Below are 56465 nucleotides of genomic sequence, written 5' to 3' on the forward strand. Positions count from 1 at the left end.
TGCATGCGAGTTAAACCTGGTTCAGACGTTCGGCGATAAAAGTGATCAGCTGGCGGGCGATTTTGCCCTTGCTGGTCTGGGCGAAGAGCGTTGCGTGCAACTCCCGGTCGATCACGCTGCAAGCGTTTTCCTCGCTGTTGAAGCCAATGCTCGGGTTGGCCACGTCGTTGGCGACGATCAGGTCGAGGTTTTTGTCTTTCAGCTTGCGTGCAGCGTAGTCGAGCAGGTGTTCGGTTTCGGCGGCGAAACCGACACTGAACGGACGGTCGGGGCGCGTGGCAATGGTCGCCAGAATGTCTGGGTTGCGGACCATTTGTAGCAACAAGCCGTCGCCGTTCGTAGGGTCTTTCTTGAGTTTCTGTGGGGCGACGACTTCCGGGCGATAGTCCGCAACCGCAGCAGACGCGATGAACAGGTCGCAGGGGATCGCCGCTTCACAGGCGGCGAGCATGTCGCGGGCGCTGACCACGTCGATCCGGGTGACGCGATCCGGTGTTGGCAGGTGCACGGGGCCGGTAATCAAGGTCACCCGGGCGCCGGCTTCAACCGCGGCTTCGGCCAGGGCAAAGCCCATTTTCCCGGAGCTGTGGTTGGTGATGTAGCGCACCGGGTCGATGTTTTCCTGGGTCGGGCCGGCGGTGATCAGCACGTGTTTGCCGGTCAGCGCCTGGCGCTGGAAGCAGTCAGCGGCGCATTGTGCCAGATCGTTGGCTTCGAGCATGCGGCCCATGCCGACGTCGCCGCAGGCCTGGCTGCCGGACGCCGGGCCGAAGACCTTGAAGCCACGGGTTTCGAGCAATTGGGTGTTGGCCTGGGTGGCCGGGTCGCGCCACATGGCCTGATTCATCGCCGGCGCCAGCGCGACGGTGGCGTCGGTGGCCAGTACCAGGGTGGTCAGCAGGTCATTGGCGATACCTTGGGCCAGGCGTGCGATCAGGTCGGCGGTGGCCGGCGCGATCAGCACCAGATCAGCCCATTTGGCCAGCTCGATGTGGCCCATCGCAGCTTCGGCCGCCGGGTCCAGCAGGTCCAGGTGGACCGGGTGCCCGGAGAGTGCCTGCATGGTCAGCGGGGTGATGAACTCGCTGCCGCCGCGGGTCATGACCACGCGCACTTCGGCGCCCTGGTCGATGAGTCGGCGAACCAGCTCGGCGCTCTTGTAGGCGGCAATGCCGCCGCCGACGCCGAGAACGATGCGTTTCCGATACAGCCGCTGCATAGGCCTGCCTTTCAATTCATTGATGACTACGTGGCGAAACCCCTCCCCAGGGTGAAATCGCCCGCAAAAAAGATGGACTACGATATCACAGCGACCGCAACGGAACAGCGGCGCCCACACACATGGAGGTGCTATGAGCATTCGCGATTGGCCGGCGGCAGAGCGCCCGCGGGAGAAGCTTCTGGAGCAGGGTTCGGCGAGCCTTTCGGATGCCGAGTTACTGGCGATCTTTCTACGCACCGGGGTGACCGGCAAAAGCGCGGTCGATCTGGCGCGACACCTGTTGCATCAATTCGGCAGCCTGCGCACGTTGCTGGAGGCTGATCAGCAGACGTTCGGCAGTCAGCTTGGGCTGGGGCCGGCAAAGTTCGCCCAATTGCAGGCAGTGCTGGAGATGGCGCGGCGGCATTTGGCGGAACGCTTGCGTCGCGACTCGGTGCTCAAGAGCCCGATCGAAGTGCGCAATTACCTGAAGGCGATGTTGCGCCATGAGCCGCATGAAGTGTTTGGCTGTCTGTTTCTGGACTCCCGGCATCGGGTGCTGGCGTTCGAGATACTGTTCCGCGGCTCGATCGACAGTGCCAGCGTCTACCCGCGTCAGGTGGTCAAGCGTGCACTGGCGCACAACGCTGCGGCGCTGATCCTGTGCCACAACCATCCGTCAGGCAGCGCCGAGCCCAGTCAGGCGGATCGAGCGCTGACCAGGCGCCTGCAAGAGGCACTGGACCTGATCGATGTGCGGGTACTCGACCATTTCATTGTCGGTGACGGCGATCCGTTGTCGATGGCCGAGTACGGGTGGATGTGAGCGGGGTAGCGCAGCCAGGTAAATCCATGTGGGAGCGAGCCTGCTCGCGAAGGTGTCGTGTCAGTCGACCTATTCAGTGATCGAAGTGACGCTTTCGCGAGCAGGCTCGCTCCCACAGGTTTTGCGGTGACGCTTTTACTTGAGGCTGACTTTGGAGTAATCCTGACGGCCGAACGGGCTGACCTGGTAGCCCTGAACGTCCTTGCGCGTCAATGCGTAGGCGGTCGGGTGCGCCAGTGGCAGCCACAGCGCCTGTTGCTGGATCTGCGCCTGGGCCTGTTCGTAAAGCTTGCTGCGCACGCCTTGCTCGGTGGTGGTCTTGCCGGCGCTGATGACCTTGTCCAGGCCCGGGTCGCAGTAGCGGGCGAAGTTGGTCCCGGACTGGACCGCCGCGCAGGAGAACTGTGGCGTGAGGAAGTTATCCGGGTCACCGTTGTCGCCGGACCAGCCCATGAACAGCAGGTCGTGTTCGCCGGCCTTGGCGCGGCGGATCAGTTCGCCCCATTCAATCACCCGGATTTCCGCCTGAATCCCGACTTCAGCCAGGTCCGACTGCAACAGCTGGGCACCAAGGCTTGGGTTCGGGTTGAGCAGGCTGCCGGAAGGGCGGGTCCAGATCGTGGTTTTAAAACCCTCCTTGAGCCCGACCTTGGCCAGCAATGCACGCGCCTTGGCGATGTCCTTTGGATAGCCCGGAAGGTCCTTGGCGTAGCTCCAGGTGTTGGGCGGGTACGGACCGTTGGCAGCGTGCGCGGTGTCTTCGAAAACGGCCTTGAGGTAGCTGGCCTTGTCGAAGGCGAGGTTGATCGCCTGGCGGACTTCGGGCTTATCCAGCGGCGGGTGCTGACTGTTGATGGCCACGAACGCGGTCATGAACGCCGGCGTGCTCTCGATCTTCAGGGTCGGGTCCTGAGCGGCGGCCTGCACGTCCAGCGGTTTGGGCGACAGGGCGATCTGGCACTCGTTGCGCCGCAGTTTCTGCAAACGAACGTTGGCGTCCGGGGTGATGGCGAACACCAGGCTGTCTACTGCCGGTTTGCCGGCAAAGTAGTCGCGGTTGGCCTTGTAGCGAATCGACGCATCTTTCTGGAAGCGCCCGAAGATGAACGGGCCGCTGCCGATTGGCTGACTRTTGAGTTTCTCGGGCGTGCCGGCCTTGAGCAACTGGTCGGCATACTCGGTCGAGTAGATCGAGGCAAAACCCATGCTCAGGGTGGCAAGGAATGTCGAGTCGGGGTGGTCCAGGGTAAAGCGCACGGTCAGCGGGTCCAGCGCATCGATTTTCTTGATCAGCGCGGGCAACTGCATCGATTGAGCATGAGGGAAGCCACTTTGGGCGACTTTGTGCCACGGGTGGGCCGGGTCGAGCATGCGCTCGAAGCTGAACTTCACGTCTTCGGCGCTCAGGTCGCGGGTGGGGCTGAAGTACTCGGTATGGTGGAATTTCACCTGCGGGTGCAGCTTGAAGATATAGGTCAAGCCGTCGGTCGACACTTCCCAGCTGTCGGCCAGGCTGGGGACGACTTTGCCGCTGGCGGCATCGAAATCGACCAGGCGGTTCATCAGCACGTCGGCCGAAGCGTTGGTGGTGGTCAGCGAGTTGTATTGAACGACATCGAACCCTTCCGGGCTGGCCTCGGTGCAGACGCTTAAAGCGGCAGCCTGGGCCAATGGGCTCAGCAAGAGTGGGGCGAGCAACAACGGTAGGGCAGCGAGGCGCATGTGTGAATTCCTGTGCAGATCGAAGGCCATCTGCGAGTGCAGTCTGGAAAAGGGCTACCCTAGTGGGCTCTTTTACAAATGACTATCCCCTTTTTCACTTTGTGGCATGCGTCCGGCTCTTTTTTTCGGCAAAATTTGCACTGCATGACCCCCAGTGCACAGCCAATCAGAGTAGATTGGCACGGGAAAACCGTCTGCGCAGACGTGGATGTCGGTACTCTGCGACGAGCGGTCGCGGCCATCGGCAGCCTTTGTTCAAGGCGTCTGGCGCCGTAAAACCGGGTTTTTTAAAAAGTCTGTTCACACCGATAGTTGTTGCTACTGGGTCTTTCTGGTATAAAGCAGCGCTCTTTTCTAGGGGCCCGGTTCCTTCACTGTAGGTGTAGCCGGTAAGACCCTTAAAGAAACGCGGCGCCTGGCGCCAAATGACTGAGAGATTAAGCGGCCAACCCATGCCGGGTTGGGCATGTGGTTTTAGAGGGCTGAGGCATGTCGAGAGTCTGTCAAGTTACCGGTAAGGGTCCGGTGACTGGGAATAACATTTCCCACGCAAACAACAAAACCCGTCGTCGTTTCCTGCCGAACCTGCAGCATCACCGCTTCTGGGTTGAAGAAGAGAAACGTTTCGTGCGTCTGCGCGTATCTGCCAAAGGCATGCGTATCATCGACAAGCGTGGCATTACTGCCGTGCTGGCCGAAATCCGCAAAGCTGGCAAGATCTAAGGGAGCTAATCATGCGTGAATTGATTCGTTTGATTTCGAGCGCTGGTACTGGTCACTTCTACACTACCGACAAGAACAAGCGCACTACTCCGGACAAAATCGAGATCAAGAAATTTGATCCGGTTGTTCGCAAGCACGTGATCTACAAAGAAGGCAAAATCAAGTAATTGATTTTTCCTCTTAAGAAAAAGGCCCGTATCGCAAGATACGGGCCTTTTTTGTTGGGGTCAGAAAAGCCTCAGGCCTTCTGTTCAAACGCCACATAGATCTTGCGGCACGGCTCCAGCACTTCCCAGGTGCCGCGGAAGCCGGCCGGAATGACAAAACGATCGCCCGCCCGCAGGGTCTTGGCATTGCCGTCGTGGTCACGCAGCACCGAAACCCCCTGCACGATTTCGCAGTATTCGTGTTCGGTGAAGTTCACCGTCCATTGCCCGACTTCTCCTTCCCAGACGCCCGCGTTCAACTGACCGCACGGGCTGCTGTAGTGGTTGTAGACGGCTTGCTCGGGGTCGCCCTTGAGCACTTTTGTGGCGTCCGGGCGGTAGCGCTCGGCGGGTGTGGTGGCCTGGCTGAAGTCGACAATGTCCTGGATGCTCATTCTTGTAATCCCCCGTGATTGTCTGAAAATCAAAGTCTATGTTTATTAAAATGAACATCGCAAGGCCGTTTGCCAGCCTTATGTCAAATATATTGAAACATGAGGGGGCGCTGGTTTAGGGTGGCAGTTGCCTTGGGCCGAATTGAAAACTGGCCGGGCAGAATTCCTGTAGGTGCCTGCGTAGATCGCGCGGCGCTCGTATTCAATAAGAGGAGGACTCTCGTATGACTACCCTGACTCGTGCCGACTGGGAACAACGCGCCCGCGACCTGAAGATCGAAGGCCGTGCCTACATTAATGGCGAATACACCGCAGCGGTCTCCGGCGAGACGTTCGACTGCATCAGCCCTGTCGATGGCCGTCTGCTGGGCAAGATCTCCAGCTGTGATGCCGCCGACGCCCAGCGCGCCGTAGAAAACGCCCGCAGCACGTTCAACTCGGGTGTCTGGTCGCGCCTGGCACCGGCCAAGCGCAAGGCCACCATGATTCGTTTCGCCGGCCTGCTCAAGCAGCACGCCGAAGAGCTGGCGCTGCTTGAAACCCTGGACATGGGCAAGCCGATCAGCGATTCCCTGTACATCGACGTTCCAGGCGCGGCGCAAGCGCTGAGCTGGAGCGGTGAAGCCATCGACAAGATCTACGACGAAGTAGCCGCCACCCCGCATGACCAACTGGGTCTGGTGACCCGTGAGCCGGTGGGTGTAGTGGGCGCCATCGTGCCGTGGAACTTCCCGCTGATGATGGCCTGCTGGAAACTCGGCCCGGCGCTGTCCACCGGTAACTCGGTGATCCTCAAGCCATCCGAAAAATCCCCGCTGACCGCCATCCGCCTCGCGGCGCTGGCTGTTGAAGCCGGTATCCCGAAAGGCGTGCTGAACGTGCTGCCAGGCTACGGTCACACCGTTGGCAAGGCGCTGGCCTTGCACATGGACGTCGACACGCTGGTGTTCACCGGTTCGACCAAGATCGCCAAGCAACTGATGATTTATTCCGGCGAATCGAACATGAAGCGCGTCTGGCTGGAAGCGGGCGGCAAGAGCCCGAACATCGTGTTTGCCGATGCGCCGGACCTGCAAGCGGCGGCTGAGTCCGCTGCCAGTGCCATCGCGTTCAACCAGGGCGAAGTCTGCACCGCCGGTTCGCGTCTGCTGGTCGAGCGTTCGATCAAGGATAAATTTCTGCCGCTGGTGATCGAGGCCCTGAAAACCTGGAAGCCGGGCAACCCGCTGGATCCGGCCACCAACGTTGGCGCGCTGGTCGACACGCAGCAGATGAACACCGTGCTGTCCTACATCGAATCCGGGCACTCCGACGGCGCCAAACTGGTGGCGGGCGGCAAGCGGATTCTTCAGGAAACCGGTGGCACCTACGTTGAACCGACGATTTTCGATGGCGTGAGCAACGCCATGAAGATCGCCCAGGAAGAGATCTTTGGCCCGGTGCTGTCGGTCATCACCTTCGACAGCGTCGATGAAGCGATCCGGATCGCCAACGACACGCCGTATGGCCTGGCCGCGGCTGTCTGGACCTCGGATATCTCCAAGGGCCACCTGACCGCCAAGGCCCTGCGTGCCGGTAGCGTGTGGGTCAACCAGTACGATGGCGGCGACATGACCGCACCGTTCGGTGGTTTCAAACAGTCGGGCAACGGCCGTGACAAGTCGCTGCACGCGTTCGACAAATACACCGAGCTGAAGGCGACCTGGATCAAGCTGTAAACCATTCAGGGAGCCTGTTCTGAATCAGGCTCCCTGAACGATGCAGATCCCCTGTGGGAGCGAGCCTGCTCGCGATAGCGGTATGACAGTCGACGTCAATGTTGAATGTTGCGCCGTCATCGCGAGCAGGCTCGCTCCCACAGTGCTTTGCGCTGTACATAAAAATATCCACAGGAGCGTGGAGCATGCGTTGGGCGACTTATTTCGCCGTGTTGGCCTCTGTCCTGAGTGTCGGCCTGGCCCTGGGCGTCAGCATGCCGTTGGTGTCGTTGCGTCTGGAAAGCTGGGGTTACGGCTCGTTTGCAATCGGTGTCATGGCGGCGATGCCGGCGATTGGCGTACTGCTGGGGGCCAAGGTCTCCAGCCATCTGGCGGCACGTTTCGGCACGGCCAACCTGATGCGCCTGTGCCTGTGGGCCGGGGCGTTTTCAATCGGTTTGCTGGCGCTGTTGCCCAGTTATCCGGTCTGGCTGGTGCTGCGTTTGACGATCGGGGTGATCCTGACCCTCGTGTTCATCCTCGGCGAGAGCTGGATCAACCAGTTGGTGGTCGAGCAATGGCGCGGGCGACTGGTGGCACTGTATGGCAGCAGTTATGCCCTGAGCCAACTGTCGGGACCGTTGCTGCTGGGCGCGTTGGGCACCGACAACGATTTCGGATTCTGGGTCGGTGTCGGCTTGCTGGTGACGTCGCCGCTGTTGCTGTTGGGACGCAGTGGCGCGCCGAGCAGCGAAGCCTGCAGCGTGACGTTCAGTGACTTGCTGAGCTTTTGTCGGGGCCTGCCGGCGATTGCCTGGGCGGTGTCGCTGTTTGCTGCGTTCGAGGCGATGATCCTGACCTTGCTGCCGGTGTATTGCCTGCGCCAGGGCTTCAGCGCTGAAATCGCCCTGGCGATGGTCAGCACCGTGGTGGTCGGCGATGCCTTGTTGCAACTGCCGATTGGTGCGCTGGCGGATCGATTGTCGCGGCGTACGTTGTTTGCCGGTTGCGCAGTCATCCTGATGCTCTCGAGCCTGGCGATTCCACTGTTGCTCGAGACTTTGCTGATCTGGCCGTTGTGGGTGCTGTTCGGTGCCAGTGCCGGCGGCTTGTTTACCTTGTCGCTGATTCTGATCGGCGAACGCTACCGTGACGATGCGCTGGTGCGAGCCAACGCTCACATTGCGCAATTGTGGGGTATCGGTTGTCTGATCGGCCCATTGGCGGCCGGTGCCGGCAGTCAATGGATCAGTGGGCACGCCTTGCCGTTGCTGATGGCGGCGGGGGCGCTCGGGCTGGTGATCCTGTTGCTGCGCCAAGGGGCGTTTGGCACTGCGCAACCAGCGTAATGTGTAGCAGCTGCCGAAGGCTGCGTTCGGCTGCGCAGCAGACGCAAACCCTGTAGTCACGGTTAAACTGCAAGACCGCGATATCCGCATTTACGACTGCTGCGCAGCCGAACGCCGGCTGCGCCAGCTGCTACGGATCGTGTGATGGCGCGGAGGGGATGTAGTGCTTAGAGCATCCGCTCCAGTCCCACCGATTTGCTGAGCCAGGCGTTGAAATGTCGCCACCAGCTCCCCGGCTCTCGGGTCAAGGTGTGTGGCTGGCTGTTGTCTTCAGTGACCCACACCATCCGGCCGTTCTCTAGCCGGGCCTCGTAACTCAGGGCCGGTGACATACCTCGCAGGGCCAGTTCGCGAACCTGTTCGGCGAGTTCCGGGCTGTCCACCAACACCCCGACTTCGGTGTTCCAGAGCACCGAGCGCGGATCGAAATTGAACGAGCCGATGAACGCCTTTTGCCGGTCAAAGATCATCGCCTTGCTGTGCAGGCTGGAATCAGAGCTACGGGAGGCGGCGCTGTGGAACAGGTTCGGACCACTGCCTCCATGCTCGCCGGGTTGACGGCGCAGCTCGAACAGCTTCACGCCATGTTCCAGCAACGCCTTGCGGTAAGGCGCGTAGCCACCGTGTACAGCCGGCACGTCGGTGGCGTCCAGGGAGTTGGTCAGCAAGCTGACGGAAACCCCGGCATCCGCGCGTCCCGTCAGGTAGATCAGCCCCGTCTGGCCTGGGACGAAATAGGCCGAGATCATGATCAGCTCGTTACTGACGCCTTGTAGTTCGGGTGCCAGTTGGGTGGTCAGCAGCAGTTGCGGATCCGGCTCGTCCTTGGCCAGCACCTTGCTGGGTGCGTCCCACAATGCCTGGTTCCAGGCCCAGATCAATTCGCGCCGCCAGATATCCAAGTGTGGATGGGTCTGGTAAATCTTCAGTTGCTGGTACAGCGCATGGTTCTGTTGTCGGGTGCCTTCCAGCGACTCTTTCAGCCGCAATCGGGTGTTGGCCAGATCCTTTGCCGTGGGTTTGCTCGAGATAAACTCATCGATCGGTTTGCTCAGGGCGCTGTTCCAGTACTGGTCAAAACTGTGCCCGAGCTGCTCGGCCACCGGACCGATGCCGAGCATGTCGATGTCGGTGAAATTCAGGTCGGGTTCGGCATCGAAGTACTCGTCGCCCAGATTACGGCCACCGACAATGGCTGCGCTGTTGTCCGCCAGCCACAGCTTGTTGTGCATGCGCCGATGCTGAAGTGACAGGTTGAACAGCCGCCCCATGGTGCGGGTCAGCCCGGTGCTGCGGCCCAGGTGCAGCGGGTTGAACAGGCGAATATGAATCTGCGGATGCGCAGCAAGGGTGGCGATGATCTGGTCCAGGCCATCGCTGGTGGTGTCATCGAGCAGAATGCGTATGCGCACGCCGCGGTCGGCAGCCTTGAGCAGCTCTGCCGCCAGCAATCGTGTGCTGACACCGTCGTGGACGATGTAGTACTGCAAGTCGAGGCTGCTTTGTGCATTGCGAATCAGCTCGGCACGCGCCATGAAGGCCTCACTGCTGTTGGACAGAAGGCGGAAACCGGAACGGCCCTGATACGCCGCAGCCTGTGCCTGGATCGAACGCCCGAAGGAGGAGTCCACCGCTGGCAGCGTCTGGCTCGGCTTGTGGTGCACGGCGAGAGAGGTGCAGCCGCTCAGTAGCGAGACGAGCAGCAGAAAAAGCAGGGCTTGTCTGGAGCGCAAATCGGAGTTTCCGCGAATGGGCAGGACCCGGAGTATGGCACGGCATTTGGCAATGCTCCGTGAATGCTCAAGCGTCGATTGATTGCGTCATTTGTCCTCGTGATGCTCTGCCAGTAGCTTGATCGCTGCCGCGCCGACCTTGCGCACAGCCTCTTCAATCTGCGGTGTCGGTTTGGCCGAGTAGTTCATGCGCAGGCAATTGCGGTACTTGCCCGAGGCGGAAAAAATGCTACCGACAGCAATCTGTACGCCTTGGTCGATCAGCGCACGATTCAGTTTCAAGGTGTCGAAACCTTCCGGCAGTTCGATCCACAGCATGAAGCTGCCTTGCGGACGGCTGGCACGGGTGCCGGCGGGAAAGTAGCGGCTGACCCAGTCGAGCATCAAGTCGCGATTGCGCTGGTATTGCGTGCGCATCCGCCGCAAATGCGGTTCGAAGTGCCCGCCCTTGAGGAATTCGGCAATCGCAATTTGTGGCTGCGGGGCGGTGGAGCCGGTGCTGATGTATTTCATGTGCAGCACCCGCTCCAGATACCGGCCCGGCGCGACCCAGCCGATGCGCAGCCCCGGTGCCAGGGTCTTGGAAAACGAGCTGCACAGCAGGACACGGCCGTCTTCGTCGAAGGACTTGATCGTGCGGGGACGAGGGTAGGTGTAGGCCAGTTCGCCATACACATCGTCTTCGATGATCGCCACGTCGAAGCGCTGTGCCAGGGTCAGCAGCGCCCGCTTGCGTGCCTCCGGCATGATGTAGCCCAGTGGGTTGTTGCAGTTGGGGGTCAACTGTATGGCTTTGATCGGCCACTGTTCCAGCGCCAGTTCCAGCGCCTCGAGACTGATCCCGGTAATCGGGTCGGTGGGAATCTCCAGGGCTTTCATGCCCAGCCCCTTGAGGGTCTGCATGGCGCCGTGAAAGCTCGGCGAATCGACGGCCACGATGTCGCCCGGCTCGCAGATCGCGCGAATGCTGGTGGACAGCGCTTCGTGACAGCCGGTGGTGATCACCAGGTCGTTGGCGCTCAGCTGACAGCCGGAGTCGAGCATCAGGCGCGCAATCTGTTCGCGCAGTTCGAGGGTGCCGTAGATGTTGTCGTAATACAGGCCGGGCATGTCCTGCCGCCGGCTGATCCGTGCCAGCCCTCGTAGCAGAGGCTTCATGGTCGGCGTGCTGACGTCCGGCATGCCGCGACCGAGCTGCACGACGTCCTTGCGCGGGACGGCGCGAATCAGCTCCAGCACCTGATCCCACTGGGAAATGTCCACCGGGCGCTGGGCCGGGCGGCCAACGACCGGCAACTCCGGCAGCTCGCGCCCGGCCGGAACGAAGTAGCCGGATTTCGGCTTCGGCATTGCCAGACCACTGTCTTCCAGCACCCGATAAGCCTGCTGCACCGTGCTCAGGCTGACTCCGTGCTCGACGCTCAGTGCCCGTACTGACGGAAGTCGGTCACCCGGACGGTAGAAGCCCTGTTCGATACGTGTGCCGAGTAATTCGGCGAGGTTGACGTAAAGGGTCATGGTTCAGTCTCGGTGAATAGATTCAGTGGACCAGTACAGATTTGGCAAAAATACAGGATTCAGTCGCTAAAACGGTAAATCTGTATTGAGGTAATACACATCCTTTGAATCTGTAACGGTTTTGCCGGTCCGCGCATCATGGAGTCTCTGGCGATCCAAGTAAACAGGAGCAATCAAAATGAACGGCTTGAGCGATGTGCGGCTGACGTTACACAGTCGGGAACTGGAGGCTGGGCAGGAAAAGGGCATGCGCGCGTCAACGATGCGCAATGCCCCGTCCGGCCTCGGTCGCTGGGGACTGTTCTGGCATCGTCTGCACACGCGCAAGTCCTTGCTTGAGCTTTCGCCCGAGCAGTTACGCGATGTGGGGTTGAGTCGTGCAGAGGCGCGGGAGGAGGGGCTCAAACCCTTTTGGCGGATCTGAGTGTGATGGCGCCCTCTCGATCGAATCGCGAGCAGGCTCGCTCCCACAATTGATCACTGGTGCTCACAAAATGTGTGTTCACTGTAGATACCTGTGGGAGCGAGCCTGCTCGCGATGAGGCCGGTAAGAACGCAGGCCAGCTTTCAGGCCAACTCTTTCATCCGATGCCACAACATCCCCAGCGCCAATAACGGCGACCGCAAATACTTCCCGCCCGGAAAGGTAATGTGCGGCACCTTGGCGAACAGATCGAACCCCCCACCTTGCTGGCCGCTGATGGCTTCGGCCAGCAGCTTGCCGGCCAGGTGGGTGGCGTTCAGCCCATGGCCGGAATAGGCCTGGGCGTAATACACATTCGGCTGGTCCTTGAGCCGGCCGATCTGAGGAAGGCGGTTGGCGCCGATGCCGATCATCCCGCCCCATTGATAGTCGATCTTCACGCCGGCCAGTTGCGGGAAGACGTCGAGCATCTTCGGTCGCATATAGGCGGCGATGTCCGACGGATCGCGACCGGAATAGTGGCAGGCGCCGCCGAACAGCAAGCGCCGATCCGCCGAGAGCCGGTAGTAGTCCAGCGCCACTCGCTGGTCGCAGACCGCCATGTTCTGCGGCAGTAATGCGTGGGCTTGAGTTTCGCTCAGGGGTTCGGTGGCGATGATGTAACTGCCGGCGGGCAGCACTTTGCCGCTGAGCTCGGGGTTCAGGTTGTTGAGGTAGGCGTTGCAGCCCAGCACCAGAGTCCTGGCGCGGACCGAGCCTTGCGCGGTGTGGACCTTGACCTCGCTGCCATAGTCGATGCGGGTCACGGCCGATTGTTCGAACAGTTTCACGCCCAGTTGCTGCGCCGCGGCAGCTTCGCCCAAGGCCAGGTTCAGCGGGTGCAGATGCCCGGAACCCATGTCGATCAAGCCACCGACATAGCGATCGGAACCGACCACACTGTGCATTTCATGGGCTTGCAGCAACCGGGTTTCATATCGATAGCCGAGGCTGCGCAGTTCGGCCGCGTCCTCGGCGAAACCTTCAAGGTCGCGAGGTTTGTTGGCCAGGTCGCAGTAACCCCAGGTCAGGTCGCAGGCGATCTGAAAATGCGCAATCCGTTGCCGGACGATTTCCACCGCTTCCAGGCCCATGAGCTTCATCTGACGGACGCCGTCGGTGCCGATCACCTCGGTAAACTGATCGAGGCCATGACCGACGCCGCGAATCAGCTGTCCGCCGTTGCGCCCGCTGGCGCCCCAGCCGATCTTGCGCGCTTCGAGCAGCACCACGCTGAGGCCGCGTTCAGCCAGCTCGATTGCGGTGTTCAGCCCGGAAAACCCGCCGCCCACCACGCACACGTCCGCCAGCAGTTCACCTTTGAGCGCCGGATAATCGGGCAGCGGCAGGCTGCTGGCGGCATAGTAAGAAGCGGTGTGCCGGTTGTTCGGGGCAGGTTGCTGAACACGGGCGTTCATGTGCGTCATCCGGGTTTCGTGTGTTTAGTAAATTTTACGGAGCATAAGCCGGGCCTTTCGGGGTGGGCAACACTGGTCGGCTAATGCTGTCTGGCGCGAGGCTTTTAGGGCAAAATCCCACCGTGTTCACTTTCCCGGTACTCGCTTCGATGAGCTGCAACAGTCAGAAAATCCGCGCTCTTCGCCAGCAAATCCCCTCGTTCGAGTGCGTGCCCGGCTGCCATGACTGCTGTGGTCCGGTAACCACTTCGCCAGAAGAAATGTCGCGCCTGCCGCGTAAGACCAGGGCCGAGCAGGACGCTGCGATGGACGAACTGAACTGCGTGCACCTGGGCCCCGATGGCTGCACGGTGTATGACGAGCGGCCGTTGATCTGTCGGCTGTTCGGCACCACGAAGACCTTGCCATGCCCCAACGGTCGCCGCCCGGTGGAGTTGATTCACCCTCGGGTCGAGAAGCAGATCCATGAATACATGGCCAGCACCCGGCAGGTGCTGGTTTAGTAATGCTGTGTTCATTTCAGATCGACCGAGTCGACTGCAATCGCGAGCAGGCTCGCTCCCACATTGGGGCCTTGCCGTACACAAAACAGTGCCCACTGAAAATCTACTGTGGGAGCGAGCCTGCTCGCGATGGCGTCCGTCTAGACGACCATTTCCTCAGATCTGACCTCAATCCGGAATCGGCAGGTTCAGGCTCTCTTTCACTTCTTCCATCACGATATAGCTCTTGGACTCACGCACGTGAGGCAATTTGAGCAGGATGTCGCCCAGCAGTTTGCGGTACGAGGCCATCTCGGAAATCCGCGCCTTCACCAGGTAGTCGAAGTCCCCTGACACCAGGTGGCATTCCAGTACGTGTGGCAGTTTCAGCACGGCGCGTCGGAACTCTTCAAAGGTATCGCCAGACTTGTAGTCGAGGCTGATCTCGACGAACACCAGCAGGCTGCCCTTGAGGTGCTGCGGGTTGAGCCGGGCGTTGTAGCCCATGATGATCCCTTCACGCTCCAGGCGTCGCACCCGCTCGGTGCAGGGTGTGGTCGACAACCCGACTTTTTCCCCTAGCTCGGTAAACGAAATCCGCCCGTCTGCCTGAAGGATGCGCAGGATATTACGGTCGATCTTGTCCAGCTCACGCTTGGTCTGAGTATTGGTCCGCATAGGGGATGCGCCTCCGTAAAAAGGGATTTTGCCGAGAATTGTCGCCAAATATAGGCGCTTATATAGTGAAAAGCACTGGCAAATGTTTTTTACACTGCGCACATCTGTGATTTGAACAACAAACGTCAGCGGTAAGCCGCGATGAGGGATACGAAAATGCGCGTTCTGGTCTTGGGTAGCGGCGTCATCGGTACCGCCAGTGCCTACTATCTGGCTCGGGCCGGGTTTGAAGTTACGGTTGTAGACCGTCAGCCGGCGGCTGCCATGGAAACCAGTTTCGCCAACGCCGGCCAGGTCTCGCCGGGTTATGCCTCGCCGTGGGCCGCGCCGGGTGTGCCGCTCAAAGCTATCAAATGGCTGCTGCAACGCCACGCACCGCTGGCGATCAAGGCCACCGCCGATATCGACCAATACCTGTGGATGGCGCAGATGCTGCGCAACTGCACCGCCAGCCGTTATGCGGTGAACAAGGAGCGTATGGTCCGTCTGTCCGAGTACAGCCGTGACTGCCTCGATGAGCTGCGTGCTGAAACCGGCATTGCCTACGAAGGCCGCACCCTGGGGACCACTCAATTATTCCGCACTCAGGCGCAGCTCGATGGCGCGGCAAAAGACATCGCGGTCCTGAAAGAGTCCGGCGTGCCCTTTGAACTGCTCGACCGCGCCGGCATTGCCCGGGTCGAACCGGCGCTGGCCAGCGTGACTGATATCCTCGCCGGTGCCTTGCGCCTGCCGAACGACCAGACCGGCGACTGCCAGATCTTCACCACGCGCCTGGCCGAAATGGCCGTGAAATTGGGCGTGGAATTCCGCTTTGACCAGGACATTCAGCGCCTCGACTACGCCGGTGACCGGATCAACGGCGTATGGATCGACGGCAAGCTGGAAACCGCCGACCGCTATGTATTGGCGCTCGGCAGCTACTCGCCGCAGTTGCTCAAGCCGTTGGGCATCAAGGCCCCGGTGTACCCGCTCAAGGGCTACTCGCTGACCGTGCCGATCACAAATCCGGCGATGGCCCCGACATCGACTATTCTCGACGAGACCTACAAGGTTGCGATCACCCGTTTCGACACCCGGATTCGTGTCGGCGGCATGGCTGAGATAGCCGGTTTTGACCTGTCGCTGAACCCGCGTCGACGTGAAACGCTGGAGATGATCGTCAACGATCTTTATCCTCAGGGCGGCGACCTGGCCGAGGCGAGTTTCTGGACCGGCCTGCGTCCGACCACTCCGGACGGCACGCCGATTGTTGGTGCCACTCCGTTCAAGAACCTGTTCCTGAACACCGGTCATGGCACACTTGGCTGGACTATGGCGTGTGGCTCCGGCCGCTTGCTGGCCGACTTGATGGCGAAGAAAACGCCGCAGATCAGTGCCGAAGGCCTCGATATTTCCCGTTATGGCAACACCCCAAAGGAGTCTGAAAAGCATGTCAATCCAGCGCCAGCTCACCAATGAGCGCATGAGCCAGATCGTTGTCCACAACGGTACCGTGTATCTGGCCGGGCAAGTCGGCGACGACATGAGTGCCGGGATTGAACAGCAGACCCGTGAAACCCTCGCCAACATCGAGCGTTTGCTGGATCTGGCCGGGACCGACAAGACCAAACTGCTGTCGGTGACGATTTACCTGAAAGACATCGATGCCCATTTCGAGGGCATGAACAGTGTCTGGGACACTTGGTTGCCAAAGAACGTCGCGCCGGCCCGTGCGACGGTCGAAGCCAAGCTGTGCGAACCGGAAATCCTGGTTGAGTTGTCTGTAGTGGCTGCTCTGCCTTAAGCAAAGATCCCTCTCCCGGTGCTGCTGGCGGTTCACGCCGTCAGTCAGCGCCGGTTTTTTCTTCCTCATGACCGCCTAGAAGTCTGCCGCCATGCGTCCTGCCCGTGCCCTGATCGATCTTCAAGCCCTGCGTCATAACTATCAACTGGCCCGTGAAGTCTCGGGCGCGCGTGCCCTCGCGGTGATCAAGGCCGATGCCTATGGCCATGGCGCGGTGCGCTGTGCCCAGGCACTGGAGGCCGAGGCGGATGGTTTTGCCGTGGCCTGTATCGAAGAAGCCCTGGAACTGCGCGCCGCCGGTATTCGTGCGCCGGTCCTTCTGCTCGAAGGCTTTTTCGAAGCCGATGAGCTGTCGCTGATCGTTGAGCATGATTTCTGGTGCGTGGTGCATTCGCTGTGGCAACTTGAAGCGCTCGAGAAAGCCGTGTTGAGCAAGCCGATCGCGGTCTGGCTCAAGCTTGATTCGGGCATGCACCGGGTTGGCCTGCATCCCACGGATTATCAGGCGGCGTATCAACGCTTGCTGGCCAGCGGCAAGGTCTCGAAGATCGTGCTGATGAGCCACTTTGCGCGTGCCGACGAACTGCATAGCAGCAGCGCGGCGGAGCAGGTTGCGGTGTTTGAAGCGGCGCGCCAGGGCTTGTCGGCGCAGGTCAGCTTGTGTAACTCGCCGGCGGTGCTGGGCTGGCCGCAGGTGCCGAGCGATTGGGTTCGTCCGGGCATCATGCTTTATGGCGCGACACCTTTCGAAGAAGCCAATCCGGTGGCGGCGCGCCTGCAGCCGGTGATGACCCTGGAATCGAAAGTCATCAGCGTGCGCGAACTGCCGGCCGGTGAACCGGTGGGCTATGGGGCGAAGTTCATCACCCAGAAGCCGATGCGCATCGGCGTGGTCGCCATGGGCTATGCCGACGGTTATCCGCGTCAGGCGCCTACCGGCACGCCGGTATTGGTGGCCGGGCAGCGCAGCCAGCTGTTGGGACGGGTGTCGATGGACATGCTCTGCATCGATTTGACCGATGTGCCGCAGGCCGGCCTTGGTTCTACCGTCGAGTTGTGGGGTAAAAACATCCTCGCCAGCGACGTCGCCATGGCTGCCGGGACCATTCCCTACCAGATCTTCTGCAACCTGCGGCGCGTGCCACGGCTCTATTCCGGGAGCTGAGGCAGGCAGTCGAGACCGGAAGTCGCTTTGCCAAACAGGATTCAGACCCAAGTGTTGTAAATACTGAACGCTGTCGCCATGATAACGCTCACTATCCACACAATCTGAATCCTGGGAGGCTAATGCATTGGACGTCGGTGAACGACTGCAATCGATCCGTAAATTGAAAGGTCTATCCCAGCGAGAGCTCGCCAAGCGGGCAGGCGTTACCAATAGCACCATTTCAATGATCGAGAAAAACAGCGTCAGCCCTTCGATCAGTTCGCTGAGGAAGGTACTTGGCGGCATCCCCATGTCCATGGTCGAGTTCTTTTCCGAAGAAATTCTTCAGGAAAAACCGACGCAGATCGTCTACAAGGCCAATGAGCTGATCGATATCTCCGATGGCGCCGTAACCATGAAACTGGTCGGCAAGGCCCATCCGAGCCGTGCTATCGCGTTCCTCAACGAGATCTACCCGCCAGGCGCCGATACCGGTGAAGAGATGCTCACCCATGAGGGCGAGGAAACCGGGATTCTGCTCGAAGGTCGGCTGGAGTTGGTGGTCGGGCTCGAGACATTCGTGCTCGAGGCCGGGGACAGCTACTATTTCGAAAGCACCAAACCGCACCGTTTCCGTAATCCGTTTGATGCGCCTGCGCGACTAATCAGCGCAGCCACACCGGCGAATTTCTAGGAAAAGAGGCGTCCGGCAAGGTTTTGCGAGTCGCCCCATGCTGTATTTCGCCACGACTTAATACCCCTTGGACTTTAGGGTTGTTTCAGTGTGGCGGGCTAACCGCTATACTTGCGCCCGCCTGCGAAACCGTGGCCGTGGGCGTGACTAGCCACCATTGAGGGTGTACGCGTGAATCTAATTATGAAAATGCTGGCCGCACCAGCAACCGTATTGGCCCTTTGGGCAGTCAGCGCTCAAGCGTCGACCACTGACGATATCGCCAAGCGCCTTGAGCCCGTCGGCCAGGTCTGTGTACAAGGCCAGGAGTGCAAGGGGATGGAAGTCGCTGCCTCGGTAGGCGGCGGTGCAGCGAAGACTCCCGATGAAATCATTGCCAAACATTGCAATGCTTGCCACGGCACGGGTCTGCTGGGCGCACCGAAAATCGGTGATGCTGCAGACTGGAAAAAACGCGCCGACAAAGAAGGCGGCACTGCTGCTGGCCTGGCGAAAGTAGCGCTGACAGGTCTCAACGCGATGCCGCCAAAAGGCACTTGCAGCGACTGCGAAGTGAAAGACCTTGAAGGCGCCATCCAGAAGATGTCCGGCCTGAAATAAGCCCCGTCTTCAGTGAAAAAGCCGCTTGCGAGCGGCTTTTTTGTACCCGGGATTTGACCTCGAGACTGGTCATCGCGATCAGGACGCGGCAAGCTCGAACCGACCTCAATTCATGGACAGGTCGGGAGGGTCTGATGGTGCAGTCGGTATCAATCGAACAGGCAGTCGATGATGTGCTCGCACGTTTGCCAGCGCATATACACCTCGGCTTGCCGCTGGGGCTGGGTAAACCCAACCGCTTCGTCAACGCGCTGTATCAGCGCATCGCCCAGTTGCCCGAGCGGCAGCTGACGGTCTACACCGCGTTGAGCCTGGGTCGTCCGGCATTGGGCGACGGCTTGCAGCGGCGCTTTCTGGAACCCTTCGTCGAGCGAGTGTTTGGCGACTATCCCGAGCTGGATTTTCTCGCCGACCTGCACCGTGACAGCCTCCCGGCGAACATTCACATCGAGCAGTTTTTCCTGCAGCCGGGCAGCTTGCTGCACAGCGCGTCGGCGCAGCAGGACTACGTCAGCAGCAACTACAGCCACGCCGCCCGGGACATCAATGCCGCCGGGTTGAACCTGGTGGCGCAATTGGTGGCCCATGATCCACAGCAGCCGGAGCGACTCAGCCTGAGCTGCAACCCGGACATCACCCTCGACCTGTTGCCGATGATCGCCAAGCGTCGCGCTGCCGGGGAAACCATTCTGCTGCTCGGCCAGGTCCACCGGGATCTGCCATACATGCCGGGAGACTCGGAAGTCGACCGTGAGACGTTCGATTTGCTGATCGACGAGGAGGAGGGCAGCACGCTGTTTTCCACGCCGAACATGCCGGTGGGCTTTCAGGATCACTTCATTGGCCTGCACGCCAGCACCCTGGTGCGAGACGGTGGCACCCTGCAAATCGGCATCGGCGCCATGGGCGATGCGCTGACCGCCGCGTTGCTCTCACGGCAGGCGGATAACGACGGTTATCGTGCGCTGTTGACGGACCTTGATGCGCATTACTGGGCACCGCTGATTAGCCGTGAAGGCGGCGTGGAGCCTTTTGCCAAGGGGCTTTATGGTTGCAGCGAGATGTTCGTCAACGGTCTGCTGGCGTTGTCCGATGCCGGGATCGTGCGGCGCAAGGTTTATCCGAGCGTTGCCCTGCAACAGCACGCCAATGCCGGGACCCTGGATGAGTCGGCTCAAGTGGGCGGCATCTCGATACACGGTGGTTTTTTCCTTGGGCCGCGTAGTTTCTATCAGCGGTTGCGGGAATTACCCCACAGCAAGCTCGCTGAATTCAACATGACCGCCATCAGTTACATCAACGAGCTGTACGGCCAGGAAGAGCTCAAGCGCTTGCAGCGCCTGGATGCGCGTTTCATCAACAGCGCATTCACCATGACCTTGCTCGGCGCCGGAGTCGCTGATCAATTGGAAGGCGGGCAGGTGCTCAGCGGTGTCGGCGGACAATACAACTTCGTCGTACAGGGCCATGCGCTGGAAGGCGCGCGCTCGATTCTGATCCTGCGCAGCTGGCGTGAGTCGGGCGGTGAAGTGAGCTCGAACATGGTCTGGGAGTACGGCCACTGCACGATCCCCCGGCACTTGCGCGACATTGTGATCACCGAATACGGCATCGCCGACTTACGCGGCAAGACCGACGCCAAGGTGATCGAAGCGTTGCTCAACATCAGCGATTCACGCTTCCAGCCTGGCTTGATCGAACAGGCGCAGAAGGCCGGCAAACTGCCGAAGGATTTTCGCCTCGATCCGCGTTTCACCGACAACAGCCCGCAGCGCTTGCAGGCAATTGCTGCGCGGCACCCCCGGTTGTTTCCAGAGTATCCGTTGGGCAGTGATTTCAGCAGCGAAGAGCGGGACTTGTTGCGGGCGCTGAACTGGCTCAAGAGCAAGTTCAAACTCACCGAAATTCTCGAACTGGGCAAGGCCGCGCTGGATGCGCCGGAACCCTCGGAGTACCCGGTTCATCTGGAGCGGATGCAACTGACGAAGCCTGAGGGATTGAAGGAGGACGTGTATCAGCGGTTGCTGCTGGCAGGCCTGAAGGCCACCGCGTATTAACCATTCACACAAAACAACTGTGGGAGCGAGCCTGCTCGCGATAGGGCCGTGTCAGTCAACATTGATGCCAGCTGACACTCCGTCATCGCGAGCAGGCTCGCTCCCACAGGGGATATGTGGTGTAGCGGGTTATTCGATAAAGGTCACGACACCGTCGGCCAGGGATTTGACCCGGGCCAGGGATTCGACGCGGTAGCCTTGCGCGTCCAGCTCGGCGCGGCCGCCCTGGAACGACTTCTCGATCACGATACCCAGGCCTGCCACGGTGGCACCGGCCTGTTTGATGATCGAGATCAGCGCCTGCGACGCCTTACCGTTGGCCAGGAAGTCGTCGATGATCAGCACGCGGTCGCTGCTGGTCAGATGACGTGGAGAAATGGCCACGGTGCTTTCGGTCTGCTTGGTGAACGAGTAAACGCTCGCCGACAGCAGGTTTTCAGTCAGGGTCAGGGACTGGTGCTTGCGGGCGAAGATCACCGGCACGCCGAGGTTCAGACCGGTCATGATCGCCGGAGCGATGCCCGATGCTTCGATGGTGACGATCTTGGTGATCCCCGAGTCCTTGAACAGCGTGGCGAATTCGTCGCCGATCAGCTTCATCAATTGCGGGTCGATCTGGTGGTTCAGAAAGGCGTCGACTTTCAGGACCTGGTCGGAAAGCACGATGCCTTCTTCGCGAATTTTCTTGTGCAGTGCTTCCACAACAGCTTCCTCTATTGGCGCTACAGGCGCCGAAAGTAGATTGAAAAAGTAGCCGATTCTAGCGTTTTAACATCGCGCGTATATCCGCCAATGCGCTATTGCCACGTACGGCTTTGACTTCGGTCGGGGTGTCGTCGTTGCCTTCCCACGCCAGGTCGTCCGGCGGCAGTTCATCGAGGAAACGGCTCGGCGCGCAGTCGATGATTTCGCCGTACTGTTTGCGCTTGGCGGCAAAGGTGAACGCCAGGGTCTGGCGTGCGCGGGTAATCCCGACGTAGGCCAAACGGCGTTCTTCTTCGATGGTGTCGGCTTCGATGCTGGAGCGGTGCGGGAGGATTTCCTCTTCCATGCCCATGATGAACACGTAGGGGAATTCCAGGCCCTTGGAGGCGTGCAAGGTCATCATCTGCACGCCTTCGGCGCCTTCTTCCTCTTCCTGCTGGCGTTCGAGCATGTCGCGCAAGACCAGCTTGCCGATTGCGTCTTCGACGGTCATTTCGCCGTCTTCGTCTTTTTCCAGGGTGTTCTTCAGCGCCTCGATCAGGAACCAGACGTTACCCATGCGGTAGTCGGCGGCCTTGTCGCTGGAGCTGTTGGTGCGCAGCCAGTTCTCGTAGTCGATGTCCATGACCATGCTGCGCAGGGCGGAGATCGGGTCTTCGCCGGCGCACTGCTCACGCACGCGGTCCATGAAGCGCTTGAAGCGTGCCAGGCGATCGGTGAAGCGGCTGTCCAGGTGCTCGCCCAGGCCGATTTCATCGGTCGCGGCATACATCGAGATCTTGCGTTCGGTCGCGTAGTTACCGAGCTTCTCCAGCGTGGTCGAACCGATTTCCCGGCGTGGGACGTTGATCACCCGCAGGAAGGCGTTGTCGTCATCCGGGTTCACGATCAGGCGGAAGTAGGCCATCAGGTCTTTGACTTCCTGACGTCCGAAGAAGCTGTTGCCACCGGAAAGACGATACGGAATCTGGTGGTGTTGCAGCTTCAGCTCGATCAGCTTGGCCTGGTAGTTACCACGGTAGAGGATTGCGAAATCGCTGTAGGGGCGGTCGGTGCGCAGGTGCAGGCTGAGGATTTCCACGGCCACGCGCTCGGCTTCGGCGTCTTCGTTGCGGCAGCGGATCACCCGGATCTCGTCGCCATGGCCCATCTCGCTCCACAGCTGTTTTTCAAACTCGTGGGGATTGTTCGAGATCAGCACGTTGGCACAGCGCAGGATGCGGCTGGTGGAGCGGTAGTTTTGCTCCAGCATCACCACTTTCAAGGACGGGTAGTCGTCCTTGAGCAGCATCAGGTTTTCCGGGCGGGCACCGCGCCAGGCGTAGATCGACTGGTCATCGTCGCCCACCACGGTGAACTGGTTTCGGGTGCCGATCAGCAATTTCACCAGCAGGTACTGGCTGGCGTTGGTGTCCTGGTATTCGTCCACCAGCAGGTAGCGGACTTTGTTCTGCCACTTTTCGAGAATGTCGGCGTGTTCCTGGAACAGCTTCACCGGCAGCAGGATCAGGTCGTCGAAATCCACTGCGTTGAACGCCTTGAGCGTGCGCTGATAGTGGGTGTAGACGATGGCGGCGGTCTGCTCCTTGGGGTTGCGGGCGTTTTCCAGGGCTTCAGGCGGCAGGATCAGGTCGTTCTTCCAGGCGCCGATCATGTTCTTGATCTCGTCGACGCCGTCGTCGCCCGAATATTCCTTTTGCATGATGTCGGTCATCAGGGCTTTGACGTCGGTCTCGTCGAAAATCGAGAAACCGGGTTTGTAGCCCAGCCGCACATGTTCCTTGCGGATGATGTTCAGCCCAAGGTTGTGGAACGTGCACACCGTCAGACCGCGTCCTTCACCACCCTTGAGCAATGTGCCGACCCGCTCCTTCATCTCGCGCGCGGCCTTGTTGGTAAAGGTCATGGCAACGATGTACTGGGCGCGAATGCCACAGCTCTGGATCAGGTGGGCGATTTTGCGGGTGATAACACTGGTCTTGCCGGAGCCAGCACCGGCGAGCACCAAAAGAGGGCCGCCGACGTAGCTCACGGCTTCTTGCTGCCGGGGATTGAGTCGGGACATGACGGAAAAGGGAGTCGTTTGCGAAAAGGGCGGGCATTTTAACAGGATGCACAGATTCTGCCGCCTCTCTCCGACTTGTGACGTACCACGCTATCTAAATTTGCCGGTTTTGTTACTTTCCCGCAGGATGCGTGCTGAATTGGCGACTACTAATGTTCGATTCACAGCGGTACAACGAAGTTTTTGATAATCAATATCATTGGTCGTTGTTTATCTGCGCGTCATAATGCCCGCCGCCAACATCTTTTGCAGAGTCTAGGGAGCTAGCTTGTCTACGCCTGTCGAACCCTTGCGTTTGCTGCTACTGGCCGAAGAGCCAGCGTGGGCAGCGTTGTTACGCGAGTGTCTGGCTCCTATGGGGAGCTCGGCTGTGCTGATCAGTGCACCGACCTGGGAGTCGGTGAGCAGCCTATTTGCTGACAACCGCACTGCGGTCCTGTTGACCAGTCCTGCACTCCAACCGGAGCCGGGCCGTTGCAACCTGCCGACGGTGCTGTTGCTCGAACATGAACCGTCCACCCCACCGGACGGTGTCAGCGACTGGCTGGTTCGCGATGCGCTGGATGTGGATACATTGCGCCGCAGCCTGCGCCATGTGCGTGAGCGCGGCGTGCTCGAAAACACCCTGCAGCGTCTCGCCGAGCAGGACCCGCTGACGGGCATTGCCAACCGCCAGGGGTTTCAGACCCTGCTGGCGGCGCGTCTGGCGGAGAACGACGGCCGTGGCCTGGCGCTGGGGCACCTCGACCTCGACAACTTTCGACACGCCAACGACGCCCTCGGCCACCAGGCCGGTGACCGGCTGATCCTGCAAGTGGTCTCGCGGCTCAAAAGCCAGCTTGAGGCGGGCGATCAGTTGGCGCGTTTGGGTAGCGACGAATTCGCCTTGCTCATCGACACCCGTCGCGCACCGCAACGCGCCGAATGGATAGCCGAACGCATCACCGAAGTCATGGCCGAACCCTACTGGGTCGACGGCGAGAGCCTGTTGATCGGTTGCAGCCTGGGCATCGCCCACGCACGTGCACAGGCGGGCGCCGACCCGCTGATGTGGCACGCGCATATCGCCATGCAGCAGGCCAAAAGCACCCAAGGCTGCACCTTTCATATCTTCAATGAACGCATCAACCGCAACGCGCGCAGCCTTGCCGATCTTGAAAGCGAACTGCGCCGGGCCTTGCGTCGCGATGAGCTGGAGTTGCATTACCAGCCGCGGCTGAACCTCGACGACGGGAAAATCGTCGGCCTCGAGGCCTTGGTGCGCTGGCGCCATGGCGAGCGCGGACTGCTGCCGCCGAGCGAGTTCGTGCCATTGGCCGAGCAGAGCGGTTTGATCGTGCCGTTGGGGTATTGGGTAATTTCCCGTGCCTTGCGCGACATGCAGGCGTTGCGCGAACGCGGTCTGCCGCCGTTGCACATGGCGGTCAACCTGTCGTTCCGGCAGTTCCAGGACAGTCAGTTGCTGTCGACGTTGAGCCGGCTGATTGCCGAGCGCGGTGTTGAAGCGCAGTGGCTGGAATTCGAACTGACGGAAACCGCCGTGATGCGCCGCAGCGATCTGGTCAAACAGACCATGGATGCTTTGGGGCGTCTGGGCGTGCGTTTCTCCCTGGACGATTTCGGCACCGGTTTTTCGTCATTCGTGCACCTCAACAGCCTGCCGATTGCCTTGTTGAAGATCGACAAAAGCTTTGTCGGTGGCATGGAGACGCGTGAGGAAAATCGCAAGCTGGTCCACGCGATGATCAACCTCGCCCACAACCTAAACCTGGAAGTGGTCGCCGAGGGCGTTGAAACCCTTGAACAGCTTGAGCTGCTGCGTGATTTTGGTTGTGATCAGGTGCAGGGTTACCTGATTAGCAAGCCGTTGCCACTGGCGGAGTTGGTTGAGTATCTGGAGTTCGGTTCCAGCCAACCGGCGCTGGAAGTGATGGTTTAGCCGATCTGTCATCTGGCACGAACCCTTGTGGGAGCGACCCTGCTCGCGATAGCGGAGTATCAGTCAGCATCAATGTTGCCTGCATGGCTTCATCGCGAGCAGTCGAGTGTCGACCGGCTGCTCCCACAGGAAACTCAGTCTGTCTGAACGACTTCGAAACCCGGCTGTGACAACGGCTCACGCCGGATCATCCGCTTCATCTTCCATTCGAACGCCAGCGTCAGGCTCACGGCCGAGCAGGCGAGCCCCAGTGCCAGACCCCACCAAACACCCGTCGGCCCCCAATGGAGATGGAAAGCCATCAACCATGCAGCCGGAGCGCCGATCAGCCAATAGCAGGCGAGGCCGACCAGAAAGGTAGTCTTGGCGTCCTTCAGGCCGCGAATACAGCCCATGGCGATAGTTTGCGTGCCGTCGAAAAACTCGAACCACGCCGCCACCATCAACAGGCTCACCGCAAGATTGATCACTTCGCGAAACGCCGGGTCGTTATGGTCCAGGAACAGTCCCACCAGTTGGTTCGGCATCAGCCAGAAGACCATGGCAAACCCGAGCATCGCCGCGCCACCAAAGGCAATCCCGACCCGCCCGGCCAAGCGCGCATCGAGCAGCTGCCCGGCGCCGTAGTGCTGGCCGATGCGCATGGTGATCGCATACGAAAGCCCCGCCGGAATCATGAACGCCACCGAGACGATTTGCAGGGCGATCTGATGCGCCGCCAATTGCGTACTGCCCATGGTGCCCATGCACAACGCGGCAAACGCAAACAGACCGACCTCTACCGCGTAGGTGCCGCCAATCGGCAAGCCCAGACGCCACAGCTCGCGCAAGTACTGGCGATTGGGCCGTGACAGGCCCTTGCGCAGTGGGTACGCGTCGTAAGCCGGGTGCCGGCGAATATGCCAGGCCAGGCCCAGCGCCATGCAGTTGGCGACGATGGCGGTGACCAGGCCGATCCCCATCAAACCCATTTTCGGCAGGCCGAACATGCCGGTGATCAACGCATAGTTGAGCAGGAAGTTGGCGACGGTCCCGACGAGGCTGATGACCATCACCGGCGTTGTCCGGCCAATGGCGCTGGTAAAACCGCGCAGGGCCATGAAGCTCAGGTAGCCGGGCAGGGCGAACGGCAGAATCAACAGGAACTGGCCGGCCGCGTGCACGTTGCTTTCGGTCTGGCCGAACAGCAGCAACACCGGTTTGAGGTTCCAGAGCAGCAGACCTGCCACGAGCGCCATCAACCACGCCAGCCAAAGCCCGGCCTGGGTCAGCCGGGCGGCGCCTTCGATGTCGCCAGCACCCTGCCGGATCGCCACCAGCGTGCCGACCGCCGCGATCACGCCAATGCAGAAAATCGATACGAACGAATAGCTCGCCGCGCCCAGACCGCCACCGGCCAAGGCTTCCGGGCTGAGCCGAGCCATCATCAAGGTATCGGTGAGGATCATCAGCATGTGCGCCAACTGCGAGGCAATCAGCGGCCCCGCCAGCCGCAGGATGGCCCAGAGTTCGGTACGTGCTGGATGCTGCATGATCATCACGCTCGTTTAGTCAGATAAATCGGGAAGGGTTGATTCTCGGCGCTCGCAAGCGTTTGCACAAAGGGATAAAAACGATTGCTCGCATGACTAAAACTCATGCTGGAGAGTTTCTGATAAGGTTCCGGGGTCGCGCTATAGGAGCTTTCCCAATGTCTCGTCGTCTTCCTCCGTTGTATGCCCTTCGCGCTTTCGAGGCCGCAGCGCGGCACAGTTCGTTTACCCGTGCTGCCGAAGAATTGTCGATCACCCAAAGCGCCGTCAGCCGACATGTGCGTACGCTGGAGGAGCATTTTGCCTGTCGGCTGTTTCAGCGCAGCGGACGCAATTTGCAACTGACCGAGGCCGCACGTTTGCTGCTGCCGGGTGTGCGTGAGGGCTTTGGTGCGCTGGAGCGGGCCTGCAATACCTTGCGCGCCGAAGATGACGTCTTGCGCATGAAAGCCCCTTCGACCCTGACCATGCGCTGGCTGTTGGCGCGACTCAGTCGTTTCCGGCATTTGCAGCCAGGTAACGAGGTGCAACTGACCAGCGCCTGGATGGACGTCGACTCGGTGGACTTCAATCACGAACCGTTCGATTGCGCGGTGTTGTTGAGCAACGGGCATTTTCCACCGGACTGGGAAGCCAGTTACCTTTTCCCGGAGCTGCTGATCCCGGTCGGCTCACCAAATCTGTTGAATGATCAGCCATGGGATGTCGAGCGGCTGGCCAGCACTGAATTGCTCCACCCGACTCCCGATCGACGTGACTGGCGCAGTTGGCTGGAGCGCATGGGCCTGTCAGAGCAGGTGTCGCTCAAGGGCGGGCAGGTGTTCGACACGCTGGAGCTGGGGATGATCGCCGCTGCCCGGGGTTATGGGGTATCGATGGGCGACTTGCTGATGGTGGCCGAAGATGTGGCTCAGGGGCGTTTGAGTTTACCGTGGCCGACCGCCGTTGCCAGCGGCCTGAATTATTACCTGGTCTGGCCGAAAACCCGCCCTGGCGGTGAACGTTTGCGCCGCCTCAGCGACTTCCTGCAAGGCGAAGTCCAGGCCATGGAGTTGCCGGATGTCGAGCGCCTCGACTGAATCGATCTAGCTGCCGCCATGGTGGCCATGAGCAATATCCTTGTGAGTCGCTCAAGTATTCATCCGCGCCGCCGAATCCTTGAAAGTGGAACCTTCGTTCTGAAAGGTTTCGTGCTTCCCTTATTACTGGATATTTTGCCGAGCCACGCGACGCGATCAGGATGATCCGGCTCCTCGGCCAGGAGCTGTCATGTCTCAACCTCGTGCCCGGATCGCCTCACAATTGGGGCTTGCCCTTGCCGTCATCCTCGCGGTCGTCATCAGTGGCAGCACGGTGTTCGCCCTGCGCTCGCTGGATTCTGCCAACCTCGACACGCGTGAAGAGCATCTGGCCAGTGAGGCGCGGTTGCTGGCCGACCAGTTGAGCACTTTCCACGGCACCCTGCGCGAAAGCACCCAGCGCCTGAGCGGGTTGTTTGAAAAGCGTTTCAGCGGCGGTTTGAGCGTGCACCCTGAGCAGCCGGTGACGGTGGCGGGCGTGCAGACACCGGGCCTGCATCTGGGCAACGAAGTGTTGAACAACAACTTCGACAAGGTCGATGAGTTCAAGCAAATGACTGCCGGCGTGGCGACGTTGTTCGTGCGCAGTGGCGAGGACTTCATTCGGGTCAGCACCTCGTTGAGCAAGCAGGACGGCACCCGCGCCATTGGCACGCTGCTCGACCATGCGCACCCGGCCTATCAGCGGCTGATGACGGGGCAGAGCTATGTCGGCCGGGCCTTGCTGTTCGATCGTTCCTACATGACGCAGTACACCCCCGTACGCGACAGCAGTGGCAAGGTGATCGCGGTGTTGTTCGTAGGATTTGATTACACCGACGCGCAGAGCGCGCAGTTCGACAACCTCAAACGCTTCCGCATCGGCCAGAGCGGTTCGCTGGCGCTGCTCGATGAGCAAAACAAATGGCTGGTGCCGCCGGCCGGCGTGCAGGCGCTGGACCAGGCGACTTCGACCATCGCCAGTTTAGCCAGGACGCCGGGGCAGGGCGCGTTCTGGAGCGACAAGTCCGAAGACTTCTACAGCGTTGCGGTGCCGTTCGAGGGTGGGCCATGGTCAGTGGTGGCGAGCATGCCGAAAAGCGAAATCCGCGCAGTGACCTGGAGCGTCGGTATCCGCCTGGCCATTGGCAGCCTGCTGGCGATGCTGCTGGCAGTGGGCGCGGCAGTCTGGCTGTTGCGCAGCAAACTGGCACCGCTGGGTGATCTGGTGCGGCAGGCCGAAGCCTTGGGCGCGGGTGATCTGAGCGTGCGTTTGAACGTGTCGAGCCAGGATGAAATCGGTCAACTGGCGCGCAGCTTCAATCAGATGAGCCAGGCTCTATCGACCATGGTCGAGCACATCCGCAAGGCCTCGGAGGAGGTCAACAGTCGCGCCCAGGCATTGTCCGGGTTATCGGGCGGTGCGTATGAAGGGATGGAACAGCAGTCCGGTGAAATCACCAGCATGGCCGGCGCTGTGGAAGAGTTCAGTGCGACCTCGCTGAACATCGCTGACAACATGGGCAACACCGAGCGTCTGGCTCAGGAAAACGCCCAGCAAACGCGGATCGGTCGTACCTCGATGGAAGAAGCCTCTTCTTCCCTTGAGCAGATTGCCAGTGCTCTCAATAGCACCGCGACGGTGATCAACACTCTGGGTCAGCGCTCCCAGGAAATTGGCGGCATTGTCGGGGTGATTACTGCGATTGCCGATCAAACCAATTTACTGGCGCTCAACGCCGCCATCGAAGCCGCGCGTGCCGGCGAACAGGGCCGTGGTTTTGCGGTGGTGGCAGACGAAGTGCGCAACCTGGCCTCGCGCACTCGCGAAGCGACTGACGAGATTTCCGGGATGATCCAAAGCATCCAGCAGGAAACCGGCAACGCCATCAGCACCATGGAGCAAGGCAACCTGCTGATGCGCGAAGGCCTGACACGCAACGCCAATGTTGCGTCGGCGCTGGCACGGATCGACGAACAAAGCCGCTCGGCCGGCCAGCAATTTGCTGCGATCACCACCGCCACCCAGGAGCAGAGCAGCACCGCGACCTTGCTTAGCAGCAACCTGCAAAGCATCGCCATGGCCAACAGCGAGCAGCGTGAAGTGGTGTCGAACCTGGCGATCACCGCCAAGGAGCTGGAGAAACTGGCGGCGGATTTGCGGCATGAGGTTGATCGTTTTCGCTGAGGTACCTCTGGAATTGCCATCGCTGGCAAGCCTGTTGTTGGCGATTGAATCCGGCGACTGAGGTTTGCGGGAGTTGCGCTGTTTTTATGCTTGCTGAAACGTTTCATCAGCGCTATAAAAACGGCACAACTCCAAGAAAGGTTTTCCCCATGACCCCGCTCAAACTGCTCGTCACTCTCGGCGCAATGACCGCTGCCTCCCACGTCATGGCCTGGGATTACGTGCTGCTCGATACCGACAAGGCTGCCCAGAACCAGCAAATCACCAGCCAACAGCTCGGTGTGAAGACCGACAAACCGTTCTCCGTGACCCTGCGCACCCTGCACGGCGGTCGGCAGGAGGGCGTCAGCATTGTTGACATTGATAACGGCACGATGAAACTCTCGGTGGTGCCGACCCGTGGGATGAACGTCCTGCAGGCATCGGTAGGCAATGTGCGTATGGGGTGGGATTCGCCGGTCAAGGACGTGGTCAATCCGTCCTTTATCGAACTCAACGGGCGTGGCGGATTGGGCTGGCTCGAAGGCTTCAATGAACTGGTCACCCGCTGTGGCTACGAATGGGTTGGCCACCCCGGCATGGACAACGGCGAACTGCTGACCCTGCATGGTCGCGCCGCGAACATTCCAGCCAGTAAAGTCACGCTGCACATCGATGAAAAACCGCCTTACGCCATCAGCCTGCGCGGTGAGTTGAAAGAGCAGGCGTTCAAGAAAGTCGACTTCTCGGTGAGCACCGAACTGGTCACCGAACCCGGCAGCGTACGCTTCGCCCTCAACGACACCCTGACCAACAACGGCGACTATCCGAAGGAATACCAGGCGCTCTACCACAGCAACTTCAGCACTCCATTCCTGGAGCAGGGCGCCCGCTTCGCTGCGCCGGTGAAACAGGTGTCACCGTTCAACGACAAGGCCAAAGGGGATTTGCCCGACTGGCAAACCTACCGCGCGCCGACCAAGGACTACGACGAAACCGTCTACAACGTCGTGCCGTATGCCGATACCAAGGGCGACACGCTGACCGTGCTGCACAACAAGGCGGGCAGCCTCGGGGTGTCGGTTGGCTTCAATACCAAGCAATTGCCAGTGTTCTCCCTGTGGAAAAACACCGATACCCAAGGCCAGGGCTATGTCACGGGGCTGGAGCCGGGGACGAGTTTTTCCTACAACCGCCGGTATCAGCGGCCACTGAACCTGGTGCCGACGATTGCGGCCAAGGAGCAGAAACAGTTCCAGATCAGCTACAGCTTGCTGGCGGATAAGGTGGCTGTGGATAAAGCGTTGGCGCAGGTGAGTGAGATTCAGGCTGGACGAGAGACTGAGGTGAGGCAAACACCGTTGGTGGATCTCACCAAGGAATAAGCTCGACTAGTTTGCGCTCGGTCGATACTGCAGCGCTTCGGCCAGATGCTCGCGGGTGATGCCATCGACTTGTTCAAGGTCCGCCAGGGTGCGCGCTACCTTGAGCAGTCGGTGTGCCGCTCGTAGCGACAAGGTCAATCGCTCGCACGCGGATTCCAACCAGTGTTCGTCGGTTGTGGATAACGTGCAGTGTCGGCGCAGGCCGGGTAAATCGAGGAAAGCATTGGCGCAGCCTTGGCGTTTGTATTGTCGCTCCCTTGCGTCCGCGACCAGAGCAGCGGCGGTTACGGTGTCATCGCCGGGTTTTGCTGCCGGATTCAACGCTGTGACTTCGCGGGCAACCGTCAGGTGCAGATCAATACGGTCCAGCAGTGGCCCCGACAGTTTGTTGCGATAACGCTGGATCTGGTCCGGTGAGCAGCAACAACGGCCGCTCGGCTCGCCAAGATATCCACAGGGGCACGGATTCATGGCGGCCACCAGTTGAAAGCGCGCAGGAAAACGCACGCGGTCACGGGCCCGGGAAATCACGATGCACCCCGATTCCAGCGGTTCTCTCAGCACCTCCAGCACCTTGCGATCAAACTCCGGCAGCTCATCGAGGAACAGGACGCCGTGGTGGGCGAGGGTGATTTCGCCGGGCTGCGGTTTTGAGCCTCCGCCCACCAGTGCCGGGCCGGACGCCGAATGGTGTGGCTGGCGGAAAGGTCGTTGCGGCCAATGGCTCAACGGCACACAACTGGCGACCGATTGAATCGCCGCGACTTCCAGCGCTTCACTCTCGGCCAGTGGCGGCAGCAGCCCGGGCAAACGACTCGCCAGAAGGGTTTTCCCCGTCCCCGGTGGCCCGCTGAACAACAGGTTATGAGCCCCCGCAGCAGCAATCAGCAATGCACGTTTGGCCGCGATCTGGCCCTGCACTTCATTCAAGTCCGGATAAGGTTTGCTGGCATAGAGCAAGCCATTGGAAACAAACGGTTCTACGGGTGTGTGGCCATTGAAGTGCGCGACCGCCTCCAGCAGATGATCCACCGCAATGACCTTCAGTCCTGACGCCAGGCACGCTTCCTCGGCATTTGCCCGCGGCACCATCAGCGATCGTCCAGCCTTGCGCGCCGCCAGTGCCGCCGGCAACACACCACGGACCGCCCGCACTTCGCCTGACAGCGCCAACTCACCCAGACACTCGACGTCATCCAGCGTCAAAGTCGGCACCTGCACACTGGCAGCCAGAATCCCCAAGGCGATCGCCAGATCGAAGCGCCCGCCGTCCTTCGGTAAATCGGCCGGGGCGAGATTCAAGGTGATACGTCGCGCCGGAAATTGCAGCCCGGAATTGATGATCGCACTGCGCACCCGATCCTTGCTTTCCTTCACCGCTGCTTCCGGCAACCCCACCATCGTCAGCGATGGCAGGCCGTTGGCCAAATGGACTTCTACGGTAACGGCGGGCGCTTCCACACCGATCTGGGCGCGGCTATGGACGATGGCCAGAGACATGATCATTCCTTGAGCTGACGAGAACCGCTTCCTGCGGTTTTTTTGAAGGGTAGTTGCGACGTAGTGGTTTAGCGCGGCGGCTGAGGAGCGAAACCTTCGCAGGATGTTGCGGATGTCGATGTATAGAGTGCGAGAACGAAAAAACCGCCATTTAGACTGATGCCTGTCAGTTAAGCCGTAACGCGATCCGTAGCAGCTGCCGAAGGCTGCGTTCGGCTGCGAAGCAGTCGTAAAATCTCGCTATGCGGTCTTTCAGATTAACCGTGCAAGCAGGATCTACGAGTGCTGCACACTCGAACGCAGCCTTCGGCAGCTGCTACAGGTCTTACGCCGCGCCCTGAATCTCGTAACTGACTGGCATTAGCCATTTAGGCGGCGAGCCACCCAGATGTTCATTAAAGCGACTGAACCACCCGTGAAGCGCGTTTCCACCACGGGGCATTGACCATACTTCGTGGTCGTTCCCCCTCCGGCAACATATGTGAAACATCCTGCAGCCGGATCCACGGCTGGTTGTTCCAGTGCAGCAAGCTCAGCGACATTTCCGGCCAGTTCAGCAGGCTCAGTATCGGGCGTTCGGCTGTGGCAGGTTGCTGGGCGTCTCTAAGGGCTGGAACCACGTCGTGGGTCAGCCATTCCCGTAGGCCCCGGTATTCGGGGCAGTAGTGATAAACCAGCAGCGCGTAAACGCCGGATTCGCTGATCAGCAACGTATGTTCGATGCAGCCGTGGATGTGCATTGTCGCGGTTTGGTATTGATCAGGATCGAGTTTGCGTAGCGCGCGTTCGTCGAGGAACAGCCGAAGCAATCGACCGAGGTCGCGGGCACTGAACCAAGGCTGGTTTTCCAGCAGCAGGGCGTGGAGGTGGAGTTTGTGGCGGGTGAAGATGTGAGGGATCAGATAATTTTCATCCATGGTGCAGTACCCAAGTTCGCTTGAGGGAAACTGCCACTGATCGTCGCCAAACAATAAGGGTGGCAGCTGTGCGCGGGTTGGCGAACCGGTGCAAGCGAATACCGGCAGACCCGAAGATCTCCCACACACAGCCGCCATAATTTGAGTCGGGAAAGAAGTGCCCGATATCAGATGTGGTCGCGGTGCATCGCAAGCTTTCCGGGTCGCCAAACCCAGTGCTGAATATTCAGCTGAGTTGAGCTTAGAAACCGGGGCTTGGCGGCGCAATCGGAAAGCGGTGGTGTTTTTGTAGGACTCAGCCTGGAAGTAGAGCTGAATCCAGAAATAGCAGGAGGGTCGTGCCGACCCTAATCGCGAGCAGGCTCGCTCCCACAGGGGGTTGTGGGTTATTCGGCGGGTGGATTCAACTTTGCTTCCAGCTCGGCGACTTTTGCCTCAAGGCTCTCAAGGCGTGCCCGGGTGCGCGCCAGGACGACCATCTGGCTGTCGAATTCTTCCCGGCTCACCAGGTCCAGTTTGCTGAAGCCGCTTTGCAGCAGGGCTTTGAACTGGCTTTCGATTTCGCTTTTTGGCAGCGGGGTTTCGCCGCTGAACAGACGGGAGGCCGTGCCGCTCAGGGCATCGAGGAAGTCTTTGGGTGCGAGCATGAGAAATGTCCTGGAAACAATGGCGGGCAGTGTATCACGCAGTGTCTATAGTCATTGGCGCAGGCATGAGTGCACGCTTTTCGCGCATGTTGCCGGGCGTTCGCGCACTGTTGTTGTGCGTATCGCCGGCAGTGATGGGGCATTGGCGCCTGCAGCAGCCGCCAAGGGATTGAAATCAATGGTTTTTCACGAGATGGCAAGCTTTCTGCTTAGTCCCTCGTGACCCATGCACTGATGCAGTCGCTGTGACGAATGCAGTGTGGCAGGCGGAGCGGGGAGTTTCGTCAGGAGCGGTTAACTGGGGTCAGTCGGAGAGTAGGGCCGACGATGCGTTACAAAGCCAGGCACTGCGCTTAGACTTGAGTCGGGTTTGTTTTCCTGGGGCAAGTCCACCAATTCGGGAGAGAGTTTTCATGAAGCTAGTCACTGCCATCATCAAGCCGTTCAAACTGGACGATGTACGCGAGTCGTTGTCCGAGATCGGCGTGCAGGGCATTACCGTCACTGAGGTCAAAGGCTTCGGTCGGCAGAAGGGTCACACCGAGCTGTATCGCGGCGCGGAATACGTGGTCGATTTCCTGCCCAAGGTGAAGATCGATGTCGCTATTGACGACAAGGATCTGGACCGGGTTATCGAGGCGATAACCAAGGCGGCCAACACCGGCAAGATTGGTGACGGCAAGATCTTCGTGGTCAATCTGGAACAGGCTATTCGCATCCGTACCGGCGAAACCGATACCGACGCAATCTAAGCCGCCAAACCCAACGCCCCAGGAGAAAACAAAATGACTCTGCGTAAATTCGCAGGGCTAGGAGCCCTGTTGTCCATCGTAATGCCTGGCCTGGCCATGGCGGCAGATCCGGTGGCTCCTCCAGTCCTCAATTCCGGCGATACCGCCTGGATGTTGACCTCTACTGCCCTCGTGCTGTTCATGACCATTCCAGGCCTCGCGCTGTTCTATGGCGGCATGGTTCGTTCCAAAAACGTTCTTTCGTTGATGATGCAGTGCTTCGCCATTACCGGCCTGGTCACCATCCTGTGGTTCCTTTACGGCTACAGCATGGCGTTTGACACCACGGGTATGGAAGTCAACGTCGTCAACCTCAATTCCTTTGTCGGCAGCTTCGCCAAGGCGTTCCTTGCTGGCATTACGCCTGCCAGTATTACCGGCCCTACGGCGCTGTTCCCCGAGGCGGTGTTTGTCACCTATCAGATGACCTTCGCCATCATCACCCCGGCGCTGATCGTCGGTGCCTTCGCCGAGCGGATGAAGTTCTCCGCAATGCTGGTGTTCATGGGCATCTGGTTCACCGTGGTTTACGCGCCGATCGCACACATGGTCTGGAGCGGTCCGGGTTCGCTGTTGGGCGACTGGGGCGTGCTCGACTTCGCGGGCGGCACCGTGGTCCACATCAACGCCGGTGTCGCAGGTCTGGTGGCGTGCCTGGTACTGGGCAAGCGCAAAGGCTTCCCGACCACTCCGATGGCTCCGCACAACCTCGGTTACACCCTGATGGGCGCCGCGATGTTGTGGGTGGGCTGGTTCGGTTTCAACGCAGGTTCCGCCGCAGCGGCCAACGGCACTGCCGGTATGGCCATGCTGGTAACTCAGATTGCTACCGCCGCAGCGGCCCTGGGCTGGATGTTCGCCGAGTGGCTGACCCACGGCAAACCTAGCGCACTGGGTATTGCTTCGGGCGTGGTTGCCGGTCTGGTTGCGATCACTCCGGCTGCGGGCACCGTTGGCCCGATGGGTTCGATGATCATCGGTCTGGCAGCGGGTGTGGTGTGCTTCTTCTGCGCCACGACCCTGAAACGCAAACTGGGTTACGACGACTCCCTCGACGCCTTCGGCGTGCACGGCATCGGCGGTATCCTCGGCGCGATCCTCACGGGTGTATTCGCGGCTCCGTCGCTGGGTGGCTTCGGCACCGTGACCGACATCGCGGCACAAGTCTGGATTCAGTGCAAAGGCGTGGGTTTCACGGTGATCTACACCGCGATCGCCACGTTCATCATCCTCAAGGTGCTCGACGCTGTCATGGGGCTGCGCATCACCGAGGAAGAGGAGTCTGTGGGTATCGATCTGGCACTTCACAACGAGCGCGGCTACAACATGTAAGCAAGCGCATAAAAATTTGCCCGGCTTGCCGGGCATTTTTTTGTCTGGGATTTGTCTCTGAAAGTACGGCTGAAAGGTTTTTTCGTACGCGTTTAGTGGTGTTTGTGGCGAGCGTTTTTCCGCGGCCAATGGCTTACATGATTGAAGGAATATTAGGGCCTTTGTTTTTTCCCAGAGCGCGCTAGAATGCGCCCCGAACGTGCGGAGAACTGTATGTGGCAACAGACTCTGATAACCCTGCGGGCACGGCCCCGGGGCTTTCATCTGGTAACGGACGAGTTACTCGCCGGCCTGCCTGAACTCCAGGCATGTCGGGTCGGTCTGTTGCATTTGTGGCTGCAGCACACCTCGGCGTCGTTGACCATCAACGAGAACGCCGATCCGGCGGTACGTCGCGACTTCGAACGGTTTTTCAATCGGCTGATCCCACAAGGAACAGCTGGCTATGAGCATAACGACGAAGGCCTGGACGACCTCCCGGCGCACTTCAAGGCCAGTTTGCTAGGCTGTCAGTTGAGTTTGCCGATAAGGGCGGGCCGATTGGCGTTAGGTAGCTGGCAAGGTGTTTATCTGGGCGAGCACCGCGATCATGGCGGTGCTCGCAAAGTCCTCGCCACCGTGCACGGTGAAGGGGCATAAACCGCTGGTTACCAGTGGATGTTGATTTTTTTCCGGCGGTCGTCGACAGACGACAAAGCTGGGCTATAACTAATCTGCTTTTCGCAAGTCATGAGGTAGAACATGAGCGACGATGATCTGGAAAACGACGACCTCGAAGTAGGCGACGAAGACGAGACCGAAGAAGGCCTGGAAGCAGCGGCGGAAGACGTTGCTGACGACGATGTCGGTGATGACACGCCGGTCCCGACGGCCAAAGGCAAGGCCAAGGCTGCGGTGTCGGTAGACGAGCTGCCGAGTGTCGAGGCCAAGAACAAAGAGCGTGATGCTCTGGCGCGCGCGATGGAAGAGTTCCTTGCCAAAGGCGGCAAGGTTCAGGAAGTCGAGGCCAACGTAGTGGCTGATCCGCCAAAGAAGCCTGATAACAAGTACGGCAGCCGGCCTATCTAAGCGCCTGCTACGTGCTTGCTGAAAAAGCCCGCCGTCGCTGCGGGCTTTTTCATGGGTGAAACAAAAGCCTGGGAATTGCGGTGATCCCCCGTGGGAGCGGGCTTGCTCGCGAAAGCGGACTGTCAGCCGACATCAATTCTGAATGTTATGCCCTCATCGCGAGCAGGCTCGCTCCCACAAGGTTGGTGTGTCATTCAAGGTCGGTGTTGGCTGTTCCACCGCGCCAACAGTGCCGGCAACTCGGTCAAACTGCGAATCTCGGCATCGGGCGCCTTGTCGGCTTCCCAGGCTTTACCGGCCGGGTTGAACCAGATCGCCCGCAATCCCGCCTGCTGAGCGCCGGCAATGTCATCGCCCGGATGATCGCCGATATGCACGGCGGCCTCTGCTGTTACATCGCCGCGTTTCAAGGCTTCGTGGAACAGTCGGGCATCGGGTTTGGCGATGCCGATATCTTCTGCGCACAAGATGAACTTGAAGTAATCCGCCAGCCCTAGCCGGCGCACATCCGCATTGCCGTTGGTGACCACGCCCAAGGCGTAGTGATTGGCCAGAACCTCCAGCGTCGGTTGCACCTCGGGGAAGATTTCCAGTTGATGCCGTGCATGCAAAAACACTTCGAAGCCCTGATCGGCCAGCTCGTTGGCCTGCTCATGGGCGTAACCGGCTTCTTCCAGTGCGTGAAACAGCACCCGGCGGCGCAGGGCGCTGATGCGGTGCTTGAGGCTTGGATCTTGACTCAATACCCGCTCACGAATCGTCCACAAATGATCGACCGGCAAGGCACCGAGGTTCGGCGTGTGCTCGGCCAGCCACTGGCGCAGCACTGCTTCAGCGCTGTCGATCACCGGGGCGGTGTCCCACAGGGTGTCGTCGAGGTCGAAGGTGATCAGTTGGATTGTCATTGCTCATCGCCTTTGATGCGTTTGGCCCGTGGATGGGCGCTGTCGTAGACCGAGGCCAGGTGCTGGAAGTCCAGGTGGGTGTAGATCTGCGTGGTTTTGATGTCTGCGTGGCCGAGTAATTCCTGCACCGCACGCAAGTCTTGCGAGGACTCCAGTAAGTGGCTGGCGAAGGAGTGTCGCAACATATGTGGGTGCAGGTTTTGCCCCAGTTCACGTTCGCCGACGGCTTTGACCCGTGCCTGAACCGCCCGTGAGCCGAGGCGCCGGCCTTTCTGGCTGACGAATACCGCATCGTCTACCGGGTTCGCCATGGCGCGCAGCGGCAACCACAGTTCCAGGGCTTCGCGGGCCTTCTTGCCGACGGGCAGCACGCGGGTCTTGCTGCCCTTGCCGAGTACTTGCACCAGGCCGTCCGCCAGGTCGAGCTGTTCAAGGTTGAGCCCGGTCAGCTCCGACAGACGTAAACCGGACGAGTAAAACAGCTCGAGAATCGCCTGGTCGCGGCGCGCCATGAAGTCGTCTTCCACGGCGCCATCAAGCAGTTGCAGCGCACGGTCGGTGTCGAGGGTTTTCGGCAGGCGGCGCTCGCCCTTGGGGGGCGCCAGGCCGTTGGCCGGGTCGTGGTCGCAGAGGCCTTCGCGGTTCAGGTAGTGATAGAGCCCGCGTACCGCCGACAGCAGCCGCGCCAGGCTGCGCGAGGATTGCCCTTGCGAGTGCAGGCGGGCGATCAGGCTGCGCAGGCGCTGGATGTCCAGCGCGGTCCAGCTGCCGATGTTCTGTTTTTTGCAGTGCGCCAGGACCTTGTTCAGGTCGCGCCGATAGGCTTCCAGCGTGTGAGACGACACCTGACGCTCACTGCGCAGGTGCTCGCAGTAGGCGTCCAGTTGTCGTTCCATGGTCAGCGTACCGAGCGTAGCGAAGTGTTGACCCGAGGCAGTACGCGGCCCATGACTTCAGCAACGTAGCTTAAGAACAACGTGCCCACCGAACTTTTGTAGTGCTGCGGATCGCGACTGGCAATCGCCAGGACGCCGTGCAGGCCTTGATGGCTGATGGTGACCACTGCCGTGGAGCCGATCTGCTTGCGCTGTTCTTCGCCAAACAGGAAGTCCAGCTCGTGTTCGCGCAGGCTGCCGCTGACGGTTTTGCCTTCGGACAACAAGCCACCGATGGCCTTTTGTGCGTCGGCACTGGTCACCGAGCGGCCGACCGGCAGGGGCTCGTCGCTGAACAGGATCAGGCTGACAAAGGGCACCTGGAAATCCTGGCGCAGGCTGTCTTCGACGCTGATGACTACGTCGTCCAGGCTGCTGGCGTCCATCAAGGCGAGCGTCAGTCGGCGGGTTTTGTCGAACAGCCGGTCGTTGTCGCGGGCGACGTCCATCAGTTGCGAGAGGCGATGGCGCATCTCGATGTTGCGTTCGCGCAGAATTTTCATCTGGCGTTCGACCAACGAGATGGTGTCGCCGCGCTGGTGCGGAATGCGCAGCGCCGGGAGCAGTTCTTCGTGCTCGACGAAGAAATCCGGATGAGCCTCCAGGTACGCGGCAATCGCCGCCGCCTCCAGGCTTTCGGAAGGGGATTCGTCGGGCTGTGGGGCTGGAACCTGAGGCTGATCAGTCATGTATTTCGCTCACTCAAAGACGCACTTGTCCTTCGTATACGCGTACTGCCGGGCCGGTCATCATCACCGGATGGCCAGGACCTGCCCATTCAATGGACAAGCGCCCGCCGGGCAGGTCGATCAATAGTGGCGAATCCATCCACCCCTGGCTGATCGCGGCCACTGCGGCAGCGCAGGCCCCGGTCCCGCAGGCCTGGGTTTCCCCGGTGCCGCGTTCCCAGACGCGCAACTGCGCACGGCTCCGGTCGATGACCTGGAGAAAACCGACATTGACCCGCGCCGGGAAGCGCGGGTGGTTTTCGATTTTCGGTCCCAGCTCATGCACCGGCGCGTTGTTGATGTCACTGACCCGCACTACCGCGTGGGGGTTGCCCATGGAGACCGCAGCCAGTTCGACGGTCTGGCCGTCGACCTCGACCTGATAACTCAAGGCCTGAGCGGGCGCCTGGAATGGAATCTCTGCCGGCACCAGGCGTGGTGCTCCCATGTTGACGCTGATCTGGCCGTCGTTGCGGATATCCAGTTCGATAATGCCGCTTTTGGTCTCGACGCGAATCTGCCGCTTGGTGGTCAGGCGCTTGTCCAGAACGAAGCGCGCGAAGCAGCGCGCACCGTTGCCGCATTGCTCGACTTCGGAACCGTCGGCGTTGAAGATCCGGTAACGGAAATCCACGTCCGGGTTGCTTGGCGCTTCGACGATCAGCAACTGGTCGAAACCGACGCCGGTGTGCCGGTCGCCCCATTGCTTGGCGTGCTTGGGCAGAATGTGCGCGTGCTGGCTGACCAGGTCGAGGACCATGAAGTCGTTGCCCAGGCCATGCATCTTGGTAAAACGCAGCAGCATGGGTTTACTCCGGCAGCAGGCTTTCGCCAGCAAACAACTCGGCTACCGTCTCGCGGCGACGCACTTCGATTGCCTGATCACCGTCCACCAGCACTTCAGCGGCGCGGCCGCGAGTGTTGTAGTTGGAGCTCATGACAAACCCGTACGCACCGGCCGAATGCACGGCCAGCAAGTCGCCTTCTTCGAGTGCCAGCTGACGGTCCTTGGCGAGGAAGTCGCCGGTTTCGCAGATCGGCCCGACGATGTCGTAGGCGCGTGCCGGAGTTGCACGCGGGCGCACGGCCGTGACGTCCATCCAGGCCTGATACAGCGCCGGGCGGATCAGGTCGTTCATGGCCGCGTCGACGATGGCGAAGTCTTTGTGCTCGGTGTGCTTGAGGTACTCGACCTCGGTCAGCAGCACGCCGGCGTTGGCGACGATGAAGCGGCCCGGCTCGAACACCAGCGCCAGGTCGCGACCTTCAATGCGTTCGCGTACGGCTTTGATGTAGTCGGCAGCCAATGGCGGCTCTTCATCGCGATAACGCACGCCCAATCCACCGCCGAGGTCGATGTGGCGCAGGTAGATTCCGCAATCGCCCAGGCGGTCGATCAGCGCCAGCAGGCGGTCGAGGGCATCGAGGAACGGTGGCAGGGTGGTCAGTTGCGAACCGATGTGGCAATCGACACCGACCACTTCCAGGTTAGGCAGTTGGGCGGCACGGACGTACACGTCTTCGGCGTCGGCAATGGCGATGCCGAACTTGTTTTCCTTGAGACCGGTAGAAATGTACGGGTGAGTGCCGGCATCGACGTCCGGGTTGACCCGAAGCGAGATCGGCGCGCGAACGCCAAGCTCGGCCGCGACGACTTGCAGGCGCTCGAGCTCGTCGGTGGATTCGACGTTGAAGCAGTGCACGCCGACTTCCAGGGCGCGACGCATGTCGTCACGGGTCTTGCCGACGCCGGAGAAAACGATCTTGTCGGGCTGGCCACCGGCGGCCAGAACACGTTCCAGCTCACCACGGGAGACGATGTCGAAACCGGCGCCCAAACGCGCCAGGACATTCAGTACGCCCAGGTTGGAGTTGGCCTTGACCGCAAAGCAGACCAGGTGCGGCGTGCCGGCCAGGGCATCGGCGTACGCCAGGTACTGGGCTTCGATGTGCGCGCGGGAGTAGACGTAGGTCGGTGTGCCAAAGCGTTCGGCGATGGCGGACAGGGCAACACCTTCCGCGAACAGCTCGCCGTCACGGTAGTTAAAAGCGTCCATGATGTTCCCTTAGTAGGTGCTGGTACTGGTGCTGTGCTGGTGCGCTTTGGACTGCGACGACTTCGCCTGTTCTTCAGGGGATTTGCTGTCATCGGGCAGATACAGCGGACCTTTTTGACCACAGGCAGTGACAAGGCAGGCAACCGCGACGAGCGCAGCAAGGGAAGAGATCAGGCGCTTCATGGCGAAATCCTTGAAAATGCGTTAATTGCGCCGGAGTATACCGGCCACCCGGCAGCTTGCCTATGCGACGGGCCACCCGTCCGGCGGGCCTTTGCCCAGGCAAGCGATCAAGCGGCGCAAGGTGTGTCGATATTTTCTACTCTTGTCTGATGCTTGGTCAGTATCCTTTGCAATCGCTGGGGCTCGGCCGTATCTTGCGGCGCTTGAGCGTGAGTAGACACTTTTTGAGGTTCCCGCAATGAGTTTGACTGAAGCCCGTTTCCACGATCTGGTCGATGCCACCCAGCAAGCGCTGGAGGATATTTTCGATGAGAGTGGCCTGGATGTTGATCTGGAAAGCTCGGCCGGTGTGCTCACCGTCAAGTTCGAAAGCGGCAGCCAGTTGATCTTCAGTCGCCAGGAACCGCTGCGTCAGCTGTGGCTGGCGGCAGTCTCCGGCGGCTTCCACTTCGACTATGACGAAGAAAGCGAACGCTGGATGTGTGACAAGAGCGAAGAACAGCTCGGCGAGATGCTTGAGCGCATCGTCGGCGAGCAGGCCGGCGCCAAGCTTGATTTCGAAGGGTTGTGATCTGGTGACTGAGGCAGCACCCGTCCGACCGCCAAAGCCGCTGTACAGCAATGTCAGCGCGGCGGTGCCTTCGCCGTGCACCAGCGTCTGTCGGCTGGACGAGCAGAAAGTCTGCCTGGGTTGTTTCCGCCATGTCGAAGATATTCGCGAATGGCGCTCGGCGGACGATGATCGACGCCGGGTGATTTGCGCCCAGGCTCAACAGCGCAAGAACTCAGCCCTGCGCTAGTCTTCGTAGGAGCCGAACTTGCTCGCGATGGCGGCCTGACAGCCGCCCAATCTCCCGCGGATGTACATCAATCAAAAGTGTGGGAGCTGGCTTGCCTGCGATGGCGGCCTGACAGCCGACCAACCTCCCGCAGGTGTACATATCCATTTCTGCGGTAACGGCCGCTTGSGGTTTCGCCCTTACGGCGAGTCCCTTTTTCAAACGCCAAAAAGGAACCAAAAGGCTTCGCCCCAAGCGTMCGGCACCTCGCCTAGGCTCGGCGTCCCCTCACTCCGGCATTCATCAGGGGGCATCGCCTACGGTCTGCTTCGCGACGACCTCCTCTCGATGTGTCCGGCTGCGCCGTACGGCGCTACGCGCCCACCCCCTGATGAACACCTCCATTCGGCCTTCCGAAGGGGCGGGTGGATCAAGATCAAGAGCAACAGCAACAGCAACAGCAACAGCACGGCGGCCTACCGGCCGGCCTGAGTGGGGGGGCCTGAGTGGTTGGTTGGGGGGGCGGCGGCTTGTATATTTTTTGAGCTGTGATAGTGTCCGGATACGCCTCAACTCATCGAGGCCCGTGAAAACCCCGCCTATTTCTGGCGGGGTTTTGCTTTTGTCGTGCAGAAAAAAGGAGTCTGCCTTAATCATGACCGCACCTTCCATCATCCTTACCCGTCTGGACGTGCAACGTCTGGAGCGTTTGATCGACAGCCTGGATGACTCGCTGCCAGGTGTTATCGCGCTGCAAACCGAACTGGATCGCGCCGATACGCTGGTCGGTCACGATGAAGTGCCTGCCGATGTCGTGACCATGAACTCGCGTGTGCATTGCCGTGAAGAAAGCAGCGGCAAGGACTATCACCTGACCCTGGTTTATCCACAGGACGCCAATGCCGACGAAGGCCGGATTTCCATTCTGGCGCCAGTAGGTAGCGCGTTGCTCGGTTTGAAGGTTGGCCAGCACATCGACTGGCCGGCACCGGGTGGCAAGACCTTGAAGCTGACCCTGCTTGAGGTTGAGTCGCAACCCAAGAATGGCGGCGACTGCACGTTCTGACACGCCTCAGGCCTGTTCGAGCGCCTTGTTCAATGCGCGCTCCAGGTCTGCCTTGTAGCGCAGGTAAAGATTGCTCGAACTCTGACCATCACCGAGCAGGCCGGACAGGTCCAGGTCGGTGATGTAGCAGCGATAGTGTTGCGCCTCGCGACGCTGCCCGACGATCTCCTGCGCGACCATGGCAAATAGCTGGTCGCCATGTTCCAGCTCGGAAAACTCTCGCTGATTGCAATACAAGGTGACCTGGCCTTGCCCCGGTACGGCTTTGCCGACGATTGCCTGGACGTCGTAGAACGGCTTGTTCACCGGTGTTTGCGGTGCCGGGCGCGGCTCGACCCGGCGTGCCCGGCTGGTGCCCGATGGCAGCAGTTGGTAGTACAGGGTTTCCAGGACTGCCACAGGTTGGGCAGCGTCCATCGGCAATAGCGCGTCACGGCGAAACAGGATCGATTGCAGGAAACGTTGCAGTGGCACCAGCAGGCTTTGCTCGTCGTGATACGGCTGGCGCTGTTGCCACAGGGCATTGAATTCATCCAGCACGTACAGCTCGGCGTGGGCATCGTTGATGCGGTAAAACACCTGAATGCAGTGGGGCTGGCCCATCGGCAGGATCAGCGCCAGGTCGTGATCCGCCAGCGCCATCGGGTCCAGTTGCAGCGGGCTGTAGCGGGTCAGGTCCTGGTTCAGGTAATCGAGCAGTGCCGACGGGCTGGACAGCGCGACATGATTGACCTGGCCAGGCACCAGTTCCAGCACGTGGTAATGCTGCTGGACCTGGATCAGGTAGCGATGATTGAGTTTGCTGAGCAGCAGGTTTTGCGCGGTATCGAGCACTTCTTCGACACGCTGGGCGATGAACTGCGCGCGGTTATGGCAGAAGCAGCGCACTCGCAGTCGAGGTTGCTGTGGGCCGCTTGGCAGATTGTTGAGGTAATCGCGCAGGCAATCGAGCAGGGCGTGGGCGCCGTCGTAGCGGCTGACCAGCACTTCGTTCCAGCTGTTGAGCGTGACCTGGTCAAGGGTCAGCACCAGGTTCTCGCGCACTCCGGCGTAGCTCAGCGAGTCTGTGCGCTCGGTGGTCATCAGGATGTTCAGGTCGCGGTGGTGCTTGAGCGGGTCGACGCCCACGTTCACCAGAATCAGCACCTCGCTCGGCACGCTGGCATGCAGCAGTTGTTCTTCGCTGACGCTGGTCAGGGGCAGCGCGATGGTCTGTTGCAGGCTGCCCAGCAGATTGAACAGCTCGAACTCGCTCAGGTCGCTGCTGCCAGGGTGTAAGGCCAGGCGCGTGCTGCTGTCGATAACACCGTTGCGGTGGCACCAGGTCAACAGCTCCAGCAGTTCGCGGCTGCGCTTGATCGGCGCGAAATGTTCCCATTCCAGCGCACCCAGGTTGCCGTTGTACAAACCCCAGTGGGTCTGTCCGGGTTCTTTCTTGTTTGCTGACTGGACGAGAGTCAATGTGTCTTCGGCCAGGTCTGGTGCAATGCCGGGGTTGATGAACTCGACTTTGTCGGCCTTGCGTTCGAAGGCGGCATACAGCCTGCGACCCAGTACATTGAGGTCGCGCTTGTTGATCAGGCTGACGCTCTGCTCGGTGCGGGCGAATTGGGTCAGGAAGCGGTAGCTGTAGTTGAGTTCATTCACCAGGGCCCGGCGTTCGGCGCTGACCTGGCGGACCTTCCATTGGCTGCGGCTGTCGAGCATTGCCAATTGCCGTTGATCCCAGCCCCATTCTTCAGCCAGCCGCTCCAGCAGCAGGCGCTGCCAGCTTTTGCTGCGCTGGCCGCTGTTGCCGGTCAGCTTGCGATTGACCTTGAGGTACAAGGCGCGCCGAACCAGCTCCAACCGTTCTGGCTCGCCTCGGGCCGTGAGGTACTCCTCGATGCGCCGGTAGACCACGATGTACGGGTCGAGCTCATCCAGATCGAGACGGTTGGCGAACACGGCTTGTTTGAAGCGCAGGCTCAGGCATTTGACGTTCGGGTGTTCGCTGGCGTAGACCTCGGTCAGCAGCAGCTTGAGCACCGATTTGTAGGGGGACTCGATGCCCTTGAACAACTGCCAGAGCCCGGCCCCGATGAATTCGCCGGGCGGAATCTGTGCCAGATGGCCGAGATCGAGGGTTTCGTCGGCGCGGATAAAGCGTTTGGACAGCAATGTATGGGTGTACTGGTCGTAGCCGGCCTCTTCGTACACCGGCACCAGCCACCAGATCGGCGTGCGCCCCGCGAGCCAGATAGCGGTGCGATAGAACTCATCGAGCAGCAAGTAATGCTGGGTGGTGCCACAGTCGTCGGAGCTCAATTGGGTGTCGCGTTCGCCACGGACGAAACGTTGCGGGTCGATCAGAAAGAAATGCGCCTCGGCGCCCTGGCTGGCGGCCCAGATTTCGAGCAGTTGGCATTTTTTGCGCAGTTCGGCGAGTTCGCTTTCGCTCAGGTCCGGGGCGTGGCAAACCCACACGTCCATGTCGCTTTGATCGGCCTGGGCGAGCGTGCCGAGGCTGCCCATCAGGAACAAACCCTGAATCGGCCGCGGCGGATTGCCGTGGCGGGGCTTGTAGGAGAAGGAGCGGGTCAGGCGTTGCGCTTCGGCGAGCGCCGTGGCGTCAGGTTCGAAATTCGACAGCCCGGCCGGTGTGCTGCCCGAGACGTAACCTGGCAACAGCGGGTGATTGACGTGGAAGAACAGCGGCAGCAGGGTCAAAACCCCTTGCTGGCGGGGTGACAACCCTTCCATGGCACGGGCCAGCCGGCCGTCATTGAGTTTCAGAAAGCGCGCACGCAACTGGCTCAGAACCTTGCGATCGATTCCTTCGTCCAGATCAGGGCGGATTTCATGGGTGCGGGTCATGTCAGCTCAAACCGGCTCGCAATGCTCGAACGTGGGAAGGTCTCAGGGCGATGGGCAGTTTACAGCCTGATGCTCAGGACTTTTAAGCTGAATTTTGGTTTCTGGCGTCAAATTTCTATCGACGAGCGACAGTCTGCCCGCGGAAATCCCGTAGCAGGGGTTCCCGTGGGCGATACGGCAGCGATTATGCGGTTTCTTCGACAGACAAAATGGTCAGAACGGTCTGAATATTCTGCGCGGCGTCACGGCCCAGGCTGGTCAGATAACCGCCGTCGGGCTGGGTAATCAACTCTTTGTCGAACAGGCGTTGTGCGGCGGCAATGGCTTTCGGGGCAGCGGTATGATGGATTTTCAAACCTTCCTGGGAACTGTCCAGGTTGAAGAGTGCAAGGATTTCCAGTTCGGCAACCAGCTCAGGGGTAAGCGACATAAGGACTCCAGACTTTCTAGGAATAGACGACAGCGCCCCTAAGGTGAACGCACTCGGGCGGCATGTCCAGTGTTGGCTTAGAGCTTTTCGTTGCAGGCAGTTGAACATGCTTGCAGGCGCAGCTCCCTCGCCACAATGAGAGCCGTGCCCGCGCGATAGGGGTTTTAGTTCTTTTCTGGCGGCAACTCTGGCAGTGCGCGCAGCGCGGCTTCATACCACTCGGTATTGAACGCGCGGTCTTCTTCGAGGAGTGCGTCAATTTCAATGGCCAGAACGTGAGCCATCAATTGCAGGATTTCTTCACGCTCGTAACCGACCAGGGTCAGTTTGTTGAACGTCGCCTTGGCGGCTGGCGGGTTGTCGCTTTCGATCTGGTTTTCGATGGCTTCGATCAGGGTGGTTTCGGCGAATTCTTCTTCGTCGTTGTCGATATCGCTAGGCTCGCTCATGGCAGGCTCCAAAAGGAAAGGTCGCCAGTTTACCTGCATTCAGCCGTGTGATGCTGCTGGCGAGAGTGCTCCCGACGTTCTATAACAGTCGCTGCCAACCCCCCTGCACGGCCTGGAGGCTATGTGATGCTCAAGCTTTATGGATTTTCCGTCAGCAACTACTACAACATGGTCAAACATGCGTTGCTGGAAAAGGGCCTGCCCTTTGAGGAAGTAGCGTTTTACGCCGGGCAAAGCCCTGAGGCGCTGGCCATCAGCCCGCGCGGCAAGGTTCCGGTGTTGGGTGTCGAGCAAGGGTTCGTCAACGAGACCAGCGTGATTCTTCAGTACCTCGAAGACACGCAATCGGGTCCTGCGCTTCTGCCCAAAACACCGTTCGAGCGGGCCCAGGTTCTGGCGCTGGCCAAGGAAATCGAGCTGTACATCGAGCTGCCGGCTCGTGCCTGTTTCGGCGAGGCCTTTTTCGGCATGCCGGTGCCGGAAGCGATCAAGGAAAAAGCCAGGGCCGAGCTGCTGCTGGGATTTGCGTCGCTGGGACGTCACGGCAAGTTCGCGCCGTATGTAGCGGGCGCAACCCTGAGCGTGGCGGACCTGTACTTCCTGTACAGCGTCAGCCTGGCCTGCGCAGTCGGCAAAAAGCTCTTCGATCTGGATTTGCTGGCCGAGTTGCCGCCCGCTGCCAAGGCATTGTTTGAGCAATTGGAGCAGACACCGCATGCCAAACGCATTGCGGCAGACAAGGAAGCGGCGATGCCAGGGTTTTTGGCGATGATTAACGCCAGGAAATAAATGACAGCTGACCGTAGGCTCGGCAGCCCTGCTGTCGAGCTGTGTCACGTCTGCAAAAGCGTCGAAATGTTTTGTTTAACTGCCTCGACGCCTTGTTTGGCGTCGTGCCCAGGCGATGTTGTTGCGTTCGGTAATAACTGCGTGACCCCAATGTTGACGGTTGAATTTACCGTGAGGGCCGAATCGTATTTTGATTCGGTAACAGCATGGTCAAGGAGACCCTTCAATGCTCAAGCTTTATGGATTTGCCGCCAGTAATTACTTCAATATGGTCAAGTTGGCGCTATTGGAAAAAGGCCTGCCTTTTGAAGTAGTCCCCTTTCATGGTTGCCAGAATCCGACCATCCTCGCGGTCAGCCCGCGTGGGAAGGTGCCGGTACTGGAGACAGAGCAGGGCTTTCTCAGTGAGACGGATGCGATCCTCGATTTCATCGATGAAAGTCAGCCAGGCATTGCACTTTTACCGACAGACGCGTTCGAGCGAGCTCGTGTCAGAGCACAGGCTAAAGAGATTGAGTTGTACATAGAGCTACCGGCCCGGATTTGTTACGTGGAAGTGTTTTTTGGTGGTCGGCCGACACCAGAGGCGCTCAAGGCCAAGGCCAAGCGGGACCTGATCAAGGGGTTTGCCGCATTGGCGCGCCACGGGCGTTTTACACCCTATGTGGCAGGCGAGCAGTTCACCCTGGCCGATCTGTATTTTCTCTATAGTGTTGATCTGGCGGTGGAAGTCGGGAAGCGTTTATTCGATATCGACTTTCTGAGCGAAATGCCGGCTGCCAAGGCATTGCTAGAGCAATTGGCGGAAAAGCCTAACGTGCAAAAAGTGGCTGCGGACAAGCAGGCTGAAGCGCCAGCCTTTCTGGAGAGAGTGAAGGCGGTGGGTCGAACGGCAGGGTAGGCGTGAGGCTCGATGGCCTTCAGGCCATCGAGATTGCGGGTTGAGTACGGGTTAGCGGCTGGCCAACAGCGCCTGACCGCGAACCACAGCTGCTTTCACCTGCGCCGGCGCGGTGCCACCGATGTGGTTACGGGCATTCACCGAGCCCTCCAGGGTCAGGACGGCAAACACGTCCTGTTCGATCTGGTCGCTGAACTTGCGCAGTTCTTCCAGGCTCATCTCTGCCAGATCCTTGCCGGTTTCCACGCCGTACTTCACCGCGTGACCGACGATTTCGTGACAGTCACGGAACGGCAGGCCGCGGCGCACCAGATAATCCGCCAGGTCGGTAGCCGTGGAGAAGCCGCGCAGTGCCGCTTCACGCATGATGGCGTGCTTTGGCTTGATCGCCGGGATCATGTCGGCAAAGGCCCGCAGCGAGTCGCGCAAGGTGTCGGCGGCGTCGAACAGCGGCTCTTTATCTTCCTGGTTGTCCTTGTTGTAGGCCAATGGCTGGCCTTTCATCAACGTCAGCAGGCCCATCAGCGCGCCGAACACCCGGCCGCTTTTACCGCGCACCAGTTCCGGGACGTCGGGGTTTTTCTTTTGCGGCATGATCGAGCTGCCGGTGCAGAAGCGATCAGGCAGATCGATGAACTGGAATTGTGCGCTGGTCCACAGCACCAGCTCTTCGGAGAAGCGCGACAAGTGCATCATCGCGATGCTCGCAGCGGAGCAGAACTCGATGGCGAAGTCGCGATCCGAGACGTTGTCCAGCGAGTTGCCGCCAACAGCGTCGAAACCCAGCAGTTGGGCCGTCAGCTCGCGGTCGATCGGGTAGGTGGTGCCGGCCAGTGCGGCGCTGCCGAGCGGCATGCGGTTGGTGCGCTTGCGGCAATCGACCAGACGCTCGTAGTCGCGGCTGAGCATTTCGAACCAGGCCAGCATGTGATGACCGAAGGTCACGGGCTGCGCGGTTTGCAGGTGGGTGAAGCCGGGCATGATGGTGCCGGATTCGCGCTCTGCCTGTTCCAGCAGGCCTTTTTGCAGGCGGGTGATTTCACCCAGGATCAGGTCGATCTCGTCACGCAGCCACAGGCGGATGTCGGTTGCCACCTGGTCGTTGCGGCTGCGGCCGGTGTGCAGCTTCTTGCCGGTGACGCCGATGCGGTCGGTCAGGCGCGCCTCGATGTTCATGTGCACATCTTCAAGGTCGATGCGCCAGTCGAAGGTGCCGGCCTCGATTTCGCTCTGGATGGTCTTCAGGCCGTCGATGATGCTGTCGCGTTCGGCATCGGTCAGCACGCCGACCTTGGCGAGCATGGTGGCGTGGGCTACGGAGCCCATGATGTCGTGACGATAGAGGCGCTGGTCGAAAGTGACGGAGGCGGTGAAGCGGGCGACGAAGGCGTCGACGGGTTCACTGAAGCGGCCGCCCCAGGACTGATTGGTCTTGTCAGTGCTCATGAATTCGCTCGTGATCGGCTGAAGGAAAATGGCGTTAAAACCTGCGGTGGATAATAACAGGGTTGCCAATCCTGTCGGTGACACTGGTCGCTACGTTTTTTTCTTATTTGACCGGCCATACTCAATCGGGTCGCTGCCGCGTTTACGCAACGATATTTGTCAAATGAGCACTGTCGTCGCGGCAAGCGTCTACAGTTGGACGTGAGGGTCAGCGCAATTGTCGATCATGTGCTGAGTCTCCTCGAAGCGTGCGACGTCAGTGTCGAAGCCGGCTATATAGAGAAGAGGGGTGTTCATATTGTGTAGCAGCAATCCCTACGGTGACGCCACGTCGCGGCTGGCTTCGAATGGAACTGCGCAGGCACCGATAAATATTGCAACCCGACGTACGGCACTTTTTGGCGCTCGCGCTAGTCTTAGCGTGGATCGCGGTGACGGATGTCACTTCACCTGTCTACGCTATCCTTGTGCGAGACTCACGCAGGAATCCAGCGCAATATGAATGTCCTGATCGTTGATGACGAACCCCAAGCCCGCGAGCGCCTGAGCCGTATGGTCGGCGAACTCGAGGGTTACAGTGTCCTGGAGCCCAGCGCCACCAATGGCGATGAGGCATTGACCCTGATCGACAGCCTGAAGCCCGATATCGTGCTGCTCGACATCCGCATGCCTGGCCTCGACGGTTTGCAAGTCGCCGCAAGGTTGTGCGAACGCGAGACGCCGCCGGCTGTGGTGTTTTGTACGGCCCAGGATGAATTTGCCCTGGACGCCCTGCAAGCCAGCGCGGTGGGCTACCTGGCGAAACCGGTGCGTTCGGAGCAGTTGCTCGACGCCCTGAAAAAAGCCGAGCGCCCCAACCGCGTCCAGCTCGCGGCGTTGACTCGGCCGGCGGCAGAAACCGGTAGTGGCCCACGCAGCCATATCAGTGCGCGAACCCGCAAAGGCATCGAGCTGATCCCGTTGGCTCAAGTGGTCTATTTCATCGCCGACCACAAATATGTGACCTTGCGCCACGAAGGTGGCGAGGTTCTGCTGGACGAGCCATTGAAAGCCCTTGAAGACGAATTTGGCGACCGGTTCGTACGTATTCACCGCAATGCACTGGTGGCCCGCGAACGTATCGAACGGCTGCAGCGCACGCCACTTGGGCATTTCCAGCTCTTTCTCAAAGGCCTCAACGGTGATGCGCTGATTGTCAGCCGACGTCATGTCGCTGGTGTGCGCAAGATGATGCAACAGCTTTAGTCCGCTGTTCGCGCACGGATTTCACTCTCCTTTACCGGGTAGGTGAGGCCAGGGAGGCTGCGCCGTTTCTGATACAAGTCAAAGCGGATTTGCCTGAGCTGTTATTATCCGCTGTATCTATTCAGTACGGATTGATCCATGTCCCCTCGCGAAATCCGCATCGCTACCCGCAAAAGTGCCTTGGCCTTGTGGCAGGCCGAATACGTCAAAGCTCGTCTGGAGCAAGCCCACCCGGGTCTGGTCGTGACGCTGGTGCCTATGGTCAGTCGCGGCGACAAGCTGCTCGATTCGCCGCTGTCGAAAATCGGCGGCAAGGGGCTGTTCGTCAAAGAGCTGGAAACCGCACTGCTCGAAAACGAAGCCGACATTGCCGTGCACTCGATGAAAGACGTGCCGATGGACTTCCCTGAAGGCCTGGGCCTGTTTTGCATCTGCGAACGCGAAGACCCGCGTGACGCCTTTGTTTCCAACACCTATGCAAGCCTCGACGAGTTGCCTCAGGGCAGCGTGGTCGGCACCTCCAGCCTGCGTCGCCAGGCACAACTGCTGACCCGTCGCCCGGACCTGCAAATCCGCTTTCTGCGCGGCAACGTCAACACTCGGCTGGCCAAGCTCGACGCCGGTGAGTACGACGCAATCATCCTTGCGGCAGCCGGTTTGATTCGCCTGGGCTTTGAAGACCGCATCAGCTCGTCGATCAGTGTCGATGACAGTCTTCCAGCAGGTGGCCAGGGTGCCGTCGGTATCGAATGCCGCAGCGCCGACAACGACATTCATGCCTTGCTTGCCCCTCTGCATCATCAGGACACCGCCACGCGGGTCACTGCCGAGCGTGCGCTGAACAAGCATTTGAACGGTGGCTGTCAGGTGCCGATCGCGTGCTATGCGGTGCTTGAAGGCGAGCAGATCTGGCTGCGCGGCCTGGTGGGCGATCCGAAGGGGGGGCTGTTGCTCCGTGCCGAGGGTCGTGCGCCACGCAGCGATGCCGCAGCCTTGGGTGTACGAGTTGCCGAAGACCTTCTTGGCCAGGGCGCCAACGACATTCTGAAGTCGGTCTATGGCGAGGCAGGTCACGAGTGACGGGGTGGCGCCTGTTGTTGACGCGTCCCGCGGATGATTCGGCGATGCTGACCGATATTCTTGCCGAAAAGGGGATTTTCAGCAGCAGCTTGCCGCTTTTGGAGATAGAGCCGATTCCTGTCTCTGAGACAATGCACCAGGTGATTCAGGGTATGGATCGCTATTGCGCGGTTATCGTGGTCAGCAAGCCGGCTGCCCGAATCGGTGTGGATCTGGTCGATCGGTACTGGCCGCAATCACTGCGCTTGAAATGGTTCAGCGTGGGGGCGGCGACCGCACAGATCCTCAAAGATCATGGGTTGGACGTGAGCTTCCCGGTGGAGGGCGATGACAGCGAAGCGTTGCTTGAACTGACGCCGTTGCGCGAGGCTATCGCCCGACCCGATGCTCGTGTGCTGATCATGCGCGGCGAGGGTGGACGTGAGCTGCTCGCGGAGCGTTTGCGCGAGCAAGGTGCTAGTGTCGATTATCTGGAGTTGTACCGCCGTGGCTTGCCGCGGTATGCCGAGGGGGCATTGCCTGAGCGGATTCGAGCGGAACGCTTGAACGGCGTAGTGGTCAGCAGTGGGCAGGGATTTGAGCACCTGCGCCAATTGGCGGGCAGTGCCTGGCCTGAGTTGGCGCGGTTGCCTTTGTTTGTTCCGAGCCCTCGGGTAGCCGAGATGGCGCTGGCCGCCGGCGCCCAAACAGTTGTGGATTGTCGTGGCGCCAGTGCCGCGGCTTTGCTAGCGGCGTTGCGGGAAACCCGGCCCGTTCTCTAATGCAAAGGATGGATACGTGAGCGAAACAGCCTTGCCAAAAGATGACGTCCAGCCAGCGCTCGATGCGTCGGTTGAAACTGTAAAGAGCCCGGAGCCGCGCCGTGGCAACGGGCTGGTGATCCTGGCAATGTTGCTGGGTGCCGCGGGTGTTGCCGCTGGCGGTTGGGGGATCTGGCAGGTGCGTAGCCTGCAAGCCAACAATCAGCAACAGCTGGGGCAATTGCAGGCCCTGAACGATCAGGCACAAAGCTTCAAGCTCAATGAGCAGCGCCTGACAGCCCGGCTTGAGCAATTACCGCCAGCCAATGAACTGGAAGACCGACGACGCCTGGTGATCCAGTTGCAGGGCGACCAGCAGCGCTTGAATCAGCGTCTGGAAACGGTACTCGGCGCCAGCCGCAAGGATTGGCGTTTGGCCGAGGCCGAGCACCTGCTGCGTCTGGCCAGTTTGCGTCTGTCTGCCTTGCAGGACATCAGCAGCGCTCAGGCGCTGGTGCAAGGTGCCGATGAAATCCTTCGCGAGCAGAATGACCCGGGCTCTTTCGCCGCCCGCGAGCAGATTGCAAAAAGTCTTGCTGCGCTGCGCAGTACCGAGCAACCGGATCGCACCGGGTTGTTCCTGCAACTGGGTGCCTTGCGTGATCAGGTGGCCGAACTCAGCGAGCTCGCCCCGGAGTTTCATGAGCGCGATTCGCTCTCGGCCCTGACCTCCGATGGCGATGGCGCCAGTCGCTGGGCGCAATGGTGGGATCAGATTTCGCGCTACATCCGCATCGATTTCAACGCCGATAAAAACATTCGTCCATTGCTCGCCGGGCAAAGCCTGACCCAGGTCCGTCTGGCGCTGAGCCTGGCGCTTGAGCAAGCGCAGTGGGCTGCGCTCAACGGCCAGGCGCCGGTGTATACCCAGGCGCTGACCGAAGCGCGGGATGTGCTCAAGGGCAGCTTCAATCAGGACAATCCGCAAAGCAAAGTGATGCTCGAACAGATTGCCGAGCTGAGCAAGCAACCGGTAACGGTCATCACGCCCGACCTGGCAACCACCCTGAGCACGGTGCAGGCGTACCTGGAGCGGCGTAACGTCAGCGCCGAGGATTCGGTGAAACCGGCCGCGAGTGCTACGTCGGGGGCCACCCCATGAAGCGACTTTATGTGATTGTGTTTTTGCTCATCGCCGCCGCCGGGGCGTTGGGGCTGGCCATCGCCCAGCACTCGGGTTACGTGCTGATCGCCTACAAGACCTTCCGCTACGAATCGAGCCTGTGGGCGACGTTGGCACTGGTGGCGGTGATCTGGCTGGTGCTATGGGGCATCAAGATGCTGATCGAGTTGGTGGCCACTTCCAGCGGTGTAGTCAACCCTTGGTCGAACCGCAACCGCAGTCGTCGTGTGCAAGTGGCGATCGAGCATGGTCAGCTGGACCTGGCTGAAGGTCGTTGGGCCAGCGCTCAGCGTCACTTGTCTCGCGCCGCTGAAGCCGAACGCCAGCCGCTGCTCTACTACCTTGGGGCTGCGCGAGCGGCGAACGAGCAAGGCCATTATGACGAAAGCGACAGCTTGCTGGAGCGTGCGCTGGAGCGTCAGCCTCAGGCCGAGTTGGCGATTGCCTTGAGTCACGCGCAGTTGCAAACCGATCGTGGCGATACCGACGGTGCGCTGACAACTCTTCAGGCCATGCACGAGCGTCATCCGCACAGTGTTCAGGTGTTGCGTCAGTTGCAACGTTTGCATCAACAGCGTGGCGACTGGTCGGCGGTCATTCGCCTGTTACCGGAATTGCGCAAGGACAAGGTTCTTCCGGCCAGCGAGCTGGCAGAGCTGGAGCGTCGTGCCTGGGGTGAAAACCTCACCCTGGCAGCTCGCCGGGAGGAAGACGGTGCGGTTGGGTTGCAGGCACTCAATCGCGCCTGGCAACAGCTGACTTCCGCTCAGCGCCAAGAACCGCAACTGGTGCTTGCCTATGCCGAACAGTTGCGGCAACTGGGGGCTGAGGTCGAGGCGGAAGAGGTTTTGCGCGGAGCGCTCAAGCGTAAATATGACAGCCATCTGGCGCG

55 protein-coding genes and 1 pseudogene (2 of these 56 running past the window's edge) are annotated in these 56465 nt (G+C 60.2%); 32 read left to right on the forward strand and 24 right to left on the reverse strand.

What is annotated here, in order from left to right; genetic code table 11:
• Both dut and coaBC read right to left on the reverse strand, forming a co-directional pair.
• On the reverse strand, positions 1-5 hold the start of the coding sequence (gene dut / locus AC1DHT_RS00265) for a dUTP diphosphatase (RefSeq protein ID WP_216744360.1). It extends 451 nt beyond the left edge of the window; only the first 5 of its 456 coding nucleotides appear in the window; the start codon lies at positions 3-5; its stop codon lies beyond the left edge, outside the window.
• Between the two features lie 5 nt (positions 6-10).
• A complete protein-coding gene (gene coaBC, locus AC1DHT_RS00270) occupies positions 11-1219 on the reverse strand; it encodes a bifunctional phosphopantothenoylcysteine decarboxylase/phosphopantothenate--cysteine ligase CoaBC (protein ID WP_427547214.1) in 1209 nt (402 codons plus the stop codon).
• Between the two features lie 133 nt (positions 1220-1352).
• Here coaBC and radC point away from each other — a divergent pair, with 133 nt between their 5' ends.
• Positions 1353-2027: a RadC family protein gene (gene radC / locus AC1DHT_RS00275; RefSeq protein WP_054594645.1), complete on the forward strand. Its 675-nt coding sequence runs from the start codon at positions 1353-1355 to the stop codon at positions 2025-2027.
• A gap of 135 nt (positions 2028-2162) precedes the next feature.
• Here radC and AC1DHT_RS00280 read toward each other — a convergent pair whose 3' ends face one another.
• Positions 2163-3749: an ABC transporter substrate-binding protein gene (locus tag AC1DHT_RS00280; RefSeq protein WP_427547210.1), complete on the reverse strand. Its 1587-nt coding sequence runs from the start codon at positions 3747-3749 to the stop codon at positions 2163-2165.
• A 489-nt stretch (positions 3750-4238) separates the two neighbouring features.
• Between AC1DHT_RS00280 and rpmB the strand changes: the two genes are divergently transcribed.
• Entirely contained in the window at positions 4239-4472 is a 234-nt protein-coding gene (rpmB, locus tag AC1DHT_RS00285; RefSeq protein WP_034147715.1) for a 50S ribosomal protein L28, read from the forward strand.
• An 11-nt stretch (positions 4473-4483) separates the two neighbouring features.
• Positions 4484-4639, forward strand: a complete 156-nt coding sequence (rpmG, locus tag AC1DHT_RS00290; RefSeq protein WP_007894709.1) for a 50S ribosomal protein L33 — start codon at positions 4484-4486, stop codon at positions 4637-4639.
• A gap of 71 nt (positions 4640-4710) precedes the next feature.
• Here rpmG and AC1DHT_RS00295 read toward each other — a convergent pair whose 3' ends face one another.
• Positions 4711-5073: a cupin domain-containing protein gene (locus tag AC1DHT_RS00295; RefSeq protein ID WP_216744358.1), complete on the reverse strand. Its 363-nt coding sequence runs from the start codon at positions 5071-5073 to the stop codon at positions 4711-4713.
• 224 nt (positions 5074-5297) lie between these two features.
• Here AC1DHT_RS00295 and AC1DHT_RS00300 point away from each other — a divergent pair, with 224 nt between their 5' ends.
• Together AC1DHT_RS00300 and AC1DHT_RS00305 are read left to right on the forward strand one after the other, a co-directional pair.
• Positions 5298-6791, forward strand: coding sequence for an aldehyde dehydrogenase (locus tag AC1DHT_RS00300; protein ID WP_427538939.1), 1494 nt, complete (start codon positions 5298-5300; stop codon positions 6789-6791).
• Positions 6792-6976: 185 nt separating this feature from the next.
• On the forward strand, positions 6977-8119 hold the full coding sequence (locus AC1DHT_RS00305; protein ID WP_427538936.1) for an MFS transporter: 1143 nt from the start codon (positions 6977-6979) through the stop codon (positions 8117-8119).
• A gap of 167 nt (positions 8120-8286) precedes the next feature.
• On the opposite strand, the gene AC1DHT_RS00310 is transcribed toward AC1DHT_RS00305, so the two are convergent.
• Positions 8287-9852 (reverse strand): phospholipase D family protein, encoded by a 1566-nt coding sequence (locus tag AC1DHT_RS00310; RefSeq protein ID WP_427538933.1) that lies wholly within the window; start codon positions 9850-9852, stop codon positions 8287-8289.
• A gap of 87 nt (positions 9853-9939) precedes the next feature.
• On the reverse strand, positions 9940-11370 hold the full coding sequence (locus AC1DHT_RS00315) for an aminotransferase-like domain-containing protein (protein WP_427538930.1): 1431 nt from the start codon (positions 11368-11370) through the stop codon (positions 9940-9942).
• Between the two features lie 178 nt (positions 11371-11548).
• Between AC1DHT_RS00315 and AC1DHT_RS00320 the strand changes: the two genes are divergently transcribed.
• Positions 11549-11794: a DUF1127 domain-containing protein gene (locus AC1DHT_RS00320; protein WP_427538927.1), complete on the forward strand. Its 246-nt coding sequence runs from the start codon at positions 11549-11551 to the stop codon at positions 11792-11794.
• Between the two features lie 143 nt (positions 11795-11937).
• Here the strand turns inward: AC1DHT_RS00320 and AC1DHT_RS00325 are convergent, their stop codons facing one another.
• Positions 11938-13251 (reverse strand): NAD(P)/FAD-dependent oxidoreductase, encoded by a 1314-nt coding sequence (locus AC1DHT_RS00325; RefSeq protein ID WP_427538924.1) that lies wholly within the window; start codon positions 13249-13251, stop codon positions 11938-11940.
• Between the two features lie 149 nt (positions 13252-13400).
• Here AC1DHT_RS00325 and AC1DHT_RS00330 point away from each other — a divergent pair, with 149 nt between their 5' ends.
• On the forward strand, positions 13401-13754 hold the full coding sequence (locus AC1DHT_RS00330; RefSeq protein WP_145014159.1) for a YkgJ family cysteine cluster protein: 354 nt from the start codon (positions 13401-13403) through the stop codon (positions 13752-13754).
• 168 nt (positions 13755-13922) lie between these two features.
• Here the strand turns inward: AC1DHT_RS00330 and AC1DHT_RS00335 are convergent, their stop codons facing one another.
• On the reverse strand, positions 13923-14411 hold the full coding sequence (locus AC1DHT_RS00335) for an Lrp/AsnC ligand binding domain-containing protein (protein ID WP_003206849.1): 489 nt from the start codon (positions 14409-14411) through the stop codon (positions 13923-13925).
• Between the two features lie 156 nt (positions 14412-14567).
• On the opposite strand from AC1DHT_RS00335, the gene dadA reads away from it, so the two are divergent.
• The 6 genes from dadA to AC1DHT_RS00365 all read left to right on the forward strand — a co-directional run bounded on the left by dadA (position 14568) and on the right by AC1DHT_RS00365 (position 20695).
• Positions 14568-15872, forward strand: coding sequence for a D-amino acid dehydrogenase (gene dadA / locus AC1DHT_RS00340; protein ID WP_427529615.1), 1305 nt, complete (start codon positions 14568-14570; stop codon positions 15870-15872).
• Positions 15844-16197 (forward strand): RidA family protein, encoded by a 354-nt coding sequence (locus AC1DHT_RS00345; RefSeq protein WP_216744350.1) that lies wholly within the window; start codon positions 15844-15846, stop codon positions 16195-16197. Before dadA ends, AC1DHT_RS00345 begins: the two co-directional genes overlap by 29 nt.
• 91 nt (positions 16198-16288) lie before the next feature.
• A complete protein-coding gene (gene alr, locus AC1DHT_RS00350) occupies positions 16289-17362 on the forward strand; it encodes an alanine racemase (RefSeq protein WP_427538919.1) in 1074 nt (357 codons plus the stop codon).
• 127 nt (positions 17363-17489) lie between these two features.
• Positions 17490-18038 carry a cupin domain-containing protein gene (locus AC1DHT_RS00355; protein ID WP_019694258.1) on the forward strand — a complete coding sequence of 183 codons (549 nt, stop codon included), beginning with the start codon at positions 17490-17492 and terminating at the stop codon, positions 18036-18038.
• A gap of 183 nt (positions 18039-18221) precedes the next feature.
• Positions 18222-18638 (forward strand): c-type cytochrome, encoded by a 417-nt coding sequence (locus AC1DHT_RS00360; protein ID WP_019694257.1) that lies wholly within the window; start codon positions 18222-18224, stop codon positions 18636-18638.
• Between the two features lie 134 nt (positions 18639-18772).
• Positions 18773-20695 (forward strand): acetyl-CoA hydrolase/transferase C-terminal domain-containing protein, encoded by a 1923-nt coding sequence (locus tag AC1DHT_RS00365; RefSeq protein WP_427538916.1) that lies wholly within the window; start codon positions 18773-18775, stop codon positions 20693-20695.
• A 129-nt stretch (positions 20696-20824) separates the two neighbouring features.
• Here AC1DHT_RS00365 and AC1DHT_RS00370 read toward each other — a convergent pair whose 3' ends face one another.
• Positions 20825-21397 (reverse strand): xanthine phosphoribosyltransferase, encoded by a 573-nt coding sequence (locus AC1DHT_RS00370; RefSeq protein ID WP_054594631.1) that lies wholly within the window; start codon positions 21395-21397, stop codon positions 20825-20827.
• Between the two features lie 58 nt (positions 21398-21455).
• A complete protein-coding gene (gene rep / locus AC1DHT_RS00375; RefSeq protein ID WP_429538823.1) occupies positions 21456-23465 on the reverse strand; it encodes a DNA helicase Rep in 2010 nt (669 codons plus the stop codon).
• A 268-nt stretch (positions 23466-23733) separates the two neighbouring features.
• Here rep and AC1DHT_RS00380 point away from each other — a divergent pair, with 268 nt between their 5' ends.
• Entirely contained in the window at positions 23734-25404 is a 1671-nt protein-coding gene (locus AC1DHT_RS00380) for a putative bifunctional diguanylate cyclase/phosphodiesterase (protein WP_427538913.1), read from the forward strand.
• A gap of 134 nt (positions 25405-25538) precedes the next feature.
• Here the strand turns inward: AC1DHT_RS00380 and AC1DHT_RS00385 are convergent, their stop codons facing one another.
• Positions 25539-26936 carry a NorM family multidrug efflux MATE transporter gene (locus AC1DHT_RS00385; RefSeq protein ID WP_427538911.1) on the reverse strand — a complete coding sequence of 466 codons (1398 nt, stop codon included), beginning with the start codon at positions 26934-26936 and terminating at the stop codon, positions 25539-25541.
• A gap of 158 nt (positions 26937-27094) precedes the next feature.
• Between AC1DHT_RS00385 and AC1DHT_RS00390 the strand changes: the two genes are divergently transcribed.
• The 3 genes from AC1DHT_RS00390 to AC1DHT_RS00400 all read left to right on the forward strand — a co-directional run bounded on the left by AC1DHT_RS00390 (position 27095) and on the right by AC1DHT_RS00400 (position 31546).
• Complete coding sequence (locus AC1DHT_RS00390) at positions 27095-28015, forward strand: LysR substrate-binding domain-containing protein (RefSeq protein ID WP_427538908.1); 921 nt, start codon at positions 27095-27097, stop codon at positions 28013-28015.
• A 190-nt stretch (positions 28016-28205) separates the two neighbouring features.
• Positions 28206-30182, forward strand: coding sequence for a methyl-accepting chemotaxis protein (locus AC1DHT_RS00395; RefSeq protein ID WP_427538905.1), 1977 nt, complete (start codon positions 28206-28208; stop codon positions 30180-30182).
• A gap of 149 nt (positions 30183-30331) precedes the next feature.
• Positions 30332-31546, forward strand: coding sequence for an aldose 1-epimerase family protein (locus AC1DHT_RS00400; protein ID WP_427538902.1), 1215 nt, complete (start codon positions 30332-30334; stop codon positions 31544-31546).
• 6 nt (positions 31547-31552) lie between these two features.
• Here the strand turns inward: AC1DHT_RS00400 and AC1DHT_RS00405 are convergent, their stop codons facing one another.
• The 3 genes from AC1DHT_RS00405 to AC1DHT_RS00415 form a co-directional block, all read right to left on the reverse strand.
• The gene (locus tag AC1DHT_RS00405) at positions 31553-33166 is read right to left on the reverse strand and encodes a YifB family Mg chelatase-like AAA ATPase (RefSeq protein ID WP_442114416.1); all 1614 of its coding nucleotides are present in this window, start codon (positions 33164-33166) and stop codon (positions 31553-31555) included.
• A gap of 275 nt (positions 33167-33441) precedes the next feature.
• Positions 33442-33963: a BRO-N domain-containing protein gene (locus AC1DHT_RS00410; protein WP_427538863.1), complete on the reverse strand. Its 522-nt coding sequence runs from the start codon at positions 33961-33963 to the stop codon at positions 33442-33444.
• A 386-nt stretch (positions 33964-34349) separates the two neighbouring features.
• Positions 34350-34610 (reverse strand): accessory factor UbiK family protein, encoded by a 261-nt coding sequence (locus AC1DHT_RS00415; RefSeq protein WP_010465113.1) that lies wholly within the window; start codon positions 34608-34610, stop codon positions 34350-34352.
• A gap of 413 nt (positions 34611-35023) precedes the next feature.
• Here AC1DHT_RS00415 and glnK point away from each other — a divergent pair, with 413 nt between their 5' ends.
• From glnK to sutA, 4 genes are all read left to right on the forward strand, one after another.
• A complete protein-coding gene (glnK, locus tag AC1DHT_RS00420; RefSeq protein ID WP_002555808.1) occupies positions 35024-35362 on the forward strand; it encodes a P-II family nitrogen regulator in 339 nt (112 codons plus the stop codon).
• A gap of 33 nt (positions 35363-35395) precedes the next feature.
• Complete coding sequence (locus AC1DHT_RS00425; RefSeq protein ID WP_427529658.1) at positions 35396-36733, forward strand: ammonium transporter; 1338 nt, start codon at positions 35396-35398, stop codon at positions 36731-36733.
• A gap of 213 nt (positions 36734-36946) precedes the next feature.
• Positions 36947-37372, forward strand: a complete 426-nt coding sequence (locus AC1DHT_RS00430; RefSeq protein ID WP_427529659.1) for a secondary thiamine-phosphate synthase enzyme YjbQ — start codon at positions 36947-36949, stop codon at positions 37370-37372.
• Between the two features lie 102 nt (positions 37373-37474).
• The gene (gene sutA, locus AC1DHT_RS00435) at positions 37475-37801 is read left to right on the forward strand and encodes a transcriptional regulator SutA (protein WP_427529661.1); all 327 of its coding nucleotides are present in this window, start codon (positions 37475-37477) and stop codon (positions 37799-37801) included.
• A gap of 194 nt (positions 37802-37995) precedes the next feature.
• On the opposite strand, the gene AC1DHT_RS00440 is transcribed toward sutA, so the two are convergent.
• From AC1DHT_RS00440 to lptM, 6 genes are read right to left on the reverse strand one after another with little or no spacing between them, the layout of a single operon-like run.
• Positions 37996-38706, reverse strand: a complete 711-nt coding sequence (locus AC1DHT_RS00440; RefSeq protein ID WP_427538856.1) for an HAD family hydrolase — start codon at positions 38704-38706, stop codon at positions 37996-37998.
• Positions 38703-39602, reverse strand: coding sequence for a tyrosine recombinase XerC (gene xerC, locus AC1DHT_RS00445; protein WP_054594619.1), 900 nt, complete (start codon positions 39600-39602; stop codon positions 38703-38705). The genes AC1DHT_RS00440 and xerC overlap by 4 nt, the downstream gene beginning before the upstream one ends.
• Before the next feature lie 2 nt (positions 39603-39604).
• The gene (locus AC1DHT_RS00450) at positions 39605-40330 is read right to left on the reverse strand and encodes a DUF484 family protein (protein WP_427529667.1); all 726 of its coding nucleotides are present in this window, start codon (positions 40328-40330) and stop codon (positions 39605-39607) included.
• Between the two features lie 13 nt (positions 40331-40343).
• On the reverse strand, positions 40344-41174 hold the full coding sequence (dapF, locus tag AC1DHT_RS00455; protein ID WP_427538852.1) for a diaminopimelate epimerase: 831 nt from the start codon (positions 41172-41174) through the stop codon (positions 40344-40346).
• Between the two features lie 4 nt (positions 41175-41178).
• Positions 41179-42426, reverse strand: coding sequence for a diaminopimelate decarboxylase (gene lysA, locus AC1DHT_RS00460; RefSeq protein WP_427538849.1), 1248 nt, complete (start codon positions 42424-42426; stop codon positions 41179-41181).
• A 9-nt stretch (positions 42427-42435) separates the two neighbouring features.
• Positions 42436-42609 (reverse strand): LPS translocon maturation chaperone LptM, encoded by a 174-nt coding sequence (gene lptM, locus AC1DHT_RS00465; RefSeq protein ID WP_019694236.1) that lies wholly within the window; start codon positions 42607-42609, stop codon positions 42436-42438.
• A gap of 238 nt (positions 42610-42847) precedes the next feature.
• Here lptM and cyaY point away from each other — a divergent pair, with 238 nt between their 5' ends.
• The 3 genes from cyaY to rnk all read left to right on the forward strand — a co-directional run bounded on the left by cyaY (position 42848) and on the right by rnk (position 44454).
• Positions 42848-43180, forward strand: a complete 333-nt coding sequence (gene cyaY, locus AC1DHT_RS00470) for an iron donor protein CyaY (RefSeq protein ID WP_427529673.1) — start codon at positions 42848-42850, stop codon at positions 43178-43180.
• Positions 43181-43184: 4 nt separating this feature from the next.
• Positions 43185-43409, forward strand: a complete 225-nt coding sequence (locus AC1DHT_RS00475) for a DUF1289 domain-containing protein (protein ID WP_427538844.1) — start codon at positions 43185-43187, stop codon at positions 43407-43409.
• Between the two features lie 634 nt (positions 43410-44043).
• Entirely contained in the window at positions 44044-44454 is a 411-nt protein-coding gene (rnk, locus tag AC1DHT_RS00480) for a nucleoside diphosphate kinase regulator (protein WP_123581052.1), read from the forward strand.
• 6 nt (positions 44455-44460) lie between these two features.
• Here the strand turns inward: rnk and AC1DHT_RS00485 are convergent, their stop codons facing one another.
• The 3 genes from AC1DHT_RS00485 to AC1DHT_RS00495 all read right to left on the reverse strand — a co-directional run bounded on the left by AC1DHT_RS00485 (position 44461) and on the right by AC1DHT_RS00495 (position 48189).
• Entirely contained in the window at positions 44461-47310 is a 2850-nt protein-coding gene (locus tag AC1DHT_RS00485; protein ID WP_427538841.1) for a class I adenylate cyclase, read from the reverse strand.
• Positions 47311-47494: 184 nt separating this feature from the next.
• Complete coding sequence (locus AC1DHT_RS00490; protein WP_427538838.1) at positions 47495-47740, reverse strand: TIGR02647 family protein; 246 nt, start codon at positions 47738-47740, stop codon at positions 47495-47497.
• A 164-nt stretch (positions 47741-47904) separates the two neighbouring features.
• Positions 47905-48189 carry a hypothetical protein gene (locus AC1DHT_RS00495; RefSeq protein ID WP_054594612.1) on the reverse strand — a complete coding sequence of 95 codons (285 nt, stop codon included), beginning with the start codon at positions 48187-48189 and terminating at the stop codon, positions 47905-47907.
• A 126-nt stretch (positions 48190-48315) separates the two neighbouring features.
• Between AC1DHT_RS00495 and AC1DHT_RS00500 the strand changes: the two genes are divergently transcribed.
• A complete protein-coding gene (locus AC1DHT_RS00500) occupies positions 48316-48978 on the forward strand; it encodes a glutathione S-transferase family protein (RefSeq protein ID WP_427538835.1) in 663 nt (220 codons plus the stop codon).
• A gap of 226 nt (positions 48979-49204) precedes the next feature.
• Positions 49205-49879: a glutathione S-transferase family protein gene (locus AC1DHT_RS00505; RefSeq protein ID WP_427538832.1), complete on the forward strand. Its 675-nt coding sequence runs from the start codon at positions 49205-49207 to the stop codon at positions 49877-49879.
• 51 nt (positions 49880-49930) lie between these two features.
• On the opposite strand, the gene argH is transcribed toward AC1DHT_RS00505, so the two are convergent.
• Positions 49931-51325 (reverse strand): argininosuccinate lyase, encoded by a 1395-nt coding sequence (gene argH / locus AC1DHT_RS00510; RefSeq protein ID WP_054594610.1) that lies wholly within the window; start codon positions 51323-51325, stop codon positions 49931-49933.
• A gap of 252 nt (positions 51326-51577) precedes the next feature.
• On the opposite strand from argH, the pseudogene AC1DHT_RS00515 reads away from it, so the two are divergent.
• The 6 genes and pseudogenes from AC1DHT_RS00515 to AC1DHT_RS00540 form a co-directional block, all read left to right on the forward strand.
• Positions 51578-51827 (forward strand): annotated as a pseudogene (locus tag AC1DHT_RS00515) (sensor histidine kinase); the annotation flags it as partial.
• A complete protein-coding gene (locus tag AC1DHT_RS00520; RefSeq protein ID WP_123581046.1) occupies positions 51824-52570 on the forward strand; it encodes a LytR/AlgR family response regulator transcription factor in 747 nt (248 codons plus the stop codon). The pseudogene AC1DHT_RS00515 and the gene AC1DHT_RS00520, both read left to right, overlap by 4 nt.
• Before the next feature lie 138 nt (positions 52571-52708).
• Positions 52709-53650: a hydroxymethylbilane synthase gene (hemC, locus tag AC1DHT_RS00525; protein WP_427538827.1), complete on the forward strand. Its 942-nt coding sequence runs from the start codon at positions 52709-52711 to the stop codon at positions 53648-53650.
• Positions 53647-54411 carry a uroporphyrinogen-III synthase gene (locus AC1DHT_RS00530; RefSeq protein WP_427538824.1) on the forward strand — a complete coding sequence of 255 codons (765 nt, stop codon included), beginning with the start codon at positions 53647-53649 and terminating at the stop codon, positions 54409-54411. The genes hemC and AC1DHT_RS00530 overlap by 4 nt, the downstream gene beginning before the upstream one ends.
• Before the next feature lie 16 nt (positions 54412-54427).
• Positions 54428-55552 (forward strand): uroporphyrinogen-III C-methyltransferase, encoded by a 1125-nt coding sequence (locus AC1DHT_RS00535; protein WP_427538821.1) that lies wholly within the window; start codon positions 54428-54430, stop codon positions 55550-55552.
• Positions 55549-56465, forward strand: the 5' portion of a protein-coding gene (locus tag AC1DHT_RS00540; RefSeq protein WP_427538818.1) for a heme biosynthesis protein HemY. 322 nt of this gene lie beyond the right edge of the window; 917 of the gene's 1239 nt are visible here — the first part of the coding sequence; it begins with the start codon at positions 55549-55551; its stop codon lies beyond the right edge, outside the window. Before AC1DHT_RS00535 ends, AC1DHT_RS00540 begins: the two co-directional genes overlap by 4 nt.

Source organism: Pseudomonas sp. 05N432 (assembly GCF_056396945.1).

Bases quoted from the DNA above. Each gene is read 5' to 3' on its own strand.
- coaBC (WP_427547214.1), bottom strand. From the start codon at position 1,219: ATGCAGCGGCTGTATCGGAAACGCATCGTTCTCGGCGTCGGCGGCGGC.
- radC (WP_054594645.1), top strand. From the start codon at position 1,353: ATGAGCATTCGCGATTGGCCGGCGGCAGAGCGCCCGCGGGAGAAGCTT.
- rpmB (WP_034147715.1), top strand. From the start codon at position 4,239: ATGTCGAGAGTCTGTCAAGTTACCGGTAAGGGTCCGGTGACTGGGAAT.
- rpmG (WP_007894709.1), top strand. From the start codon at position 4,484: ATGCGTGAATTGATTCGTTTGATTTCGAGCGCTGGTACTGGTCACTTC.
- AC1DHT_RS00295 (WP_216744358.1), bottom strand. From the start codon at position 5,073: ATGAGCATCCAGGACATTGTCGACTTCAGCCAGGCCACCACACCCGCC.
- AC1DHT_RS00300 (WP_427538939.1), top strand. From the start codon at position 5,298: ATGACTACCCTGACTCGTGCCGACTGGGAACAACGCGCCCGCGACCTG.
- AC1DHT_RS00305 (WP_427538936.1), top strand. From the start codon at position 6,977: ATGCGTTGGGCGACTTATTTCGCCGTGTTGGCCTCTGTCCTGAGTGTC.
- AC1DHT_RS00315 (WP_427538930.1), bottom strand. From the start codon at position 11,370: ATGACCCTTTACGTCAACCTCGCCGAATTACTCGGCACACGTATCGAA.
- AC1DHT_RS00320 (WP_427538927.1), top strand. From the start codon at position 11,549: ATGAACGGCTTGAGCGATGTGCGGCTGACGTTACACAGTCGGGAACTG.
- AC1DHT_RS00325 (WP_427538924.1), bottom strand. From the start codon at position 13,251: ATGAACGCCCGTGTTCAGCAACCTGCCCCGAACAACCGGCACACCGCT.
- AC1DHT_RS00330 (WP_145014159.1), top strand. From the start codon at position 13,401: ATGAGCTGCAACAGTCAGAAAATCCGCGCTCTTCGCCAGCAAATCCCC.
- AC1DHT_RS00335 (WP_003206849.1), bottom strand. From the start codon at position 14,411: ATGCGGACCAATACTCAGACCAAGCGTGAGCTGGACAAGATCGACCGT.
- dadA (WP_427529615.1), top strand. From the start codon at position 14,568: ATGCGCGTTCTGGTCTTGGGTAGCGGCGTCATCGGTACCGCCAGTGCC.
- AC1DHT_RS00345 (WP_216744350.1), top strand. From the start codon at position 15,844: ATGTCAATCCAGCGCCAGCTCACCAATGAGCGCATGAGCCAGATCGTT.
- alr (WP_427538919.1), top strand. From the start codon at position 16,289: ATGCGTCCTGCCCGTGCCCTGATCGATCTTCAAGCCCTGCGTCATAAC.
- AC1DHT_RS00360 (WP_019694257.1), top strand. From the start codon at position 18,222: ATGAAAATGCTGGCCGCACCAGCAACCGTATTGGCCCTTTGGGCAGTC.
- AC1DHT_RS00365 (WP_427538916.1), top strand. From the start codon at position 18,773: ATGGTGCAGTCGGTATCAATCGAACAGGCAGTCGATGATGTGCTCGCA.
- rep (WP_429538823.1), bottom strand. From the start codon at position 23,465: ATGTCCCGACTCAATCCCCGGCAGCAAGAAGCCGTGAGCTACGTCGGC.
- AC1DHT_RS00385 (WP_427538911.1), bottom strand. From the start codon at position 26,936: ATGCAGCATCCAGCACGTACCGAACTCTGGGCCATCCTGCGGCTGGCG.
- AC1DHT_RS00390 (WP_427538908.1), top strand. From the start codon at position 27,095: ATGTCTCGTCGTCTTCCTCCGTTGTATGCCCTTCGCGCTTTCGAGGCC.
- AC1DHT_RS00395 (WP_427538905.1), top strand. From the start codon at position 28,206: ATGTCTCAACCTCGTGCCCGGATCGCCTCACAATTGGGGCTTGCCCTT.
- AC1DHT_RS00400 (WP_427538902.1), top strand. From the start codon at position 30,332: ATGACCCCGCTCAAACTGCTCGTCACTCTCGGCGCAATGACCGCTGCC.
- AC1DHT_RS00410 (WP_427538863.1), bottom strand. From the start codon at position 33,963: ATGGATGAAAATTATCTGATCCCTCACATCTTCACCCGCCACAAACTC.
- AC1DHT_RS00415 (WP_010465113.1), bottom strand. From the start codon at position 34,610: ATGCTCGCACCCAAAGACTTCCTCGATGCCCTGAGCGGCACGGCCTCC.
- glnK (WP_002555808.1), top strand. From the start codon at position 35,024: ATGAAGCTAGTCACTGCCATCATCAAGCCGTTCAAACTGGACGATGTA.
- AC1DHT_RS00425 (WP_427529658.1), top strand. From the start codon at position 35,396: ATGACTCTGCGTAAATTCGCAGGGCTAGGAGCCCTGTTGTCCATCGTA.
- AC1DHT_RS00430 (WP_427529659.1), top strand. From the start codon at position 36,947: ATGTGGCAACAGACTCTGATAACCCTGCGGGCACGGCCCCGGGGCTTT.
- sutA (WP_427529661.1), top strand. From the start codon at position 37,475: ATGAGCGACGATGATCTGGAAAACGACGACCTCGAAGTAGGCGACGAA.
- AC1DHT_RS00440 (WP_427538856.1), bottom strand. From the start codon at position 38,706: ATGACAATCCAACTGATCACCTTCGACCTCGACGACACCCTGTGGGAC.
- xerC (WP_054594619.1), bottom strand. From the start codon at position 39,602: ATGGAACGACAACTGGACGCCTACTGCGAGCACCTGCGCAGTGAGCGT.
- AC1DHT_RS00450 (WP_427529667.1), bottom strand. From the start codon at position 40,330: ATGACTGATCAGCCTCAGGTTCCAGCCCCACAGCCCGACGAATCCCCT.
- dapF (WP_427538852.1), bottom strand. From the start codon at position 41,174: ATGCTGCTGCGTTTTACCAAGATGCATGGCCTGGGCAACGACTTCATG.
- lysA (WP_427538849.1), bottom strand. From the start codon at position 42,426: ATGGACGCTTTTAACTACCGTGACGGCGAGCTGTTCGCGGAAGGTGTT.
- lptM (WP_019694236.1), bottom strand. From the start codon at position 42,609: ATGAAGCGCCTGATCTCTTCCCTTGCTGCGCTCGTCGCGGTTGCCTGC.
- cyaY (WP_427529673.1), top strand. From the start codon at position 42,848: ATGAGTTTGACTGAAGCCCGTTTCCACGATCTGGTCGATGCCACCCAG.
- rnk (WP_123581052.1), top strand. From the start codon at position 44,044: ATGACCGCACCTTCCATCATCCTTACCCGTCTGGACGTGCAACGTCTG.
- AC1DHT_RS00485 (WP_427538841.1), bottom strand. From the start codon at position 47,310: ATGACCCGCACCCATGAAATCCGCCCTGATCTGGACGAAGGAATCGAT.
- AC1DHT_RS00490 (WP_427538838.1), bottom strand. From the start codon at position 47,740: ATGTCGCTTACCCCTGAGCTGGTTGCCGAACTGGAAATCCTTGCACTC.
- AC1DHT_RS00495 (WP_054594612.1), bottom strand. From the start codon at position 48,189: ATGAGCGAGCCTAGCGATATCGACAACGACGAAGAAGAATTCGCCGAA.
- AC1DHT_RS00500 (WP_427538835.1), top strand. From the start codon at position 48,316: ATGCTCAAGCTTTATGGATTTTCCGTCAGCAACTACTACAACATGGTC.
- AC1DHT_RS00505 (WP_427538832.1), top strand. From the start codon at position 49,205: ATGCTCAAGCTTTATGGATTTGCCGCCAGTAATTACTTCAATATGGTC.
- argH (WP_054594610.1), bottom strand. From the start codon at position 51,325: ATGAGCACTGACAAGACCAATCAGTCCTGGGGCGGCCGCTTCAGTGAA.
- AC1DHT_RS00520 (WP_123581046.1), top strand. From the start codon at position 51,824: ATGAATGTCCTGATCGTTGATGACGAACCCCAAGCCCGCGAGCGCCTG.
- hemC (WP_427538827.1), top strand. From the start codon at position 52,709: ATGTCCCCTCGCGAAATCCGCATCGCTACCCGCAAAAGTGCCTTGGCC.